30 protein-coding genes and 1 pseudogene are annotated in these 45021 nt (G+C 47.1%); 15 read left to right on the plus strand and 16 right to left on the minus strand.

The genetic code is table 11. The features are described from left to right. Positions 1-92: 92 nt before the first annotated feature. The 3 genes and pseudogenes from QUA20_RS18255 to QUA20_RS18260 form a co-directional block, all read right to left on the minus strand. Positions 93-332, minus strand: coding sequence for a DUF5615 family PIN-like protein (locus QUA20_RS18255; RefSeq protein WP_333190489.1), 240 nt, complete (start codon positions 330-332; stop codon positions 93-95). 7 nt (positions 333-339) lie between these two features. Beyond that, positions 340-426, minus strand: coding sequence for a DUF5615 family PIN-like protein (locus tag QUA20_RS32050; RefSeq protein ID WP_445304686.1), 87 nt, complete (start codon positions 424-426; stop codon positions 340-342). Then, positions 423-654, minus strand: a pseudogene (locus QUA20_RS18260) (DUF433 domain-containing protein). Before QUA20_RS18260 ends, QUA20_RS32050 begins: the two are co-directional and overlap by 4 nt. Before the next feature lie 164 nt (positions 655-818). Here QUA20_RS18260 and QUA20_RS18265 point away from each other — a divergent pair. The 8 genes from QUA20_RS18265 (at position 819) to QUA20_RS18300 (ending at position 21763) form a co-directional block, all read left to right on the plus strand. Continuing rightward, positions 819-1079 carry a hypothetical protein gene (locus QUA20_RS18265; protein WP_333190490.1) on the plus strand — a complete coding sequence of 87 codons (261 nt, stop codon included), beginning with the start codon at positions 819-821 and terminating at the stop codon, positions 1077-1079. 247 nt (positions 1080-1326) lie between these two features. Beyond that, the gene (locus QUA20_RS18270) at positions 1327-4224 is read left to right on the plus strand and encodes an S-layer family protein (RefSeq protein ID WP_333190491.1); all 2898 of its coding nucleotides are present in this window, start codon (positions 1327-1329) and stop codon (positions 4222-4224) included. A gap of 65 nt (positions 4225-4289) precedes the next feature. After that, positions 4290-7187 carry a two-partner secretion domain-containing protein gene (locus tag QUA20_RS18275; protein WP_333190492.1) on the plus strand — a complete coding sequence of 966 codons (2898 nt, stop codon included), beginning with the start codon at positions 4290-4292 and terminating at the stop codon, positions 7185-7187. Positions 7188-7248: 61 nt separating this feature from the next. After that, entirely contained in the window at positions 7249-10140 is a 2892-nt protein-coding gene (locus tag QUA20_RS18280) for a two-partner secretion domain-containing protein (protein ID WP_333190493.1), read from the plus strand. Between the two features lie 61 nt (positions 10141-10201). Beyond that, positions 10202-13087 carry an S-layer family protein gene (locus tag QUA20_RS18285; RefSeq protein ID WP_333190494.1) on the plus strand — a complete coding sequence of 962 codons (2886 nt, stop codon included), beginning with the start codon at positions 10202-10204 and terminating at the stop codon, positions 13085-13087. Positions 13088-13152: 65 nt separating this feature from the next. Further along, positions 13153-16044, plus strand: coding sequence for a two-partner secretion domain-containing protein (locus QUA20_RS18290; protein ID WP_333190495.1), 2892 nt, complete (start codon positions 13153-13155; stop codon positions 16042-16044). 66 nt (positions 16045-16110) lie between these two features. Then, positions 16111-19029, plus strand: a complete 2919-nt coding sequence (locus tag QUA20_RS18295) for a two-partner secretion domain-containing protein (RefSeq protein ID WP_333190496.1) — start codon at positions 16111-16113, stop codon at positions 19027-19029. Positions 19030-19147: 118 nt separating this feature from the next. Then, the gene (locus QUA20_RS18300; RefSeq protein WP_333190497.1) at positions 19148-21763 is read left to right on the plus strand and encodes a CHAT domain-containing protein; all 2616 of its coding nucleotides are present in this window, start codon (positions 19148-19150) and stop codon (positions 21761-21763) included. Positions 21764-22250: 487 nt separating this feature from the next. On the opposite strand, the gene QUA20_RS18305 is transcribed toward QUA20_RS18300, so the two are convergent. Beyond that, positions 22251-26129: a PAS domain-containing protein gene (locus QUA20_RS18305; RefSeq protein ID WP_445304687.1), complete on the minus strand. Its 3879-nt coding sequence runs from the start codon at positions 26127-26129 to the stop codon at positions 22251-22253. 62 nt (positions 26130-26191) lie between these two features. Next, complete coding sequence (locus QUA20_RS18310; RefSeq protein ID WP_333190499.1) at positions 26192-26485, minus strand: helix-turn-helix transcriptional regulator; 294 nt, start codon at positions 26483-26485, stop codon at positions 26192-26194. 614 nt (positions 26486-27099) lie between these two features. Between QUA20_RS18310 and cruF the strand changes: the two genes are divergently transcribed. Both cruF and cruG read left to right on the plus strand, forming a co-directional pair. Next, positions 27100-28041 (plus strand): gamma-carotene 1'-hydroxylase CruF, encoded by a 942-nt coding sequence (gene cruF / locus QUA20_RS18315; protein ID WP_333190500.1) that lies wholly within the window; start codon positions 27100-27102, stop codon positions 28039-28041. A 252-nt stretch (positions 28042-28293) separates the two neighbouring features. Further along, the gene (gene cruG, locus QUA20_RS18320; RefSeq protein ID WP_333190501.1) at positions 28294-29505 is read left to right on the plus strand and encodes a 2'-O-glycosyltransferase CruG; all 1212 of its coding nucleotides are present in this window, start codon (positions 28294-28296) and stop codon (positions 29503-29505) included. A gap of 243 nt (positions 29506-29748) precedes the next feature. Here the strand turns inward: cruG and QUA20_RS18325 are convergent, their stop codons facing one another. Beyond that, positions 29749-30186: a calcium-binding protein gene (locus QUA20_RS18325; RefSeq protein ID WP_333190502.1), complete on the minus strand. Its 438-nt coding sequence runs from the start codon at positions 30184-30186 to the stop codon at positions 29749-29751. A gap of 3 nt (positions 30187-30189) precedes the next feature. Next, on the minus strand, positions 30190-30351 hold the full coding sequence (locus QUA20_RS18330) for a hypothetical protein (protein ID WP_333190503.1): 162 nt from the start codon (positions 30349-30351) through the stop codon (positions 30190-30192). A gap of 146 nt (positions 30352-30497) precedes the next feature. On the opposite strand from QUA20_RS18330, the gene QUA20_RS18335 reads away from it, so the two are divergent. Beyond that, positions 30498-31562: a TIGR03032 family protein gene (locus QUA20_RS18335; RefSeq protein WP_333190504.1), complete on the plus strand. Its 1065-nt coding sequence runs from the start codon at positions 30498-30500 to the stop codon at positions 31560-31562. An 87-nt stretch (positions 31563-31649) separates the two neighbouring features. Here QUA20_RS18335 and QUA20_RS18340 read toward each other — a convergent pair whose 3' ends face one another. Continuing rightward, positions 31650-32288 (minus strand): pentapeptide repeat-containing protein, encoded by a 639-nt coding sequence (locus tag QUA20_RS18340; protein ID WP_333190505.1) that lies wholly within the window; start codon positions 32286-32288, stop codon positions 31650-31652. Positions 32289-32345: 57 nt separating this feature from the next. Here QUA20_RS18340 and QUA20_RS18345 point away from each other — a divergent pair, with 57 nt between their 5' ends. Further along, positions 32346-32891 carry a phosphatase domain-containing putative toxin gene (locus QUA20_RS18345; protein WP_333190506.1) on the plus strand — a complete coding sequence of 182 codons (546 nt, stop codon included), beginning with the start codon at positions 32346-32348 and terminating at the stop codon, positions 32889-32891. Positions 32892-33156: 265 nt separating this feature from the next. Here the strand turns inward: QUA20_RS18345 and blaOXA are convergent, their stop codons facing one another. The 6 genes from blaOXA to QUA20_RS18375 all read right to left on the minus strand — a co-directional run bounded on the left by blaOXA (position 33157) and on the right by QUA20_RS18375 (position 37214). Then, positions 33157-34029: a class D beta-lactamase gene (gene blaOXA, locus QUA20_RS18350; RefSeq protein WP_333190507.1), complete on the minus strand. Its 873-nt coding sequence runs from the start codon at positions 34027-34029 to the stop codon at positions 33157-33159. Between the two features lie 151 nt (positions 34030-34180). Beyond that, a complete protein-coding gene (locus tag QUA20_RS18355) occupies positions 34181-34594 on the minus strand; it encodes an MAPEG family protein (protein WP_333190508.1) in 414 nt (137 codons plus the stop codon). A 327-nt stretch (positions 34595-34921) separates the two neighbouring features. Further along, entirely contained in the window at positions 34922-35386 is a 465-nt protein-coding gene (locus QUA20_RS18360) for a DUF3037 domain-containing protein (protein ID WP_333190509.1), read from the minus strand. Then, positions 35364-36152 (minus strand): HipA family kinase, encoded by a 789-nt coding sequence (locus tag QUA20_RS18365; RefSeq protein WP_333190510.1) that lies wholly within the window; start codon positions 36150-36152, stop codon positions 35364-35366. The genes QUA20_RS18360 and QUA20_RS18365 overlap by 23 nt, the downstream gene beginning before the upstream one ends. Positions 36153-36274: 122 nt before the next feature. Then, entirely contained in the window at positions 36275-36409 is a 135-nt protein-coding gene (locus tag QUA20_RS18370; RefSeq protein ID WP_333190511.1) for a hypothetical protein, read from the minus strand. A gap of 232 nt (positions 36410-36641) precedes the next feature. After that, positions 36642-37214 carry a hypothetical protein gene (locus tag QUA20_RS18375; protein WP_333190513.1) on the minus strand — a complete coding sequence of 191 codons (573 nt, stop codon included), beginning with the start codon at positions 37212-37214 and terminating at the stop codon, positions 36642-36644. Positions 37215-37681: 467 nt separating this feature from the next. Here QUA20_RS18375 and QUA20_RS18380 point away from each other — a divergent pair, with 467 nt between their 5' ends. Beyond that, positions 37682-37843 carry a hypothetical protein gene (locus QUA20_RS18380; RefSeq protein ID WP_333190514.1) on the plus strand — a complete coding sequence of 54 codons (162 nt, stop codon included), beginning with the start codon at positions 37682-37684 and terminating at the stop codon, positions 37841-37843. A 74-nt stretch (positions 37844-37917) separates the two neighbouring features. After that, positions 37918-38280, plus strand: coding sequence for a DOPA 4,5-dioxygenase family protein (locus tag QUA20_RS18385; RefSeq protein WP_333190515.1), 363 nt, complete (start codon positions 37918-37920; stop codon positions 38278-38280). Positions 38281-38494: 214 nt separating this feature from the next. Here QUA20_RS18385 and QUA20_RS18390 read toward each other — a convergent pair whose 3' ends face one another. Next, positions 38495-39232 carry a DUF72 domain-containing protein gene (locus QUA20_RS18390; protein ID WP_333190516.1) on the minus strand — a complete coding sequence of 246 codons (738 nt, stop codon included), beginning with the start codon at positions 39230-39232 and terminating at the stop codon, positions 38495-38497. A 1475-nt stretch (positions 39233-40707) separates the two neighbouring features. Then, on the minus strand, positions 40708-41625 hold the full coding sequence (rnhA, locus tag QUA20_RS18395) for a ribonuclease HI (protein ID WP_333190517.1): 918 nt from the start codon (positions 41623-41625) through the stop codon (positions 40708-40710). Between the two features lie 81 nt (positions 41626-41706). Between rnhA and QUA20_RS18400 the strand changes: the two genes are divergently transcribed. Beyond that, a partial coding sequence (locus tag QUA20_RS18400) for a two-partner secretion domain-containing protein (RefSeq protein ID WP_333190518.1) occupies positions 41707-45021 on the plus strand: 3315 nt, incomplete at its 3' end.

Here is a 45021-nt window from a genome sequence, read left to right on the forward strand (position 1 = left end):
TATGAATTACGCACTTGATTTAGCTAAATACTTAATCTTATCATGTTTTAGGTTGAAATTAAGATGCGTTTACCCTGCGGCAAAATACTGGATTATGATAAAGCAAGCAGCGATAAATTCTCGTCTTCATAAAATAATTTGATCGCGTTAAAATCCCGACGCAGCAAATTTTCAACTTGCAATGTCGAACAGTTTCCAAGGCGAAGCCAAATAACTTTCGGTGGATTCCCAAATACTAAGCTCAGGTCGTGCATATCGGCGTCTTTCGAGACAATCATCAAATCATTGTCTTTTGCATAATCCCAAACTACTGGGTCGATCGTTGCTTTCATCCCCACATCAAAGGACGTGAAGCGAATTTGGGAAAATATCGCTCAAACTGTTCGGTAACTTGGGCGACAAGTTTTCATCAAAAAGTAATTTCATGCGGATAAGGGATCGGTCATAAACCGACGCTCGCGATCAGCAGCATAAGCAATGCAGGCTTTTAAATCTTCTCGCGTCAGATCGGGAAAATCGCCCTTGAATTTCTGCTTCGGTCATCTCGGAAGCCAGGTACTCAAGCACTTCATAAACCGTAATTCGCAAGCCGCGTACACAAGGCTTACCACCGCGTTTATTTGCTTCGATCGTGATGTGGTTTCGGTAGTTCATAGTTGAAAGTATCGTCATTGTGTTCTCAACATTTGCAAAATCTTAGCCTATGGCTGCGGATCTAGCAAGGTTGTCAATCTTGTTTTTAATACGATTAGCATCGGCATTAATATTACCCACAGCTTTCGAGACGGCAGTGCCGTATCCCTACAACTAATAGCGGTATGGAAACAGCACGGCGCCGTGTCCTCTATATTATTCCGGTGCAACCGGAATTAATATCAGTTATCTTTAGCGCTGACGGCCAATTTTTATTAAGTGGCGGTCTCGATCGCACGATTAAGCTGTGGGATGTCGCAACCGGACGTTATATTAAGACGTTGATGGGCGATCGGCTGTATGAAGGCATGAATATTCAAGACGCAACGGGATTGACGAACGCTCAAAAAGCGACATTGTTGAGAGCGTTAGGCGCGTTGGTGTAGCCTGCGGGTGGTTTTCGCGATCGCCTTAACTCAGCGCTTAACTGACGGATCTTGAGTGGTGCAATTTGGACAGTCCTATGAGTGGATTCAAGCTGCGATCTCAAATCCCGTAGCATCGGAATTATGTAGTGCGAGCATCCCCGCTCGCTACTTGGATCGCGAGCGGGGACACTCGCACTGATACGATCCAAATATATAATTCTGATTGAAGCGGAAACGATATTATTTATATAACAGGATTTAAGCTATGTCTCGCCTGTCTTCCGCTCTACTTTTTGTTTTCTTATTGCTATTTCCCTCGAAAACCTTCGCCCAAATCATCCCCGATAATACCCTGGGCCCGGAAAGTTCGCGGACAGTTCCCGATACTATCAACAATTTACCCTCCGATAGAATCACTGGCGGTGCAACTCGCGGCGTTAACCTCTTTCACAGCTTGGGAGAATTTAACATCCGTCAAGGGCGGGGAGCTTATTTTGAAAATCCCAGCGGAATTGCCAACATCTTCACCCGCGTTACAGGCGGCAACCCTTCTAATATTTTAGGAACTCTGGGAGTTTTAGGCAACGGCAACTTATTTTTAATTAACCCAAAAGGGATTGTCTTCGGCCCGAATTCTCGGTTAGATTTGCGCGGTTCGTTTATTGGTTCAACCGCTGACAGTATTGTGTTTAATAACGGCTTTGAATTCAGCAGCACCAACCCGCAAACATCCCCGCTGTTAACAGTTAATATTCCCGTTGGTTTAAGATTTAGAGACAATCCCGGTGCAATTGTCAACCAATCGACGGCTTTAGGAAAGGTAAACCTCCCAGCCTCTGCTGTGCCAATCCCAATTAGCGATCGAGTTGGTTTAGCAGTAGAACCAGGTCAAACTTTAGCACTCATTGGCGGCGACATCCAACTCCAAGGCGGCAATTTAACCGCCAGCAGCGGACAAATTTTACTCGGTAGCGCAGCCAGCCCCGGTTTAGTTAATTTCGCACTGACAGCGGGGGAAAAAGGAAATTTAACTTTAAATTATGACAATATTCAGAACTTCGGCAATATTCAAATAGCCGATGGAACACTCATCAACACCAGCGGAATCGGTGGCGGTAGAGTAGAGTTAAAAGGTGGAAATGTCGCCCTCAGCGGTGCGCGAATTTATGCGCTGACACTGGGAAATATTGACGGTAGAGGTATCGATATCAGCGCTCAAAAGTTGCGAGTGGAAAACGGATCGCAATTTTCTACTTTGACTCTAGGAGATGGTGCAGGAGGTAATATCAATTTCCGGGCTGCTGATTCAGTAGAAATGAGCGGGCTGGGAGTTGAGGGCTATCAACAGGTTGCAATTAAATATTTGGTATCGGGAACTACAGACCCGTTTGACCCGCTATTTGTGCTGTTTAATGCTAGTGCTGGCGCTGGTTCGGGAGGGAATATTACGATCGACACCGGCCGCCTGCTCTTCAACAATGGGGTAGTAGGTAGCGGCATCACTTTTGGCGGTGGAAGGGGCGGAAATTTAATCATTCGCGCCAATACTTTTGAGATGGTGGGTTCTGGAATTAACAACGGCACAGCTAAAGAAAGTACCGGTGCGGGAGGAAGCATTAGTGTTGATGTCGCGAGATTAATTATGCGCAATGGTTCTATTCTCGGTACGACGAGCTACAGCAGCGGCGCCTCGGGGAATATCAACATTAATGCTGCTGAATCAGTAGAATTGTCTAACAGCGGGCCGACCACAGTTGTATCCACCGGAATTAGCACGCTGAGTATCGGATCTAACGGCAGGGCGGGGAATATTAACGTCGATACCAAGCGGTTGAGTCTCTCAGGGGGTTCTGCGTTTACAGTAGGATCGGGTGTGTTAATTGGCAGGTTTTTGTTTTCTAGGGATGGGGGGCCTGCTGGAAATTTAACAGTTAGGGCTACTGAATCAGTAGAAATTTCAGGTATTTCTCCACTTTTGAGCAGCGGAATTCAGAGTGCTAGCGCGCTGAGTTCTGGAACTTTGAGCTCTAGTCGGGGCGGGGATATTCGCATTGATACGCCAAGCCTAACCGTGCGGGATGGGGGAGTAGTTTCTACGAGTTCTTTGGGTGTAGGGGATGTGGGGAATATTACTGTTAATGCCGATCGCATTGAGGTCAGCGGCAGCGGAAATAATGGTCTGTTTCTCAGTACAATTGATGCTTCGGTGGGCAAGATATTTGGTACTAATCCCAATGCTACGGCAAATGCGGGTTCGTTGAATCTGAATGCCGATCGATTAATTGTCAGAGATGGAGCTACAGTGACAGTGCAGGCTACGGGAACCGGACGCGCTGGTAATATTAATGTTGTCGCAAATTCGATCGACCTTGACAATAAAAGCAGTATTGACGGCACGACTATATCCGGTACAGGAGCAAATATTAACCTGCAAGCGCGATCGATCCAATTGCGCCGCAACAGCCGAATTACCACCGATGCAGGCAGTTCTGACGGCGGCAATATTAACATCAACAGCAACATTCTTGTCGCCCTCCCGCAAGAAAACAGCGACATTACAGCCAACGCCCGCACAGCAGGCGGCGGCCGCGTGAATATTAATGTCCCCAATGTCTTCGGCTTTACAGCAGCCAGTCGCGAACAAGTCAGAAGCAGGTTGGAGCTCAGTGACGCCGAATTTGCAGCGTTGCAAGTAAGTCCTACATCCCTACTTCCCAGCAGCGACATCGCGGCGATTTCCCAAAGTGGCGGCCCGGCTTTGCAAGGGGCGGTAACATTTAGTTCTTTTGGAGTGAATCCCGCTCAAGGTTTAGTGGAACTGCCGCAAAATTTAGTGAATCCGGCTGCGTTAATTGCTGCAAATCCCTGCATCCAAGGGGCCGAGAACGAGTTTACTGTGACTGGGCGGGGGGGATTGCCACCGAGTCCTCACGATGCCCTCAGCAGCAATTCTAGCCCGTTTACTTGGGTGGAACCACCGGTAGGTGGAAGTCAGCAAATAGAAGACCACAGAGCATCCATAGAAGTTCAGCCAACAGAAATTATGCCCGCTCAAGGTTGGGTAATGGACGATCGAGGACAAGTAAGGCTGGTAGCCTATAATTCAGGTGGTGGTGCATCTCTTCGCAGTCCGAAACCGACGGGTGTTTGCGTACCTCGATAGGTAATCTTCAGGTTGTAGCTAACCGATCGCTATTTGCCTAATACTAAATTAACAGGAATTAAAAGATGCCCCGCCAATCTTCCGCCCTATTTTTTGCATTCTTACTGCTGTTTCCTTTCCCTGCGATCGCCCAAATCATCCCAGACAGCAGCTTGGGTGCAGAAAGTTCGCGGACAGTGACTGACACTATTAATAACTTACCATCCGACAGAATAGAAGGCGGTGCAACTCGCGGTGTTAACCTCTTTCACAGCTTGCGCGAATTTAACATCCGTCAAGGGAGGGGAGCATATTTTGCCAATCCCAGCGGAATTGCCAACATCTTTACCCGCGTTACGGGCGGCAACCCTTCTAATATTTTAGGAACTCTGGGAGTTTTGGGAAACAGTAACTTATTTTTAATTAACCCAAAAGGGATTATATTCGGCCCCAATGCTCGGTTAGATTTGCGCGGATCGTTTATCGGTTCAACTGGTAGTGGCGTTCTCTTTGATAATGGCTTTGAATTTAGTGCGACAGATGCTAATACAGTGCCATTGTTAGCAATTAATATTCCTGTAGGTTTAAGGTTTAGAGAAAATTCTGGCACAATTATCAACACTTCCCAAGCAATTGGCCCCACACCAACCTTACCACCATTACCCGTAGAAATTCCTGTTTCTAATAAACTCGGTTTAGCAGTAGATCCCGGTCAAACCTTAGCATTAATTGGCGGTGACATTCAAGTACCAAGAGGAAACTTAACAGCTTATACCGGACAAATATTGCTGGGAAGTGTGAAAAGTCCAGGTTTAGTGCAATTTGAACCAACAGCTTTAGGTTTGAATTTAAACTATAGCAGTATTCAGAGCTTCGGCAATATTGAAATGAACGGCGCATTTATAAATACCAGCGGATTAGGAGGTGGGAAAGTCGATATTCGAGGGGGAAATATTAATCTTAATGGTTCAGGAATTTATGGACTGACACTCGGAAATATAAATGGTAGAGGCATTGACATCAATTCCCAAAACTTACGAGTACAGGGGGGGTCGCAAATTTTCGCCTCCACACTAGGAGAAGGGAGAGGAAGCGATATCAACATCCGCGCTACTGACTCAGTAGAAATGAGTGGGATTGGCTTTGAGAGCTATCAACAATTTTTAGTTAATTATCGGAGATTGAGAACAGTCGATCCTTTTGATCCGCAAATTGTTCTAAGCACTGGCACTTCTGGCACAGGAGCCTCAGGAGACATCACGATTGATACCGAACGCCTGCTGATAGGCAATGGGGCTGTGGCAGGTAGTAGCAGCACGTTAGGTGCGGGAAATGGGGGAAATATTAACATCCATGCCAACTTTATCGATCAGGCTGGTTCTACGGTCAGCAGTGGGTCATTACAGGGTAGTAGGGGTACGGGGGGAAACATCACCGTTGCCAGCCAGAAATTAATCGTGCGTGATGGTGCTATTCTCACCAGTACCACCAGCAGTGAGGGAGCCTCAGGAAATATCACTATTAAAGCTGCTGAATCAGTAGAAGTGTTAAGGACTCCCCCTGGGAGTGTGGTGCAAACATTGATCAGCGCCGCCTCTATAGATCCCAATGGGAAAGGTAAAGCCGGGGATATTACGATCGACACTAAGCGGTTAATTGCTGCCCAAGGAGCCGGAATTGCTGTATCGAGCGGTGGGACTATTGGCAATAGTCTCTTCTCTAATGGGGGACCCGGAGGCAATTTGACAATTAGGGCCTCTGAGTCGGTAGAGTTAGTAGGTATCTCTGGAGTTTTGGCAAATGGAGAATACAGTCTTAGTTTCTTAGCAAGTGAAACCAGTGGTTCTAGTCAGGGAGGCAATATTTACATTGCCACGCCTGTGCTGACTTTGCGGGATGGGGGAGTAATTTTACAGTCTTCTTTGGGTACGGGAAATGCAGGCAGCCTCACGATTGATGCCGATCGCGTAGAAGTCTTGGGCAGCGCTCTTAACGGTCGATTTATTAGTCAAATTGACGGTTCGGGGGGCAATTTCTTGGGCATTCCCATTCCCAACGCTACGGGAAATGCGGGTTCAATTAATCTCAAGGTCGATCGATTGACGGTTCGGGATGGGGCCGCGATCAGCGTCCGGGCTCTGGGAACGGCGCAAGCTGGTACTCTCACCGTTGTAGCCGACTCAATTGCCCTTGATAACAAAGGCAGCATTAATGGCACAACTGATGCAGGCGGCGGGGCAAATATTAACCTCCAAGCGCGAGACATTCAGTTGCGGCGCGGTAGCAGAATTACCACCGATACAGGTAATTCAGATGGTGGAAATATCAGAATTAATAGCGAACTTTTGGTAGCCTTACCGCGAGAGAATAGTGATATTACAGCTAATGCTCGCACAGCTATGGGCGGACAAGTTACAGTCAATGTACCAAATATCTTTGGGTTTACCAGCATTAACCGCGAACAAGCCAGGAATAGTTTAGGACTGAGTGATGCTGAATTTGCAGCGTTGCAAGTAAGTCCGACTTCTCTAATTCCTACCAGCGATATTGCGGCTATTTCCCAAAGTAGCGGCCCGGCTTTGCAAGGAGCAGTAACGTTTAGCACTACTGGGGTAAATCCCGCTCAAGGGTTAGTAGAATTAGAGCAAAATGTAGTCGATCCCAGCACGTTAATTGCTGCTAATCCCTGCATCCAAGGGCAAGAAAACGAGTTTACTGTGACTGGGAAAGGAGGAGTGCCACCAAGTCCTAATGATGCCCTCAGCAGCGCAGCAGCGCCGTTTCCTTGGGTGGAACCAGCCTTAGGTGGAAGTCAGCAAGTAGAAGGCGAAAAAGCATCCATAGAAATTCGACCAACAGAAATTATTCCCGCTCAAGGTTGGGTAATGGACGATCGAGGAGAAGTAAGGCTGGTAGCGTATAATTCACGTGGTGGTGCATCTCTTCGCAGTCCGAAATCGACGGGTGTTTGCGTACCTCGATAGGTACTCTTTAGGTTTGATCTGCGCGCTCGTTTTTTCATACCAAAATAACAGGATTCCAAGTATGCACCGCCAATCTTCCGCCCTATTTTTTGCATTCTTATTGCTGTTTCCTTTCCCTGCGATCGCTCAAATCATCCCAGACAGCAGCTTGGGTGCAGAAAGTTCGCGGACAGTGACCGATACTATCAACAACTTACCCTCAGATAGAATCACTGGCGGTGCAACTCGCGGCGTTAACCTCTTTCACAGCTTGCGCGAATTTAACATCCGTCAAGGGCGGGGAGCTTATTTTGAAAATCCCAGCGGAATTGCCAACATCTTCACCCGCGTTACGGGCGGCAACCCTTCTAATATTTTAGGAACTCTGGGAGTTTTAGGAAACAGTAACTTGTTTTTAATTAACCCAAAAGGGATTGTCTTTGGCCCCAATGCGCGGTTAGATTTGCGCGGTTCATTTATTGGTTCAACTGGTAGTGGCGTTCTCTTTGATAATGGCTTTGAATTTAGTGCGACCGATGCTAATACAGTGCCATTGTTAGCGATTAATATTCCTGTGGGTTTAAGATTTAGAGAAAATTCTGGCACAATTATCAACTCTTCCCAAGCAATCGGCCCCACACCCACCTTACCGCCATTGCCCGTAGAAATTCCTACTTCAAACAAACTTGGTTTAGCAGTAGAGCCGGGTCAAACTTTAGCATTAATTGGCGGTGACATTCAACTACAAAGAGGAAACTTAACAGCTTATACCGGACAAATATTGCTGGGAAGTGTGAAAAGTCCAGGTTTAGTGCAATTTGAACCAACAGCTTTAGGTCTGAATTTAAACTACAGTAATATTCAGAACTTTGGCAATATTGAAATGAACGGTGCGTCCATCAATACCAGCGGATTAGGAGGTGGAAAAATTGACATCCGAGGTGGAAACGTCACCGTCAGTAGTTCGGGAATTTATAGCCTAACATTGGGAAATATTGATGGTAGAGGGATTGACATCAACGCTCACAATTTACGAGTAGATAAAGGAGCGCAAATCCTTACTTCAACCTTGGGAGATGGAAACGGGAGTAATATGAATATCCGCGCTACTGACTCAGTAGAAATGATTGGGTTGGGAATAGGAGGCTATCAGCGATTTTATAGCCAATATATATTATCTGGAACCCTCAACCCCTTTGACCCCCAAATTGTAATTAATAGTGGTACTTTGGGCAGTGGAACTTCTGGAGAGGTTAACATCCATACCGGACGGCTGCTGTTGCGTGATGGGGTAGTAGGCGGTACCGCCACCCTGGGTGCTGGAAATGGGGGAAATCTGACTGTCCGCGCTAACACCTTCGAGATCGTTAGTTCAGCAATCAATAATGGAACAACTAAGAAAAGTACCGGCTCTGGCGGCAATATCAATATTGAGGCCCAACGGTTAATTATACGCGATGCAGGTGGTTTAGTTAGCATCAGCCGCAGCGATGGAGCATCAGGAAATATCACGATTAAAACAACTGAATCTGTAGAATTGTCGGGGGGTATTTCTGGAAGTGCAGCGCAAACTCGTATCGGTACAAACTCTTTTGATGGCAATGGTAAATCCGGGGATATTAACATCGACACTAAGCGGCTAAGTGTTTCTGATGGAGCCTCAATTAGTTTATCAACGGGTGCGGTTGTTGGGCAAGTCGTGTTTTCTAGAAATGGAGGTCTAGGAGGAAATTTAACTGTGAGAGCTTCCGAGTCTATCGAAGTGAGCGGGGTATCTGGAGTTTTGAGAAATGTAGGATTCGGAGCGAGTGCTCTGGCTACTCAAACTTCAAGTTCTGGTCGGGGTGGAGATATTTACCTCTCTACACCGATGCTCGCTCTGCGGAATGGGGGAATTATTTCTGCGGCTTCTTTGGGTGCAGTAGATGCCGGAAATATTACTATTGATGCCGATCGCATAGAACTTAAAGGTGCGGGGAGTAACGGTCGTTTCGCAAGTAGAATTGAGGCTTCGGCTGGCAGCTTTTCTCTTATTGTCAATCCCAACGCTACGGGGAACGCGGGTTCATTAAATTTGAATGTAAATCGATTGAGTATCCGGGATGGAGCAACGGTTAGTGTTCAGTCTTTAGGAAGGGGAAGGGCTGGAAATATTAATGTTGTAGCTAACTCAATTACTTTGGATAACAAAGCGAGTATTGATGGTACAACTGAATTTGGCGGTGGGGGAAATATTAATATTAGGTCGCAAGATATCCAGTTACGGCGCGGCAGCAGAATTACAACGGATGCAGGGATTTCTGACGGGGGAAATATCAGAATTAATAGCGATATTTTGGCTACTTTACCCAATGAAAATAACGATATTACAGCTAATGCTCGTACTGCTATGGGCGGTCAAGTTACAGTAAATGTCCCGAATGTTTTTGGTTTTACAACAGTGACACGGGAACAAGCCAGAAGTAGTTTAGGACTGACTGATTCTGGATTTGCAGCTTTACAAGTGAATCCAACTTCTTTACTTCCCACTAGCGATATCGCCGCTATTTCTCAACAGTCTGGCCCCGCATTACAAGGAGCAGTAACGTTTAGCACTACTGGGGTAAATCCCGCTCAAGGGTTAGTAGAGTTAGAGCAAAATGTAGTCGATTCCAGCACGTTAATTGCTGCTAATCCCTGCATAGAAGGGGCAGAAAACGAGTTTACTGTGACTGGGAAAGGAGGAGTGCCACCGAGTCCTAATGATGCTCTCAGCAGCGCAGCAGCGCCGTTTCCTTGGGTGGAACCAGCCTTAGGTGGAAGTCAGCAAGTAGAAGGCGAAAAAGCATCCATAGCAGTTGGGCCAACAGAAATTATGCCCGCTCAAGGTTGGGTAATGGACGATCGAGGAGAAGTAACGCTGTTAGCGTATAATTCGGGTGGTGGTGCATCTCTTCGCAGTCCGAAATCGACGGGTGTTTGCGTACCTCGATAGGTACTCTTCAGGTTTGATCTGCGCGCTCGTTTTTTCATACCAAATTAACAGGATTCCAAGTATGCCCCGCCAATCTTCAGCCCTATTTTTTGCTTTCTTACTGCTGTTTCCTTTCCCTGCGATCGCCCAAATCATCCCTGACAGCAGCTTGGGTGCAGAAAGTTCGCGCACAGTACCCGCAACTATTAACAATTTACCCTCAGATAGAATAGAAGGCGGTGCAACTCGCGGTGTCAATTTATTTCACAGTTTACGAGAATTTAACGTCGGTGAAGGCCGAGGAGCATATTTTGCCAATCCTAACGGGATTGCGAATATTTTCACCCGCGTTACGGGTGGCAATCCTTCCAATATTTTAGGCGTGTTGGGAGTTCAAGGCAGTGCTAACTTATTTTTACTTAATCCCAAAGGAATTGTATTTGGTCCCAATGCGAGGTTAGATTTACGCGGCTCATTTATCGGTTCTACAGCTAGCGGCGTTCTCTTTGATAAGGGCTTTGAATTTAGCGCTGCCAATTCTAATGCAGTGCCATTATTAGCGATTAATATTCCTGTGGGTTTGAGATTCCGAGAAAATTCTGGTACAATTATTAACCAATCAATTGCTGCTAACCCATCACCGCCTGACCTTCCCCTACCATTACCAATTTTTAATAAAATTGGTTTAGCAGTAGACCCCGGTCAAACCTTAGCGCTAGTAGGTGGAGATATCCAATTCAACGGGGGAATCGCTACCGCCAGTACCGGACAAATCCTTCTGGGTAGTATCAAAAGTCCAGGTTTAGTGCAATTTGAACCAACCGCATTAGGTCTGAATTTAAACTATGGTAATATTCAGAACTTCGGCAATATTGAAATGAACGGTGCGTCGCTCAATACCAGCGGATTAGGAGGAGGGAAAGTTGACATCAGGGGTTCAAATGTCACTCTTAACGGTTCAGGAATTTATGGACTGACACTAGGAAATATGGAGGGCAGAGGCATTGACATCAATGCCCAAAACTTACGATTAGAGGGGGGGGCGCAAATTTTCACCACGACCCTGGGAGAGGGGAAAGGGAGCGATATCAACATCCGCGCTACTGACTCAGTAGAAATGATCGGGTTGGGAATTGAGGGCTATCAGCAGCTTACAGAAAATTTTCAGACATCTGGAACAGGCAACCCCTTTATTTCGCAAATCGTTCTGTTCACTAGCGCTATTGGCAGTGGAGCAGCCGGAGATATTAACATTGAAGCCGGACGGCTGTTGATGAGCAATGGGGTAGTGGCCGGTGCCCCCACCTTTGGTGCTGGGAATGGCGGAAATTTGACTGTCCGCGCCAACACCATCGATCTCGTCAGTTCAACACTCTATAACGGAACAACGAACCAAAGCACTGGTCAAGGCGGAAACATCACTGTTGAAGCCCAACGGTTAATACTGCGCGATGGCGGTGCGTTTGCCAGCTTCAGCCTTAGTGATGGAGCATCGGGGAATATCGCGATTAAAGCGAGTGAATCTGTGGAATTATCGGGTAGTCTTCCTGGAGGTCTAGGGCAAACTCGGCTCGGCACGAATACTTTTGATGCGAATGGAAAAGGTGGGGATATTAGCATCGACACTAAGCGGCTGAGTGTTTCTAATGGAGCCACAATTAGTTTAACGACGGGTGCGATTTTTGGCCAACTCGTGTTTTCTACAAGTGGGGGGACGGGAGGAAATTTAACTGTGAGAGCCTCCGAGTCTATAGAAGTGAGCGGCGAGTCAAGATTTTTGGGGAATGCGGGCTATGTAGCAAGTTCTTTTGTTACTCAAACTGCGAGTTCTGGTAGAGGTGGAGATATCCGCCTCTCAACACCTAAACTAACTGTGCAGAATGGCGGCGTTATTTCTGCGGCTTCTTTGGGTATAGCAGATGCAGGAGATATTACAATTAATGCCGATCGCTTACAAGTGCAAGGTATTGGGAGTAACAGTCGGTTGAGGAGTGGAATTGAGGCCTCGGCTGGTAGGGCGTTCAATGCTGTCAATTCCACTGCTAGCGGAAATGCAGGCTCGTTGAATTTGAATGCTAATCAATTGATTCTTCGGGATAGTGCAGTGGTTAATGTTCAATCTTCAGGAACAGGTAGGGCTGGCAATATTAACGTTGTAGCTCACTCAATTGCCCTGGATAATAAAAGCGTAATTGATGGCACGACTGTCTCTGGTACAGGGGCAAATATTAACCTTCAAGCGCAAGACATTCAGTTGCGGCGCGGCAGTAGAATCACCACGGATGCAGGTATTTCTGAGGGCGGTAATATCAAAATTAATAGCGAACTTTTGGTAGCTTTACCGCGAGAGAACAGTGATATTACAGCTAATGCTCGCACAGCTAGGGGCGGACAAGTTACGGTCAATGTACCAAATATCTTTGGCTTGACAAGCCTTAACCGCGAACAAGCCAGGAATAGTTTACGACTGAGTGATACTGAATTTGCAGCGTTGCAAGTAAGTCCGACTTCTCTAATTCCTACCAGCGATATTGCGGCTATTTCCCAAAGTAGCGGCCCGGCTTTGCAAGGAGCAGTAACGTTTAGCACTACTGGGGTAAATCCCGCTCAAGGGTTAGTAGAATTAGAGCAAAATGTAGTCGATCCCAGCACATTAATTGCTGCTAATCCCTGCATAGAAGGGGGAGGAAACGAGTTTACTGTGACTGGGAAAGGAGGAGTGCCACCGAGTCCTAATGATGCCCTCAGCAGCGCAGCAGCGCCGTTTCCTTGGGTGGAATCAGCTTTAGGTGAAAGCCAGCAAGTAGAAAGCGAAAGAGCATCCATAGAAATTCCGCCAACAGAAATTATTCCCGCTCAAGGTTGGGTTATGGACGATCGAGGACAAGTAAGGCTGGTAGCGTATAATTCAGGTGGTGCTGCTTCTACTCGCAGTCCGAAATCGACGGGTGTTTGCGTACCTCGATAGGCACTCTTTAGGTTTTAGCTAACCCTTCGCTATTTTCCTAATATTAAATTAACCAGACTTCAAAGATGCTCCGCCAATATTCCGCCCTATTTTGTGCATTATTAGTGCTGTGTCCTTTCCCCGCCGTCGCCCAAATCATCCCAGATAGCAGCTTGGGTGCAGAAAGTTCGCGGACAGTTCCCGACAGGATTAATAATTTACCATCGGACAGAATAGAAGGCGGTGCAACTCGCGGTGTCAATTTATTTCACAGTTTACGAGAATTTAACGTAGGTGAAGGTCGAGGAGCATATTTTGCGAATCCTAACGGGATTGCGAATATTTTCACCCGCGTTACGGGTGGCAATCCTTCTAATATTTTAGGTGTGCTGGGAGTACAAGGTAATGCTAACTTGTTCTTACTTAATCCCAAAGGAATTGTCTTCGGTTCCAATGCGAGGTTAGATTTGCGCGGTTCATTTTTAGCAAGTTCTGCTGATAGCGTAGTTTTCGAGAATGGCTATCAATTTAGCAGCAGTAATCCCCAATCAATCCCGCTGTTAAATGTCAATATACCTATCGGTTTGAACTTTCGAGAAAATCCGGGAAATATTATTAATAATTCAGCAGCACCAGCCTTGACTTTACCGAAATTACCCCCAGCAATCCCGCAGATTTTCAATAACGTGGGCTTAGGAGTTGGGCCCGGACAAACTCTCGCCCTAGTGGGCGGAGATCTTGAATTAAATCAGGGAACAGTCACTGCATCTACCGGACAAATTTTGCTCGGTAGCGTCGCTAGTCCGGGGATAGTTGGATTGGGGGCAACGCCATTTGGATTAAGTTTAAACTATGACAAGATTTCTAACTTTGGTAATATTGAAATAACCAACGGCTCACTAATCAATACCAGTGGAATCGGTGGCGGTCAAGTCGATATTCGAGGTGGAAATGTTAACCTCAACGGTGGGCGAATTTATGCACTAACTTTGGGAAATATCGACGGTAGGGGTATCGATATTAACGCTCAACAGTTTCGGGCCCAAGGTGGAGCGCAAATCTCTACACTGACAGCAGGAAGTGGTGCCGGAGGCGCGATCGACATCCGCGCTACCGACTCAGTAGAACTGATCGGGATTGGATTTGAGAGCTTTCAAAACTTTGTCAAAAATTATACAGCCTCTGGAGGAATCAACCCCTTTGACCCACAAATTCTGCTGGAAACTAGCACTGCTGGCATAGGTGATGCGGGAAACATCTCAATCGATACAGGACAACTGCTGATCGACAATGGAACCGTATCGGGTAGCGCTACGTTAGGTGCTGGCAATGCCGGAAATATGACCATCCGTGCCAGGGTTTTCGATCTAGTCGGTTCAGGGATCAACAGCGGCACACTCGCGGGGAGTACGGGTAGGGGAGGAAATATCACCTTTGAGGGAGAACGTTTTATCGTACGCGATGGCAGTGCGCTCATCAGCACCACTCGCAGTGAAGCACCATCGGGGAATATCAACATTAAAGCGAATGAATCAGTAGAAGTGCTGCGGACTCCGGCTCGAAGTCCCGTAGCAACTTTGATTGGTGCAACCGCAATCAGCATTAATGGGAAAGCCGGAGACATTAATATCGACACCAAGCGGTTGAGGATCTCTGAAGGGGGCGGAATTAGTTTATCTAGCGGATCGGTTGTGGGCAACCAACCCTTGAATACAACTGGGGGGCCAGGAGGTAATTTAACAATTAAAGCTACTGAGTCAGTCACACTAGAGGGTATTTCTGGAGTTTTGGCGAATGGGAGCCGGAATCCTAGTTTCATCTCCGCTGATACCAACTCTGCTGCTCGGGGAGGGAGTATGAACATTTCTACACCTTTAGTAATTCTGCGGGATGGAGGACTTATTTCTACTGCATCTTTAGGCAAAGGAGAAGCAGGAAGCCTCACGATCAATGCGGGGCGCGTAGAGGTGATTGGTAATGGCGGTCAAGGTGAATTTAACAGTCAAATTCAGACTTCCGTTGGCATTGTCTCTCGCGTTAGAAATCCCAATGCTACGGCTAATGGAGGTTCCTTGAATCTGAATGTCGGGCAATTGATTCTTCGCAATGGGGGAACTCTAAATCTGCAAGCATTGGGTTCGGCACGGGCTGGTAACATTAACGTGAAAGCAGATGCAATTTCCCTTGACAACCAAAGCAGCATTGACGGTAGAACGGCATCCGGTGCCGGAGCAAATATTAACCTCGAAGCACGGGATGTTCAGTTGCGCCGAGGGAGCAGAATTACAACTGATGCCAGTATTTCTGATGGTGGCAATATCAACATTAAAAGCGATATTCTGGTCGCCCTCCCGCAAGAAAACAGCGATATTACGGCTAATGCGCGATCGGCTCAAGGTGGTCGCGTTAATATTAATGTCCCCAATGTTTTCGGGTTTACATCAGTGACTCGCGAACAGGTGCGAGCGAGTTTGGGATTAACAGATGCTGAATTTGCAGCGTTGCAAGTAAGTCCGACTTCTTTAGTTCCTACCAGCGATATTGCGGCGATTTCCCAAAGTAGCGGCCCGGCTTTGCAAGGTAGTGTTACATTTAGTTCTTCAGGAGTGAATCCTGCTCAAGGTTTAGTGGAACTGCCGCAAAATGTTGTCGATCCAGAGGCGCTAATTGCGGCAAATCCCTGCACGCAAGAGGCAGGGAGCGCATTTACCGTCACTGGGAAAGGAGGAGTGCCACCGAGTCCTAATGATGCCCTCAGCAGCCCTCTATCGCCGTTGCCTTGGGTGGAAACAGCGGTAGGTGGAAGTCAGCAAATAGAAGGCCTCATACCATCCCTCGAAATTCGACCAACAGAAATTATTCCCGCTCAGGGTTGGGTAATGGACGATCGAGGAGAAGTAACGCTGTTAGCGTATAATTCACGTGGTGGTGCATCTCTTCGCAGTCCGAAACCGACGGGTGTTTGCGTACCTCAATAGGTACTCTTCAGGTTTTAGCTAACCCGTCGCTATTTTCCTCATACTAAATTAACAGGAATTATAAAGATGCAGCGCCAATCTTGCGCCCTATTTTTTGCATTCTTAGTGCTGTGTCCTTTCCCCGCGATCGCCCAAATCATCCCCGATAATTCCCTGGGCGCGGAAAGTTCGCGAACTGTTCCCGATACTATCAACAACTTACCCTCTGATAGAATCACAGGCGGTGCAACTCGCGGCGTTAACCTCTTTCACAGCTTGCGCGAATTTAACATCCGTGAAGGGCGGGGAGCTTATTTTGACAATCCCAGCGGCATCACCAACATATTCACCCGCGTTACGGGCCCAAACTACTCAAATATTTTAGGAACTTTGGGAGTTTTGGGAAACGGCAATTTATTCTTAATTAACCCGAAAGGAATTGTCTTCGGTCCCAAGGCGCGGCTAGATGTGCGCGGTTCATTTTTAGCAAGTTCTGCTGATAGCATAGTTTTCGAGAATGGCGCTCAATTTAGCAGCAGTAATCCCCAATCAATCCCGCTTTTAAATGTCAATATACCTATCGGTTTAAACTTTCGAGAAAATCCGGGGAAAATCATTAACTATTCAGCAGCACCAGCCTTGACTTTACCACAATTACCCCCAGCAATCCCGCAGATTTTCAATAACACTGGCTTAGGAGTTGGGCCCGGACAAACTCTCGCCCTAGTGGGGGGAGATCTTGAATTAAATCAGGGAACACTCACTGCACCTACCGGACAAATTTTGCTCGGTAGCGTCGCTAGTCCGGGGATGGTCGGATTGGGGGCAACGCCATTTGGATTAAGTTTAAACTATGACAAGATTTCCAACTTTGGTAATATTCAAGTAACCAACGGGTCACTGCTCAACACCAGTGGAATCGGTGGTGGCAAAATCGATATTCGAGGTGGAAATGTCAACCTCAACAATGGGCGAATTTATGCACTGACTTTGGGAAATATCGACGGTAGGGGTATAGATATTAACGCTCAAAATTTTCTAGCCCAAGGTGGAACGCAAATCTCCACACTGACAGCAGGAAGTGGTGCCGGAGGCGCGATCGACATCCGCGCTACCGACTCAGTAGAAATGCTCGGAATTGGATTAGATAACTATAGAGTGTTTGGTGGTAACTATACGCTATCTGGCTCTTTCGACCCTTTTGACCCACAACTTCTGCTGATAACTGGCACTAATAGCATGGGAGCCGCCGGAAACATCACGATTGATACGGGAAAACTGTTGATTGACAATGGAAGCGCATTGACTACCACCACGTTAGGTGCTGGCAACGCCGGAAATATTACCATCCGTACCGGGGTTTTAGATATGGTCGCTTCTGCAATCCACAGTGGCCCACTTGTGGGGAGTACGGGTAGGGGAGGAAATATCACCTTTGAGGGAAAACGTTTAACTGTAAGCGATGGTGCTGCTCTGATCAGCCTCGCCCGCGGTGAAGGAGGAGCGGGGAATATCAACATTAAAGCGAATGAATCAGTAGAAGTGTTGCGGACTCCCACTGGAAGTCCCGTAGCAAGTTTAATTGGGTCAACTGCGAGCGGTGTGAATGGGCAAGCCGGGGACATTAATATCGACACGAAGCGGTTGATTATCTCTGAAGGAGGCGGAATTAGTTTATCTAGCGGGGCAGTTGTGGGCAACCAACCGTTGAATACAACTGGGGGGCCAGGAGGTAATTTGACAGTTAGGGCCACTGAGTCAGTAACAGTTGAGGGTTTTTCTGGAGTTTTGGCAAACGGGAGTCGGAATCCCAGTTTCATCTGCGCTGATGCCAATACTGCTAATCGGGGAGGGAGTATCAACATTTCTACACCTGTACTGACTCTCCGGGATGGAGGAGTTATTAGCACTGCATCTTTAGGCCAAGGGGATGCAGGAAGTATCACAATTGATGCGGGTCGTGTAGAAGTTATTGGGAATGGGGGTCAAGGTGAATTTAACAGTCAAATTCAGACTTCGGTTGGGATTGCGTCTGACATTATAGATCCTAATGCTACGGCTAACGGAGGTTCGTTGAATCTAAATGTCGGGGAACTGATTCTTCGCAATGAAGGAACACTCAATCTGCAAGCTTTGGGATCTGGACGGGCTGGTAACATTAACGTCAAAGCAGATGCAATTTCTCTTGACAACCAAAGCAGCATTGACGGTAGAACGGCATCCGGTGCCGGAGCAAATATTAACCTTGAAGCACGAGATATCCAGTTGCGCCGAGGGAGCAGAATTACAACTGATGCCAGTATTTCTGATGGTGGCAATATCAACATTAAAAGCGATATTCTGGTCGCCCTCCCGCAAGAAAACAGCGATATTACGGCTAATGCGCGATCGGCTCAAGGTGGTCGCGTTAATATTAATGTCCCCAATGTTTTCGGGTTTACATCAGTGACTCGCGAACAGGTGCGAGCGAGTTTGGGATTAACAGATGCTGAATTTGCAGCGTTGCAAGTAAGTCCGACTTCTTTAGTTCCTACCAGCGATATTGCGGCTATTTCCCAAAGTAGCGGCCCGGCTTTGCAAGGTAGTGTTACATTTAGTTCTTCTGGGGTGAATCCTGCTCAAGGTTTAGTGGAACTGCCACAAAATGTGGTGAATCCGGCTGCGTTAATTGCTGCAAATCCCTGCATCCAAGGGGCCGAGAGCGAGTTTACAGCTACTGGGAAAGGAGGAGTGCCACCAAGTCCTAATGAAGCCCTCAGCAGCGCTGCATCGCCGTTTCCTTGGGTGGAAGAGGCAGGAAGTTCGGCAACGAGCAATGTACGGGATTTAACAAATGTAACGGATAGACAGAAGTTGGAAGAAGGGGAAATTCGGGATCGGGAAGTTGTTCCGGCGCAAGGTTGGGTAGTGAATGCGAAAGGAGAAGTTACGCTTGTTGGATACAATGCGGGTAATGCTGCTGACGATCGCAATCCTCGACCGATTTCTGTTTGTGTACCCCGTTAAAATTAGTTTTTTTAACCGCAGATGTAGGCGGATTAACGGGGATTAACGCAGATCAAGGATAAGATGTATTTGAGTTAATTAGTATGTGTGTCTGCGATTGTAATTTTATTTTCTAAATATGAAGTTTACCCGATCGCTCCGGCAAGTAATTCTGTTATTTGTGATTTCCTGTCTGCTAGCAGTTGCAATTCCTCCCGGAATTGCTCAGGTTAATCCACCACAAGCGGTGCAGCTTGTCCGACAAGCTCGAACTCTGTACCGAGAGGAACGTTTTTCGGAAGCTGTACCGCTGTTGCAGCAAGCGGCGACCCAGTTTGAGGCAAAAGGCGAAAATCTCGATCGCGCCACAGCTTTGAGCAATTTAGCTGCAACCTACGGGCAGTTGGCGCTTTGGGAAGAAGCAGAAAAAGCTGTAAATTCGAGTTTGTCGGCTGTGCGAACACAACCCAAAACTTCGGAACAGCAGCGGATTTTGGCTGAAACTCTCAACATTCAAGGACAGTTGCAACTCGAACGGGGGCAGACTCAAGGTGCGATCGATATTTGGACACAAGCTGCTAAAATTTTCGAGCAGATTGATAGTAAAAATCAACTTTTTCAAGTTCAAATTAATCAAAGTCGGGCTTGGGAAATTCTCGGACTTTACCCCAGAGCTTGCAAAATGCTGTTAGCTTCTTTCAAGCTGGAAAACCAAACTTGCGAAGTTTCGACAGCGGGTTTGGAAACTTTGAAAAATCAGCCTGTTTCTCTCGAACAAGTCCGGGCGATTCATGCTTTAGGGCGAGTGCTGCGGGTTTTGGGACAACTGGAACGTTCCGAGGATTTGCTGTCAGCGGGACTAGAAGCAGCCCAAAAATTAGGTGCCCGGCCAGAAGAGGCTGCAATTTATCTCAATTTGGGAAATACGGTACGGGCTAAAAGCAATAAACCGGGTTTGACACCCAAACAGCGGGCTGATTTTGAACGCTTGGCCCTTGAATATTATGCTCGATCGACCGAGGCGATGCCGGAGCGATCTCTTTTACAAATTCAGGCGAAGTTAAACCAATTGAGTTTGTTGGTCGATCGCAAAAATTGGTCGGAGGCAGAGGTTTTGTGGCGTTCTATCGAACCTCAAACAGATCAATTTGGGTCGAACCGCGCCGGACTTTACGCTCAAATTAATCTAGCGCAAAGCTTGATGAAATTAGCTCAGTCGCCTGCGGAAACTTTGAGTTTAAGCGATATTGACAAAATGCTCGATCGCTCTGTCGAACCAGCAAAGAGTTTGGGCGACCAACGCATACTAGCTTATATTCTCGCAGCTAAAGGCAAACTATCGGAAATCCAAAATCAGTATCAGAAAGCGGAAAATCTTACAATTCAGGCTTTGAGTTTAGCACCGGGGTTTCAATCTCCCGATATTGCTTACCAATTGTTTTGGCAACTGGGACGGATTCGGAAAGGTCAGGGGAATACAGAAGGGGCGATCGATCAATATACTCAAGCTGTCAATATATTGTCTTCTCTGCGGGGCGATTTGGTGACAGTCAATCCCGAAGTGCAATTTTCGTTTCGGGAAAGTGCCGAACCGGTTTATCGGGAATTAGTCGGGCTGCTTTTGCAAGAGGAATCTCCCAGTCAAGCTAAATTGAAACTGGCGCGCCAAACGGTGGAATCTTTGCAGTTGGCGGAATTGGACAACTTTTTTCGGGATGCTTGCGCTGATGCTAAACCAAAGTCGATCGAGGAAATCGATCCGACAGCGGCGGTGATTTATCCGATTATTTTGAGCGATCGTTTGGAGGTAATTTTGTCAATTCCCGGCAAACCCCTGCGCCGCTACACTACTGTGAAGTCTCAAGCCGAGTTGGAAACTGCCTTCAGACGAGCCAAAAATGTCATCAGGCCTGCTGCTTTCCCCCGCGACAGGAGGCAACCCGTCGAACAGGTTTATGACTGGTTGATCCGCCCAGCAGAGGCGGATTTGACCGCCGCCGGGATTAAAACCCTGGTATTTGTACTCGACGGTTACTTGCGCAATCTGCCGATGGCGGTGCTGCACGACGGTGAAAAGTTTTTGGTAGAAAAATACAGTATTGCTTTGGCGCCGGGATTGCAATTGCTGGCACCGAAACCGCTGAACAAAGTCAAGTTAAGAGTGCTCACCGCTGCCCTTTCGGAAGCCCGTCAAGGCTTCTCGGCTTTGCCGGGGGTGAAGGAGGAAGTTGAACAAATTGCAGCCGAGATGCCGGCGAGTTCGCTGCTGAATGAAGATTTTGTCAGCGGGCGGTTGCACGATCGAATTAAAGCTGTGTCTTACCCGATCGTCCATTTGGCAACTCACGGTCAGTTTAGCTCGAATGCGGCGGATACTTTTATTGTGACTTGGGATCAGAAAGTGAATGTTAAGGAGTTCGATCGACTGCTGCGAGCCCGCACTGGGGAGAAACAACAGCCGATCGAACTTTTGGTTTTGAGTGCTTGCGAAACTGCTTCGGGCGATAACCGCGCCGCTTTGGGTTTGGCCGGGGCCGCAATTCGATCGGGTGCCCGCAGCACCGCCGCCACCCTTTGGCAAGTCAACGACGAATCTACAGCTATCTTTATGACTGAGTTTTACCGGCAGCTTGCTTCTTCTAAAACCAGCAAAGCTGAAGCCCTCCGCAACGCTCAATTAACGCTGCTGAAAAACAAACAGTATCAGAATCCGTATTTCTGGGCGCCTTTCGTGCTAGTAGGCAATTGGCAGTAATTTATTTAAAGGCACAGGAAAGAAGGCAGAAGGATTTAGGGCGTTGCTGATTCACGGTATGAATTCAACATTTCCCAATTGCTATAAGCCCGCTTGAGGGTGAGTTTTGTAAGTTCAAGAGAAAAGTTGATTCATACCGCGAATCAGCAACGCCTAATTCATTACCTCAAGTTTGGTGATGTCCCTGTACCCGCGCGCTTCATCCCTTAATTCAGCAACGCCTAAAAGATGTCATATCAATTCCGTTAGCACCGGAATTGATATCAAATTGGTTCTATGAATGGGTACAGATTTTCAACTTAACAGTTGCATCGTTTGTTGAGTAAGAGTTTTAGGACTGTTAGTACATTTGTATGGGGGAAGTCGAGTTTATTAACAGGGGATACGGGCTGCAACTCTGATTAGATATAGTTTCTCGGCCTCTTTGTCGCCTTCCGAGCTTAATTAGGCAAGATTTGAGAGCCAAGTGGCGTTTAGTTTGCCTGATTTAGCCTGATGATAATAATTTTGCGATCATCGCGACCACTTCTTCGGGGTCAACAGGTTTGGCAAGGTGACGTTGAAAGCCTGCTGCGATCGCCTGCTGTCGATCCATCTCTCCAGCATAGGCAGTCAGGGCGATCGCTGGAATTTGTCCGCCTTGCTCGAGCGGCAGGCTGCGAATGTGACGCATCAGCATATAGCCATCCATTTCTGGCATCCCAATATCACTGACAACGATCTCTGGAACCGCTTGGGAAAATGCTTGCAGTGCTTTGGTTGCAGAGGCAACGCTGGTGACGGTCGCCCCCGCTTGTTCTAAAACAAACGCTACAAACTCGCGTGAGTCTGCCTCATCATCCACAACTAAGACATGAATCCCACTTAAATCTCCGGTTGAGTCGGATGGTTGCTCGATCGCTGGCAATTCACGAGAGCGAGGCGCAAGCGGAATGCGAACTGTAAAGATAGCTCCTTGTCCTTCACCCTGGCTCTCAACCGCGACTGTTCCCCCATGCAGCTCTACAATTTGCCGCACGATCGCCAGTCCTAATCCCAAGCCGCCAAATTTGCGGGTGGTGGCTCCATCTTCTTGCCGAAAATGCTCGAAGACATAGGGCACAAAATCAGAGCGAATCCCTTTGCCAGTATCGGTAACTTGAATTTGAGCGTGCGTTTCATCCAAAGTGAGGGTGATAGCGACTTGTCCCTGGTGAGGTGTAAATTTGACTGCGTTAGACAACAGATTCCAGACCACCTGCTGCAACCGCCCAGCATCGCCGATTACGATGCCAACACTCGGTAAAATCTTTGTATAAATTTGAATGGCTTTCGCTTCTGCGGCCAAGCAAACCGTTTCTAGGGCTTCAGAAATGACGGCACTGAGATCGACAGGCATCACGGTTAAACTGAGTTTGCCGCGCAAAATCCGGGAGATGTCGAGCAGATCGTCAATCAGTTGCACTTGGAGTCGGGCGTTACGCTCGATCGCCGTCAATGCCGTTGCGGTTTTTGCCGCATCCAGTTTTCCTTGCTGCAAAAGTTTTGACCAGCCAAGAATGGGATTGAGGGGCGATCGCAATTCATGGGAGAGTACGGCTAAAAACTCATCTTTGATCCGGTTGGCGCGATCGGCAGCTTCTCGTGCAACTTGCTCTTGCGCCAGCAGTCGTTCCCGTTGAGTTTCAGCTTGCTTTTGCCTCGTGATATCACGTGAAATTGCCATCAGTTGAGTCACCTCCCCAGCGGTATTCCGCACGGGCGTGATGATGCTATCCCACCACTTCGGTGTACCTTGGTGAGTGGGAAGATAGCCTTGAAACTGACCTGTATTGCCTGCTTTGGCAGCCGCGATCGCACTCTTGGCATTTTCATAATTTTCGCCTTTCCAAAAGTCAAGCCAGCAGGCGTTCAGAACCAGCGTCGGATCGTCGATTTCCAACAGGCGCAACCCGCCTGGATTGATATAGACGATTTCGCTGTTGAGCGTCAAAACTTTAATGCAATCCTTGCTACTCTCTAAAATGCGTTGCTTGAGCTCCTCACTGTCGCGCAAGGCTGCTTCAGCGCGGGCGCGTTCGACTGCCGCCCAAGTGCGATCGGCAACTTCTTCCACCAGAGACACCTCGTCCAGCGTCCAAGCTCGCGGCTCGGATGTGTGGACTGCCAGCCCCGCTACAAACTCGCCTTCCTTGACCAGGGGTATACCGATGTATGCCCCAATCTGGCTCGCGGCGTAGGCCGATCGCTGCTCTGGAGATAGGTTGGGATCGGCTTCCACATCGGATGCGACCACAGGGCAACCCGTGCGGTACGCTGCAAGCAGCTTTGGCCCGAACGAATCAATCGCGTAGTTGCCAGCCATGGTTTCGGCTCCGTTGACGTAATCACGCTCGACGACGTAATCAGCGCCGCGAACCTCGAAGTACGCCACCCGGTTCGCGCCGAGATATTCACCCAGCACGCGGCTGGCTGTAGCCTGAATCTCCACGGGATCGGCAAGCGGACGCAGCGCGTCGGCGAGAGAGACGCGGAAAGCATCCAATTCCGCGGATCGCCGCAAAAATTCTTCTGCCCGTTTGCGATCGCTAATATCTTTGAAGACGATCGCCACTTTTCGCGCTTGAGCTTCACCCGTGCGACAGGCATACACCTCGAACCAACGGTTCAGTGCTTTAGCATAATTCTCAAACTGAAGCGGTTCGCCCGTTATCGCGATTCTGCCATAAATTTCAAACCAATGCTTCTCATGATCTGGGGCGAGTTCAAGCATCCGCTTGCCCACTGCCTGCACCAATCCTGATTGTTGTTCAAACGACGGATTGACTTCTAAAAAGCGGTAGTCAATCGCGCGATCGTCTTTATCAAACAGCATCTCGATGACGCAAAAGCCATCGCCAATCGACTCAAACAGTGTTCGATAACGTTCTTCCGATTGACGCAGGGTTGCGGCAGATTCAAACTGCTCGGTAACATCCCTGAAATAAACGGTGATGCCGTTAGGGGCGGGGTAGGTGCGAACTTCGTACCAGCGATCGTGGTCGGGGTAAAACGCGGTCATTGACGCAGCCACACGATCGCGCATGGTACTCAAGTAGACCTGCGCCAACTCATTGCCAATCAGTCCTGGATACTCTTCCCACAAATTCTTGCCAATCAAATCGCCTGGAGCGCAATCGAGCAGTGCTCCGGCAGATCGATTGACATAGGTGAACCGCCAGTTTTCATCCAGGGCAAAAAAGGCTTCAGCGATGCTCTCCAGAATATTCCGAGTCTGCTCCTCACTTTCGCGCAAGGCTTGCTCTACCTGTTTGCGATCGGTGATGTCTCGCGTCACGCCTGCTACTGCATCTACTGCGCCATTTATCCCTAAAAGCGGTACAAAAATGTATTCATAGGCGCGTGTGCCGATTGCGCTAGTGTAGAGCGTTTCATCCTTAATCGGCTGGCGCGTGGCGATCACCTGTTGAATCTGTTGCTGATGTCGGGTCGCTAAATCGGTGGGATAATCCAGCTCAAAAAAGTTCTTTCCCAAAGCTTCATCCGAAGTTTTCTGCCAAAGATTGAGCAACGCCGGACTGACATACGTGAACCGTCCCGCCAAATCAAAAGTGTAAATAAAATCGGGAATTGCAGCTACGATCGCGTCGAAATTCCGCAGTTGCTTTTCGAGTTCGGTGCGGCTCTCGCGTAATGCGGCTTCAGCACGGGCGCGCTCGACGGCTGCCCACGTTTGCTCTGCTGTTTCTTCAACTCGTCTCACCTCGTCTTCCGTCCACTGGCGAGGGTTTGCCTGATGCACCGCCAGCAACGCGACGAATCGCTCGTTCTTGATCAGCGGCACATCAATGTGCGCGGCAATATCGATCGCTTGATAACTTGCCTTCTGGCTGGCTGTGTATTTAGGGTAGTTCGCCACATCGGGAACGATCGCTGTTCGCCCTGCTCGATGGTCGTCTGTCAGGTTGCGTCCGAAGTCTTCCAGATGGTACAGCCCACTCAATTCGGCAACGCCGTTCGTGTAGTTTTTATGAACGATGACCTCCTTGCCACCAGGTAACACTTCAATATAAATGACGCGGCTTGCTCCTAGAGAATCGCCTAGAATGCGGGCAGCGGTTGCCTGAATCTCATTGGCATCAGTCAGCGGGCGCAGCGCATTGGTGAGCCTGACTCGAAACGCATCGGCTCGGGCAGTTTCATGCAAGGCATTTGTGGAGGGGCGCTCCTGTGGCAGATTAGATTCTAGCTGCGTCTTGTCTGGCTGCTGGGTTCGATCGAGTTCGGTCAACAGGATCTGCACAGCCGTTTTCAGGCTGTCCGACCAAGTTTCGACAGCACCCAGCGGTGTTTGCGACCAATCGTGCGATCGCATCAACATCGCCATCTCGCTGTCGCCTGCGAATAAGTTTTTAGGATCTGCCTCCTCTACTGCATCACTCACACGCCCTACCTCTCTGAAAAATACTGAGCCAAAAGCTTTTTGCTGCCTTCTCGAACGACGATTGAAGAAGATTGACCCAGTTCCGCAACCAGCGTCCGAATTTGCCTTAAGGCTAAAGGGGAGGGTTGAATCCGTTTATTTTCCCAACGATTAATCGTTTCGTAAGCAACACCCAGCGATTCTCCGAGTTGCACTTGGGTGAGTTGGGTTAGTTGCCGAAGTTCACGAATAAGATGGCTAACCTCTGGTTGCACCAGTACAACACATTGTTTGGACACCGAACTTTTAGAAGATTTCATACAGTTTGAGTACATGACATCTGTCATATCCAATATCCGCTAAAAAGTAAGCAGGCCGATCTCCCTGAAGAAGGAGTTCTTAAACCCCATCGGCCGTCTTGTACTTACGGGATGTTTAGATTCACTGCTTGTATTGATTGAAGTGAAGTTCGCGGAACTCAAACAAATTTCCAGCCCAAACAGAGCATAGAACTAGCTTTATAGAACCCATTTTGGATCTTTTCTTAAAAAATTAGGCGGACAAACAAGCCGTCTCACATAACTCAATAGCCACAAGACGAGAAATCGTGGGGCGATAGCGGCCAAAGATTTGAAATCCCAATGCCGTAAGGCTTACGGTTATAACGACAGATCTCAAATGGGTTCTATAACGGATAGAAGTCCGAGGGAAGAAGGGCATTCGGCACTTATGCCACCAATCCCTCGCCAAAAAACCGGGTTTCTTAGAAAAATAAGGGGTTTAGCAACGAGGTAGTAAGTCAGGAACCGGGTTTCTCGACCCTGGGTGTAAGTTTTGGAAAAATGCCGATCGCCAGTTCGTGTTCGTTTTTTGTTAAAGATTTGTAAACTGTTAGGGAGTGCTTTCTGCATCTAATATTTTTTCGAGGAGTCCCATGAAGCAACTTTTGATTGCTGAGCGCTTTTGCCTGATTGCCCACGTCTTGTCAATGGCTTTTGGATTGGCAGGGTTGCTGCTGATTTTACCCCGTCCCGAATTGGTGATGAGTTTGCCACCAGCAGGGCAAACGCTATTCCAGTGGGGGATGGCTGGGGGTGGAGTAGTTTATATCATCTTTGGTGCAGCAGCAGTTGCTCTCTATGCCTTTCGGACGTTGGGTTGGGGTGCAACTCTGGCTTTTTTACTGCCTTCTGTGTTTTTGTCCTTGAGTAGCGAGTTGTTGGGAACGAGTACGGGTTTTCCTTTCGGTCACTACCATTATTTGAGCGGTTTGGGCTACAAAATTGCAGGGCTGGTTCCGTTTACGATTCCCCTCTCGTGGTTTTATCTGGGACTGGTTTCCTATGTAATTGCTCGCGCTGGAGTAGCGGTTGGTAAAGGTAAGCTCAACTGGGTGCGCCAAATAGGGGCGATCGCCCTTGGTGCTTTGCTGCTAACAGCTTGGGATTTTGTACTAGATCCGGCGATGAGCCAAACTTCTGTGCCTTTTTGGGAATTTGAGGAAATTGGCGCTTTCTTTGGGATGCCTTACCGGAATTTGGCTGGCTGGATGGGTACGGGGGCGCTATTTATGTCTGTAGCAGCTTTCTTGTGGAGAAAAATGCCAATTCAATTAGAGCGATCGGAATTGGGTTTGCCCTTAATTGTTTATTTGGTAAACTTTGCTTTCGGAGCAATTATCACTGTAACTTCGTTGGATTCTCGGTTCTGGTTCCCGACATCGCTAGCGGTGCTTCTGGGTGTAGTTCCGGCGATCGCGTTAAGCTGGATCGCTAAACCCGCAGCAGGTTACGTAACAGAAACAATGCCGTCTTTGGAGACATCTGTTCTCACGGCTGAAATTCCACCTCAGCCCGTCGGCGTTTTGCGTAAGTGAGTTGCTAGCGAGCAACAGCGGCTGATTTAGCAAAAACTTACACTAATTTTTGAGCTAGTTGAAAAACCCGGTTTCTTGTAGAAACCGGGTTTTTCAGCGGCGATATTTTCATGCCCAATTCCTGTAATATGTTTGAGGCAAAAATTTTATTAAATTTTTTAAATTGATATCAGTGACAAAAAAAATGAACTGTAAATAAGCTCCCCACCCCTATCCAGTAAGTCATTCCCAATTCTTCAATTCTTCAATAGCATGGTTTTGCCGATCGTCCCTCACCTGTTCTCCCAACCGCTGACAAGTATCATCGCTGTCGCACTCTTGCTGCTGCAATTGCCCGCCGCAGCCCTTCTTATGTCGCGTCTGATTAAAGGCCCATCGCGCATCCCGCCCCTGGAACCGGATTCGCCGACGCTGGATTTGTTGGGTGCTTGTACTGCGGTAGTACCGACTTTGAACGAGGCCGATCGAATTTCGCCTTGTTTGGAAGGATTAACCAGCCAAAGTTACGAACTCCGAGAAGCGATCGTGGTTGACAGCTATTCGGTAGACGGAACCGGAGATTTAGTCAAAGCCGCAGCACAAAAAGACCCTCGGTTTCGCTTGATTAACGACGATCCGCTGCCGGCGGGCTGGGTAGGGCGTCCCTGGGCGCTGAATGCGGGTTTTTTGGCAAGTTCCGAGAAGTGCGAGTGGATTTTGGGGATAGATGCGGATACTGTGCCGCATCCGGGTTTGATTGCGAGTTTGCTGAAGACGGCGGCGGCTGGAAATTACGATTTGATTTCGCTGTCGCCGCAGTTTATCCTCAAGTATCCGGGGGAGTTGTGGCTGCAACCTGCTTTGTTAATGACTTTGGTTTATCGGTTCGGGCCGACGGGCACTGGCGGGGATGTGCCGGAACGGGTGATGGCGAACGGTCAGTGTTTTCTCTGCAGGCGCGAGGTTTTGGTGGCATTGGGGGGCTATGAGGTCGCGAGGGGTTCGTTTTGCGATGATGTGACTCTGGCTCGCTATGCGGCTGCTAAGGGCTTTAAGGTGGGCTTTTTGGATGGGGCTAAGGTGTTGAAGGTGCGGATGTATGAGGGGGCGATCGAGACTTGGAATGAATGGGGTCGATCGCTCGATTTGAAAGATGCTGCTTCTGGCGGTCAAATTTGGGGCGATTTGTGGCTGTTGCTGGCGGTTCAAGGTTTGCCGGTGCCGATTGTGTTGTGCTATTTGCTGTTTGGTTCGCTGCCGCCGGTTGGTGTATTTCCGCACTTTTGGCTGTTGGGATTGAATGTATTTTTGGTTGCAGTGCGATCGGCTTTGTGTTTCGCGATCGCACCTTCTTACGATACAACTCAGGCATCGGGTAAATGGCTGTTTTGGCTGTCACCTTTGGCCGATCCGCTGGCGTTTTTGCGAATTCTAATTTCTGCTTTAAATCAGCCTACTCAGTGGCGCGGCCGGAAGTATGAATAATCGTTAAATTTTGGCTAGACCTTTTAAAATTCGTAGAAGTACGATCGCTCTTTTGGATCGAATGGGCGCTCGCACTTTTTTTGATTTTCTAAATCAACCGGAAATTAGCCGATGTAATCGCATTCGTACTCACTCCAATCATTACGCCTAACTCTTCTCCTGTCAAGAGATTCTTGATGAGAGTTACCTGAGTATTTTGAGTTATTTCTAACAGACAAAAACTCAAACCACCGCTTAATCAAATCAAATTTTGACGATTGTAAAATCAGCAATAATATCAAGTCCTTGACCAGCTTTTAAGACAATGATATCGTTGCCGTTACCGCCAATTAAGCTATCATTCCTCAAGTCTACGTAAAGAATATCATCACCTTTACAACCAGTGAGAATATCGTTATCTTCGCCTCCGTAAATAGTATCATTTTCTTCACTCCCTCCCAGGATATCTGTTCCTTCGTCACCACCGATCAAATCATTGCCTGCGCCGCCACAGATGGTATCTGAGTCCTGGTTGCCAAACAGGTAGTCATTACCTTGACTGCCAAGTATGATGTCCTTACCTTGGTCTCCAAACAAAGTGTTATCAGCCTTACCGCCATCAATGAAATCATCATTTTCATTGCCAAAAATGATGTCATCACCTTTGCTGCAATTGATGAAATCATTGCCTTTGCCTCCCAAAATTCAATCATTGCCCAATTCACCAAGAATGATGTCATTTCCTTCATCTCCAAATAGGATGTCATCGCCCCTACCACCGCTGATAAAATCATTGCCTGTGTTGCCGTTGAGGATGTCGCGGCTGTCGCCACCATATAAGTTGTCATTACCAGATTTGGATGGCACTGTCAGTGCTTTAGTTCCCTCATTTACAAATTTTTATATATTTCTAGATATTATTACAGGAATTATCAAAAGTCGAAGCGATTTACCGTGGCGCGGCGACGGGTTTATGAGATTATTGATTTTAGGCAATTACGCTCAGTGATTCTATGAATAACGATGCCGCAGTTTCCAATACAGTCCACGAACACGAGATTTTTGGCGATCGCGATTTTCCATCTTGGTTAACCCAACAACAAATCAGCCTCGCTTGCACTACCTATCAAACCAGCAGATTAATGTTAATCGGTGCTGTGCCAGAAACGAACAGAATCTCGGCTTTTTGGCGAATATTCGATCGCGCAATGGGGCTTTTCTGCACGCCGGAACGCCTTTATTTAAGTTCAAAATATCAACTCTGGCAATTAGATAATGTCTTAGAATCCGGGAAGTTATACCAAGGATACGATAAATTATATATACCAAGAATCGGTTATACTACAGGAGATATCGACATTCACGATATCGCTGTCGATAAAAATAATCAAATTCTTTTTATTAGCACTTTGTTTAATTGTATGGCTACTTTGAGCGATCGCCACAGTTGCAAACCTCTCTGGAAACCAGGTTTTATCTCACAATATATCAACGAAGACCGCTGTCACCTCAACGGTTTGGCAATGGTAGAAGGAGAAGCGAAATATGTCACAGCGTCGAGTCAGTCGGATGTGGTGGATGGCTGGCGCGATCGCAGAAAAAATGGCGGTATAGTTATTGATATTGAATCTAATGATATTATCGTTACGGGATTGTCAATGCCGCACTCACCCCGCTGGTATCAAGATAAATTGTGGCTGCTGAATTCGGGGAGAGGGGAATTAGGATATGTGGATTTAGATACAGGGAAATTTGAGGCAATTGCGTTTTGTCCGGGATATGTCCGAGGACTAGCATTTTGGCAAAATTGGGCAATTGTTGGACTCTCGAAACCGAGGGGAGGTGACAACACTTTTAGCGGTTTAGAATTGGATGAGTTGTTAGCAGCCAAGGATGCTGAGCCTCGCTGTGGTATGATGGCGATCGATTTGACTACTGGGGCGATCGTTCACTGGTTGCGGTTTGAAGGAATTGTTACAGAACTCTATGATGTGCAAGTGATTCCGACAGTGCAAAAGCCTATGGCTGTAGGTTTTCAGACTGAAGAAATTGCTCAGTTAATTACTCTGGAACTTTAACAGCAGATGGTGGCGGATGTACGCAGATAAATGTTTACAAAATTTACCCACGGGGTGTGAGAGGGAGTATTTAACCTGGATTTGGTATTACTCAAAAATTGCCCCATCTAAGCAAGTTTTTCTTAAGTCGGTTCTCGCTAAATCTGCACCTCTTAAGTCAGCACCAGTTAAGCAAACATTGCTTAAATCTGCATAACTCAGATCGGCACCTCTGAGATTAGCATCTGATAAATTTGCTCCTGATAAATTCGCCCTCACAAGTTGCGATTTACTCAAATTGCTGCCACTCAAATTTGCTGCTGGCATCTGTGCTGCCATTAAGTTGGCTTTGCTTAAATTAGTGCCACTGAAGTTAGCTAAATTCAATTTAGCATAACTCAAATCAATGTTTTCCAAGCAAAGTTCGCTCAATTGCGCGCATCGCAAGTTAGCATTAATAAAAAACCTGTCTCCAATCGCATAACGGCGCAGCAATTCGTCAACTGCAAGCCGAATTAAAACCGGTTCGCAAGTATTTTGGTAGCACCACGATGTCTCCAGCAAACTAGCGGCTGCTTCAATTGCTACCTTGTCGGATTTAGGGAGCACCAAACTATTGCACCCATCCCACTCACCGTTGAGCATGAATGCCATGTCAGAAGCTGCTGCAATTGAGTCGCATAGCAAAACGGTTTCTGGTTTGGGTTGCAGCCAGTTCATTAAACCGATCGAGCTCTTGTTTTTCATTGTTGATTCAGGATTTGTGCGTCTTTCTTAATTATAGGTAAAAATATTGAAAACAGTATGCACAAATTCGCTGCGGCTTCAGAGAAGGAATTGATTGTGTTTGGTGCAGCCAGACCGGGATACCGCGATACAGAAATTGCTCGCTGGATTGAATTTATGCAAGGGAATAATATCAAGCAAGTTTGCTGCTTGCTGGCTCAGACGCAACTCATTCGCTACTGTGACTTACTGGAAACATATCGGAAAATATTTGGGTGCGATCGAGTTTGCTGGGCGCCGATTGCAGACTTTGAATTGGTCGATCGCGATATTTTAATCGATCGCATATTGCCGTTCTTGGAATCTGCAAATAGCAAAGGCGAACGGGTGGTAGTTCACTGTTCTGGAGGGATCGGACGTACAGGACAGGTTTTGGCTGCTTGGTTGGTCAGCGGGCGGGGATTGTCTAACAAACAGGCGATCGCAGCAGTAAAAAAAACTGGCAGAAATCCCTATGAAGCAGCAATCGTAGCTTGTTTGAAAGGTCGAAACCCCTGGCTAGTCGTTGAAGAACTTAATGCTCTCTTAGATGATTGTCGCCTTGCTGCGAGAAATGATATATAGCACGATAGCAACTATATATATAGCAATCCTAAATCATTTGTGAATTTCTTACTCCCTCCCCTTAGTAAGGGGAGGGTTGGGGTGGGGTAAAAAGTTTACGACACCTGCAAGGATTGCTATATGGGCTAATGGCGTAAGTCCTAAAAGATTTAAAAGACTCGGCTACCTAAGATCGAACTCAGGCATCGAATAAATGGGTATTTTGGCTCTCACCGTTAGCTGCCCCGCTGGCGTTTTTGCGAATACTAGAGAACCAATAACGCACTTACAGCAGCGCCATATCCTTGAAGCAACGGCGCGTTAACTCGATTCTTGCAGCTCCGTCATTATTGTTGCGGATGTCAATGTTTGTAGCAAAAAAGTAAACATTTTTATCCTTTTCTAAATAACCTACATACCAGCCAAGTTGAGGCTTTGTTTGTTCTCCAAAGCTTGCCCAGCCTGTTTTTGCCCTAATTGTGTAATCGGGAGTTTGTTCAACAATTATGATGTCTTTCACCAGAGACAGCGATCGCTCAGAAAAAGGTAAGTCATTTTTGTAGAGACGGCGGAGAAACTGAATTTGCTCGTTGGGTGTGATTCGCAGTTCTCCCTCTAACCAGAATTTGTCTATATCGTCTTTGTTACCGATTTTTTGGTTGCCATAACCGACTTTAGCTACCCATTTTTGCATTTGCTCGTGCCCGACTCGGCGGGCGAGAACTTGGTAAAACCAAACGGCGGAAAGTTTTATGGCTTCTCTCATATTCAAGTCTCGATTCCATGCGGGAATTTGCCTTTGAATTCCATCCCAAGTTAGAACGGCAAGCTCATCTGAAATCACCCCTGTTTCTAAGGAAATCAGAGAGTTGAGAATCTTAAATGTAGATGCAGGTAAAAAAGCTGTGGCGTTACGCTGCGGGTTGTGTTGATAAAGCCGATCGCTGTTCAAATCGTAAATCGCGATCGAGCCTTCAACTCCTAGTTCTTGAAAGTGCCGTCCAAAATTCACTGTCTGAGCAACATCTCCTCCGCGAGGCGAAGATTCTTGTACTGGAGGTGACACGGTTAAGGCTGATTGCGGTGGCTGAAGTAAAACAAAAGTAATGCAGCCTAATACAATTAAAATAACAGCGATCGCACGAGATATTCTGTTCATAAACTTCGATAATTTAGCCAAATCACAGGCAGTAATGTCACAGGGGCGATCGACTTGTAAGGTGCGTCTGACTTACGCTGTGTAAGAAACAATTAAGGTTTGCCCCTGACGCACCCTACTATATAGAGGTTGCAATTGCGTGTTTTCTCAACTAGAAAACTGCCATAATAGTTAAGGCGACCAAGCAGCTTAACTGAATTAGTAAGCTGAAGAACCGAAACTTTGGATCGAGACCAGCAATGTGAATCGCTGAATGTACAAGCCGAAATAGGATGTACACAACAATCAGCAAATCTACTGCTGTTCCTGAAACACCCCTAACTGTTAGAAGAAAAACAACTCCCAAATACAAAGGCAGGTTTTCTACCAAGTTGGATTGTACTCGAAATAGTCGCCAAAGCAAGCTGTCGTCGTTTTGTGTGCCGAAATCTTTTACAGATCCGCCCGCAGATAGATGCCGAATCCTGACTGTTAGCAGCATGATAACAACCGCGATCGTCCACAGGATGAAAATTGTTAAACCCCACAGAGGGAAAGTCATATTTGTCGGTTCAATTTGCATCATCTTTCTACCTTGCGAAACTGCGGCTAAGACTTTATAAAAGTTATATCAAATCCTGTAGCATGGTCGGGCGTCAAATCCAGCCAACAGTCAACAATCACCGATGGTGCAACCGAACTCGATCTAATTCATCTGCGTTAATCTGTGTTAATCTGCCCTCATCTGCGGTTAAAAAAAAGAGAATGTATTAACCGCAGATGACAAGGGATTGACGCTGATTCACGCAGAGGTCGAGAATAGAGATATGAATAATTCGGACATTCTGAGTGTTTTCCGAAATCGATAGATCGCTCACCAAGCTCAAAGCAGCATCTAACTGACAAGCTGACGCTAACTAGAGTGCGATCGCATCTCGTGAGTGTCAATTCCAGCCGCTAGCAACCGAGCGTTTACAGAGGGTTTTCGGCTTGACGATCGCACCATTGTATCGAGCAAGTGTTCGATCGCACCCGGTAGACTGTGGCAAAAACCAGTGTGTACCCGCGATGTCTGAACGATCGTGCTGCGGGGTGCTACGAGCCAGTGAAAGCGCTCTCTGTGGGGAAGTTGACCGATCGCGCCAGATTCCTTGCCGCCCGCACAAATGATGGGAATGACTGCTAAGTGATTGCGAATCATTTCCAGATCCAACGTTGAGTCGATCGCCATCAAGCGCTGTTCATCAATTTCGATACGGGCTTCGAGGAATTTTTTCGTACCGCAAGAAACGATCGCCCCCACGTTGATAAACTCCTCGCGCTCAACTTTGGGAACGACGCGGATAATGGCATAATCATAAAGAAATCGATCGGGCACTAATCGCTTCCTCCAAAAAAATATGTGGTGATTCTAGCCGATTTAGCAGGTACTCGATATAAGCATTTCGATGTTCGTTGCTATCGCTGAAAGGAGATTCTCCCACCAGCCAAGCATCAGGAATTAGTTTAACAATGTTGCGAATGATGTCCGGCGTTAGCCTTTGAGTCATCTTTGAATTGGCCGCTTCCAGCGTGCTCGCAAAACGCAGCAGAACGTGGTCTTTGATTGGGGGAAAACGATCGCGGCTGCGCGAGAGATAATCTTTCCAGGTGTGGTGGAAGTAGAGGGCTGCACCGTGATCGATCAGCCAAAGCCGGCGGTGCCATACCAGCATATTTGCATTGCGCGGCGTGCGATCGATGTTGGTCACAAAAGCATCGAACCAGACGATTTCTGAGGCCAAATCCGCCTCGGACTTCCCCGCTATCGGGTCAAATGTGATGGAACCGGGGAGATAGTCGAGGGCGAGGTTGAGGCCAGCACTTGCTCGGATCAAATCTTGAATTTCCGGGTCAGGCTCAGTCCGAGCCAGTTCGGGATCGAGTTCAACAAAGACGAGTTCGGGGATTGGGAGCCCGGAGGCGCGAGCAATCTCTCCCGCCACTAGCTCGGCGATCAGAGATTTGGCTCCCTGGCCCGCACCGCGAAATTTGAGCACGTACATACCATCATCATCTGCTTCAACGATCGCCGGCAGCGAGCCGCCCTCGCGCAAGGGAGTGACATACCTGGTAGCAGTAACTGTTCGCAAGCTGGGACTCATGGTATTTTCGATTTTCTATTTGAGCTTTTTGATGGGAAATCACTGCTTTTATGAGGGTTTGGAGCACGGGCTTACAGTTGGATTCTTTTTTTAAACTGGGACTGATGTTAAGTAGTCTCTAATTATTTTTGCATCTGTTGGCTGTTGCGGGCGATCGAAATCGAGATTTCCAGGATTGGGCGATCGACTACAAAGCGTTTAATTACCGCAGCGCCACGCTGACCGAAAGCATCCAGGATACAAGCCTCCGGATTCATCCGTCTAGAAATAAAAAACTTGTATCTGATAAAGGAACCCCCGAATTTATCCGTGGGGTCAATGCTTCAATTCTTTAATCTAAAATCTAAAATCTAAAATCTAAAATCGTTTGACCGAGTATTTCGTGTTTCCCGAGGCCAAGCTTGTTCTGAATGATTTGTACGAGATGGAACCCAAATTGCTGTCGGCTGTTGAGGTGGATATCACAGGATTAAGAGTTTTTTGAGCCTATTACGAACAGCCTTCTATATACTCAACTTCAGGAATTTTACCCGAACGGAACCTATCTACACGATTTTTGCTAGTCTCAAAAATTAGGCGGTAGTTTTTATCAGCCGCATCTTTAGGTACGAAAGTTAGATATTTTCCATTGTCAGGTGGGCGGCTTACATAAGGATGAGGTGTTGCTTTAATTTGCCCTGGATATAAAGATAAAATTCGGTTTTCATTATCCCCGATTCTAGCTCCTTTGATGGTGGTAATGCGCTTGCTGCTAATATCCACTCTGGCAATGCGGCCCTTTGTTACCATAAAGCTAATTCCCTTTGGCTCTCCTTGTGGTTGAACGTAGGAGCACTGATACTCGTCAATACCACCACTTCCAATTCTAATTAATCTAATCCCAGCAGATTGTGACGCTTCATCAACTGTCATACCTACCCGAATTGACCCTATTCCATTAATTGCTAGTTTCGATCGCTCTGTGAGTTTCGCTTGAGCGCTAACTGATGTTACCAAAATCAAAAAAATGACTGCTGTGCCAATTAGTAAGGCGATCAATTTTGAACTGTTTAACTTTCGCATTGAGTGCTATTCCTCCTTGATATCTGCAAACATTTATCTAATTATGCTGTTATCTGAATATCGTTCGCCAGTCTGCTAATTTATTTTGTACTTGTACGCAGGAAATAGTCGGCTGACTTTTGTTCGCTCGATTCTCCCGTTCTGCCTTATAAATCTGTTTTTAGGTTGCGAGATGCCGCCCATAGCTTATATCAAATCGGCGCTTCATAGTCTGGCGTAAAATCGAGTCAACAGTCAACACTCAACCATCATTCAGTTTTTCGACTGACAGTTAACAGCCAACAGTCAACAGTCAACAGTCACAGGAAACAGAGGTTGGCTCAACTCTCCCGGCTAGTGCAGGGACTACAACAATGCCCAGTGCTAGAATGGGTAAGAAAGCAGAGAATTTGTTCTAGTTTTTATTCACAGTTAACATAAGTTCGGGAAGGAAGCGAGTGTCAAGCTTGGCGGATTCTCTTGTCACCATGACTAATCTATTACCAAACTTGTTGCCGATCGCCACCAACACCCAGATTTTGGGAGAAACCCAACCCGCCGGCCATGCCCCCAATCCCGAAGATTGCGTAGGCGTAAGCCGGGGCGGAGCGCTCGCTGCTTCTTGTATGCCCGCAACTCAAACCTCCTAAGTGGCGTTCACCAAGTTAGCCTGAAATTAACAGCCTTTTTGTGCAGATGTCCGCTCAATACCCCACTGAAAATAATGAAAGAAGACACCATCGAAATTGTTGGTTTTCACGCACATATTTACTTCAACGCTGATAATCGCGATGTCGCAGCGCGTGTACGCGAAGGATTGACTCAGTTTGAGGTGAAGCTCGGGCGCTGGCACGACAAACCCATTGGCCCCCACCCCCAAGCGATGTATCAAGTTGCATTTTTACCCTCGCAATTCGGCAAAGTCGTTCCTTGGTTAATGCTGCATCGCGAGGAATTAGATATTCTCGTCCATCCCGAAACAGGCGACGATCTGGCAGACCACACTCTACATTCTTTGTGGTTGGGACAGAAATTAGAGTTGAATGTCGAATTCCTGCGACCTAGAACAACCAACGCCAGCTTGTGATCGATCGCAAGGCGAAAATGTTGCCCCTGACAGTTACTATGGGGATTTGATGTTGGGTAGAAGTGACTACCAAAACGCTTGCGAGCTGGCAAATGCTAAGTGCAGAAAATTGAACCAACCAAAAACGCAGTCGGCGAACTAATTTAGCTTCAGGGAACTGCGAAGCATTTTTGAATGCGCCCAAAAGAATGGGAACGCTCTCAATCTTCGCTTGTTAGGAAGTACCGTTTTCCACAAAAGTTTTTAGCTTTGAAGCGTTCCGAACTGCATTTCCCTCTCCGTCGTTGTTGAAGTAGACAAACACACTTCGGCCCTGACTTTCCCACTCGTGGATGCGATCGGCCCACCAACGCAAATCATCATCCGAGTAGGAGCCGCCGTAGAGATTGTTGGCGTCCGGGCCGTGGAGGCGCACATAGACGAATGAGCCCGTTGCGCGGAGGATACACGGGAGGTGGGCCCCGCTCATCACGCAGTAAGCCGCTCCTTCGCGTTCCAGCAGCGAAAATACCTCTTCCGTGTGCCAGCTTGGGTGTCGGAATTCGACAGCTACTTTGATCCAGCGCGGCACCTGTTCTAGAAAGTAGGCTAGGCGGGCCGAGTCGCAGCCGAACTGGGGAGGAAGCTGGACGAGTAGAATACCCAGTCGATCGCCCAAGCATTGAAGTCCTTCACTCATCCGTTCCAACCACTGTTCTGGCGAGTAAAGACGCTTGGAGTGCGTTAGACCGCGGGGCGCTTTTACGGTCATGAGAAATCCTTGGGGGAGGCGCGATCGCCAGTTAGCGAAGGTAGTGTTTGGTGGCCAGTGGTAGTAGGTGCTATTAACTTCGACGGTTTGATAGTGCTGGATATAGCAATCGAGCCTAGAGCGCGGCGGTAGCTGGTGGGGATAAAGCACACCTTCCCAATGGTCGTAACTCCAACCAGAAGTGCCAATATGAACACTCATCGCCTTTTGACTCCAATGCAGATTGTGTTTGTGTTTGAATTTAAGTTTAGTCGGCTGGTATCGCTACCGCACTCTATCAATCAGGTGACAATAGAGAGAGCAAGTTGAACTCTTAAGGACTTCTTTAAACGCTGAGCCTGACTTTACTGCTTTGGGCGATCGTCTCAGGATTTTTTATATTAGACATCTCCAAAAACTCCTAAATTATTTCCCAGCTTGGTTTGTGGCTGCCTGCAGTTTGGGAGTAGGCAGCCATAAACCAACGCTTAAATAAGGGTAAAAAGATTTTTCAATAAAAACTGCCAGAATTATACTGCCTAAATTTTATTATTTTTAGCTATTTTTATGGACATTGAACTATGGCACTAATCCGCCATCTTATTAATCCACCTACACCGATAATTACTGGCTCTTCATACTCATATTTTCAGCAAAATTCCTCTGCTAATAATCAAAAAAAAATTATCTACCTAATTAGAGGTTCTACTACTATTTTTCTCAAAATTTTTGTTTTTTCTTGCGCTTTAGGCGAAGCAATATCTTAACTTATAGTTCTTTTTAATTAGGAATAATGGCATCATACATAAGCTTTACGCCATAAAAATTTTTGCTCGTAATTTCATTCTTCGCCTCACTCATGGCATTTTTTCATGTCTGTCGTTGCTTCAGTTTCTCCAACTACTATATCAACGCTTCCTTTTCCTGAATATCTCACAAATTTTATTTTAAAATGGCGTTTTTTCTGCTGTTATAAATAGTATTTTTTCTGACCTTTATAGCCTGTAACTTTATATACTGGCTCTTCATAGCTATCTACTATTAACTAAAACTAACTTGACATTTCCATAACTAATTGCCATTAATAATCATTTTTTACCTTATAATAAAAAAGCACCCAACAGTTATCTAAAACTTTTTGCGGAGAAAATAATTAGGTATTGACTCGCTGACTCCAAATAGGACTCTTAACATTTGAAATGTGGGAAGAGGCTGTAAGTATAGGCTTGGTAAGGAGAATCCGATCGGCCCTCTCTAGTTGAGGTGGGCGACCGCATCCGCTTTTGATGATGCTAAGAAAGAGAATTATCTTGAACTTTGTTCTTCTGGTTATGCCGATTCTCAGCCTGAGTAATTAGTTTTAGGAGTTGGTCATAGTATAGACCCAATAGCCTCGTGGTTTCTGAGGGATGTTTTTCTATGTCTTCCCGAAGTTGACTGATGACAGTTAAGGTAAAATTATCTGATAATATTGAAGCGATCGCACTCCTAGTTTATTTGTTGGAGATGTCTAATAGGCAAAGCGCAGGTGCATTTCAACATAGGAGAGCGAATGCCTGCAATTCAAATCTAATGACTGATGACTAATGACTAAAAGGACACAACAATGTTGTGTCCCTACGGAATTTTGACAAATCTTGCTTTGAGACCGTCATTAGTCATCAGTTATGAATCAACTAATAACTAATGACTAACCACTAATCAGTTGTACTAACGTGGTCGATTCTCTCTAATTGCCAGAGGATTTGGTTGCCCTCGCGCCGCACGCGAGAAACTACCCAATTTCGCCAAACCCAGTTGTCTCCGCGACTGGTGACAGCGCTGGCATTTACATCCATCAAATCAGCCAGTTCAGAACTGGTAATCAAGTAGCCTTTCGTCGCAACCTCGTCGGCGATGTGCAACGTTTCGATGAGATTGCGGAGTTCCTGCACCCTCACCTCGCGGGGCAAGTTCTCCAGGGTATCGGCAGTTGAATCCATCATGGTAGAGTTGGAGCTCGGAAGGTCAGAAGTTATGACATAGGATTCTATCGTTTTGTTACCAGTTGCATCCGTTTCTTCCGAAACAATTGTGTTTTCCGAACCTAGGGGCGGTGTCGCCGCGCCGGCAAAAGTGCCCGCCTGAGTCTCGCCTGCTGTTGGTTTCTGCTGTTGCAGTTCGGGAGCGAGATTGTGCGAGAAACTGCGGGCGATTTCATCGCATCTGTCGTTGTAGAAGTCGCCGGAGTGGCCGCGGACGTGTTCCCACTTGATTTGTCGGGAATTTAGCTTGTCTAGCAGGTGCCAGAGGTCTTGGTTGACAACATCTTTGCCCGTTGAGGTTTTCCAGCCTTTATTTTTCCAGCCTTGAATCCATTTGGTGATGCCGTTTTTAACGTATTCGCTGTCGGTGTAAACGGTGACTGGTTCGGTTTGACCGGAATTGGCAAAAAATTCGAGGGCAGCGACTGCAGCCTGCATTTCCATGCGGTTGTTGGTGGTTTGGGGGTCTGCACCTCCGAGTTCGTGACAGTTACCGTCGGCGAAGCAAACTACTGCACCCCAGCCGCCCGGGCCCGGGTTGCCGGAACAAGCGCCGTCTGTGTACAAGCTTTTGATTTTGGGAATTGTCATGAGCGAATTAATGTGTCATGTAGAGGTAAGTTCTTTGCAAGTGCGATAATTAAGGCAATTGAGATAGTTTTACTTGCTGCTATGAAAAATGCCAACTTAAAGATTAAAAAGGTCGGGCTATTTATTTGTCCTTTTTCTTTGTTAATTTTTAATACTTTCGCGCAAGCACAGCCTATAGTCCCTGCTGCTGACGGTACGGGTACTGCTGTCACCCGCAGCGGCAACCGCTACGATATCAACGGCGGCAGTTTGTCGGGAGACGGGGCGAATCTTTTTCACAGTTTTGGGCAGTTCGGCTTGAATGAAGGTCAAATTGCTAATTTTCTGACTAATTCGGCTATTCAAAATATATTAGCTCGAATTGCTGGCGGGGACGCTTCGCTAATTAACGGTTTAATTACTGTCACGGGCGGCAATTCTAATCTTTTTCTAATTAATCCTGCGGGGATTGTGTTTGGCCCGAACGCAAGTTTGAATGTGCCGGCGGCTTTTACTGCAACTACTGCTACTGGTGTCGGTTTTGGTTCTAATTGGTTTAATGCTGCGGGTCCAAATAGTTTTAGCGCTTTGGTTGGTACGCCAAATGGTTTTTATTTTGGTGCGGGGGTACCGGGAAGTATTGTTAATGCTGGCAATTTAGCTGTGACTCCGGGGCAAAATTTGGCTTTGCTGGGCGGTACGGTTGTTAGTACGGGGCAGTTGTCGGCCCCGGGCGGGCAAATTACTGTTGCTGCGGTTCCGGGATCTCAGGTTTTGCGCATTAGCCAACCGGGGCATTTGTTGAGTTTGGAAATAGCAACAGGCGGGAATTTTGGGAATTCTCAACAGATTTTAAATCCTGTTTCTTTGCCGCAGTTGCTGACAGGTACGGGGCAAAATCAGGTGGCGGGTGTTGCGGTTGCGGATGACGGTTCTGTGCGGCTTGTGGGTTCTGGTTTGCCGATGAATTCTGGGGATGTGGCGATTTCTACTAATATTTCTGGGCTTGCGCAGTTGAATGCGGGAAGTGCGAATTTATGGGCTGCGGGAAATCTCACGTTAGCGGGCGCTAGGCTGCAAACTACGGGGGATTTGAGTTTGCTGGGTCGGGATGCGGTGCGGGTTAGAGACAGCGCCCAGAATCCTTTTTTGGCGCGGGCTGGGGGTAATTTAGACATTCGGGGCGATCGCACTATTGATATTCTCACTCAAAATGCGATCGGCGGCTTGTCTCTTCCCGCGCAATTCCAAAGCGGCGGGAATTTGAGTTTAGTTAGCAATGGCGTTATTTCGGGGGATTCTCACTTTGTTTCGGGGGGCAATTTTTCGGTGCGGAATCTGTCGGGAATGCCGGGAAACTTTGTCAGTTTATTTGACCCGATTATCAGTTCGGAAGGAGATGTTTTCTTTGGAGATTATACCGGAGTTTCGCTGAAAGTCGAGGCGAAGGGGAGCATTGTTGCCGAGGATATTACAATTACCGGCCCCGATATTGCCTTGGGTAGGGAAAATGTAAGTGGTGATCCAGATATTGCTATTTTAACCAGCAGTCCGGCCTTAATTCTGCGGGCTGGAGTGCAAAATCTGGCAAATTCTCCTAATGTTCCTAATTCTTCTAGGGATACTCCGGGTGATAATGAACCACCTAATCCTTTAGATGACGATGCAATATTTATAGATTCATTATTATCGAGCAATTTGATTTCGGTTGACAATATTTCTGCAGGCGGGCCGGTGATTTTGTCAGCGCTGGGAAATATCGTAACTAGAGATATTAACGGCGGTAGAATTAATCTGGAAAGCAGCGAAGGGGCAGTGATAGTCGGGGGCAGATTGATATCGAGTTCGACTATTAATATTCAAGCTCTCAACAATATTATATTGACAAATGACATTTCTCGTGCTGATATCAACGGCAGTATTAGTCTGAATACTTTTGGGGGCAATATAGAAACGAGGTCGATCGATACTGGGACTTCCGGGGCGATCGAACTCAGAGCTTTTGGCAATGTCAATTTTGGGACTTTGCAGGGATCTCAAGTTGATATTACCAGTAACTCTGGGGGTCTGGGAGTTTTGACTGATGCCAATACAATTTCCCCCAATACTACACCAGTCAATATTACAGCAACCGAGAATATCAATTTGACAGCTTTTAGAGACTTAACGGTAGGCAATCTCACCGCTGCGGCTGTCAGTGCTAGCAGCAGCAACGGGAGTGTTAATACGGGTGCGATCGCTACTACCGGAGATGTCAGAATTGTAGCAGGACAGCAAATCAGCATAGGGGCAATAACTGTTAATCCTGTCGCCACAAATCCCGCTAATCCCTTCATTCCTACAGTAAATCTGAATGCACAAACTAATATTAGCGTTGATTCCATTAATGCTCCGGCGGCTACGATTGCTTTGAGAGCAGCCAGCAACTTAAATGCAGGGAGTTTGCTGGGAGGAGCAGTGGAACTCAAGAGCGATGAGGCAAATATTGCGATCGGCAATACTACATCTCTAGGGAATATTAATGTTATAGCTTCTGACAATGTAATTTCAGGGAATTTGCTAGGAACAAAAGTTAATGTAAATAGCGATTTGGGAACTATTGATATTGGAAATGCCACAGCAACGGAAAATACTGTTAATATGACAGCTTCGGGCAATATAAATTCAGGAAATTTGCTGGGAGTTGGAGTTAATGTAACTAGCAATTCGGGAACTATTAATATTGGCAATACTGACGCCACAACAGGAAATGCCAATTTGACAGCTTCGGGCAATGTAAATTCAGGAGATTTGCAGGGAGTTGGAGTTAATGTAACTAGCAATTTGGGAAGTATTGATATTGGCAATACTGACGCCACAACAGGAAATGCCAATTTGACAGCTTCGGGCAATGTAAATTCAGGAGATTTGCAGGGAGTTGCAGTTGATGCCACTAGCAGCAGGGGAACTGTCAGCACTGGCAATATAAGTGCTTCTGAAAGAGTCGGAATTTTAGCGGGAAACCAAATCGCAATTGGGGGAATAAATGTTAATCCTGTTGTTAGGGTCGATCGCACTTCTACAGTAAATCTTAACGCTCGAAATAATATCAGTGTTGCATCGATCAATGCTCCGGGCGGTAATGTTGAGATCGCAACTCCGGGTTTAGTTCGAGTGACGGGTACTTTTGACCAAAACGGCACCCCTGTTAGCATCTCGACTCTTGGCGACACTCAACCCGGTACAGTTACGATCCGCCACGGCGGGGGCGATGTGAATCCGCCGACGGCTTTTTCGGTGGGAGATGCGACGACTAACGGTACTGCTGGGGCGATCGCCAGCAATGCTTTGGGTACGATTACTCAGGGGCAATCTTTCATAAATTCTTACACTCAAGGCAATAGTGCGATTGTTACTACCAATCAACCAACAAATCCA

Origin of the sequence: Microcoleus sp. Pol7_A1 (assembly GCF_036701085.1) — a bacterium.
GTDB lineage: Bacteria > Cyanobacteriota > Cyanobacteriia > Cyanobacteriales > Microcoleaceae > Microcoleus > Microcoleus asticus.

Bases quoted from the DNA above. Each gene is read 5' to 3' on its own strand.
- QUA20_RS18255 (WP_333190489.1), bottom strand. From the start codon at position 332: ATGAAAGCAACGATCGACCCAGTAGTTTGGGATTATGCAAAAGACAAT.
- QUA20_RS32050 (WP_445304686.1), bottom strand. From the start codon at position 426: ATGAAATTACTTTTTGATGAAAACTTGTCGCCCAAGTTACCGAACAGT.
- QUA20_RS18265 (WP_333190490.1), top strand. From the start codon at position 819: ATGGAAACAGCACGGCGCCGTGTCCTCTATATTATTCCGGTGCAACCG.
- QUA20_RS18270 (WP_333190491.1), top strand. From the start codon at position 1,327: ATGTCTCGCCTGTCTTCCGCTCTACTTTTTGTTTTCTTATTGCTATTT.
- QUA20_RS18275 (WP_333190492.1), top strand. From the start codon at position 4,290: ATGCCCCGCCAATCTTCCGCCCTATTTTTTGCATTCTTACTGCTGTTT.
- QUA20_RS18280 (WP_333190493.1), top strand. From the start codon at position 7,249: ATGCACCGCCAATCTTCCGCCCTATTTTTTGCATTCTTATTGCTGTTT.
- QUA20_RS18285 (WP_333190494.1), top strand. From the start codon at position 10,202: ATGCCCCGCCAATCTTCAGCCCTATTTTTTGCTTTCTTACTGCTGTTT.
- QUA20_RS18290 (WP_333190495.1), top strand. From the start codon at position 13,153: ATGCTCCGCCAATATTCCGCCCTATTTTGTGCATTATTAGTGCTGTGT.
- QUA20_RS18295 (WP_333190496.1), top strand. From the start codon at position 16,111: ATGCAGCGCCAATCTTGCGCCCTATTTTTTGCATTCTTAGTGCTGTGT.
- QUA20_RS18300 (WP_333190497.1), top strand. From the start codon at position 19,148: ATGAAGTTTACCCGATCGCTCCGGCAAGTAATTCTGTTATTTGTGATT.
- QUA20_RS18305 (WP_445304687.1), bottom strand. From the start codon at position 26,129: ATGGCGATGTTGATGCGATCGCACGATTGGTCGCAAACACCGCTGGGT.
- QUA20_RS18310 (WP_333190499.1), bottom strand. From the start codon at position 26,485: ATGAAATCTTCTAAAAGTTCGGTGTCCAAACAATGTGTTGTACTGGTG.
- cruF (WP_333190500.1), top strand. From the start codon at position 27,100: ATGAAGCAACTTTTGATTGCTGAGCGCTTTTGCCTGATTGCCCACGTC.
- cruG (WP_333190501.1), top strand. From the start codon at position 28,294: ATGGTTTTGCCGATCGTCCCTCACCTGTTCTCCCAACCGCTGACAAGT.
- QUA20_RS18335 (WP_333190504.1), top strand. From the start codon at position 30,498: ATGAATAACGATGCCGCAGTTTCCAATACAGTCCACGAACACGAGATT.
- QUA20_RS18340 (WP_333190505.1), bottom strand. From the start codon at position 32,288: ATGAAAAACAAGAGCTCGATCGGTTTAATGAACTGGCTGCAACCCAAA.
- QUA20_RS18345 (WP_333190506.1), top strand. From the start codon at position 32,346: ATGCACAAATTCGCTGCGGCTTCAGAGAAGGAATTGATTGTGTTTGGT.
- blaOXA (WP_333190507.1), bottom strand. From the start codon at position 34,029: ATGAACAGAATATCTCGTGCGATCGCTGTTATTTTAATTGTATTAGGC.
- QUA20_RS18355 (WP_333190508.1), bottom strand. From the start codon at position 34,594: ATGATGCAAATTGAACCGACAAATATGACTTTCCCTCTGTGGGGTTTA.
- QUA20_RS18365 (WP_333190510.1), bottom strand. From the start codon at position 36,152: ATGAGTCCCAGCTTGCGAACAGTTACTGCTACCAGGTATGTCACTCCC.
- QUA20_RS18370 (WP_333190511.1), bottom strand. From the start codon at position 36,409: ATGAATCCGGAGGCTTGTATCCTGGATGCTTTCGGTCAGCGTGGCGCT.
- QUA20_RS18375 (WP_333190513.1), bottom strand. From the start codon at position 37,214: ATGCGAAAGTTAAACAGTTCAAAATTGATCGCCTTACTAATTGGCACA.
- QUA20_RS18380 (WP_333190514.1), top strand. From the start codon at position 37,682: ATGACTAATCTATTACCAAACTTGTTGCCGATCGCCACCAACACCCAG.
- QUA20_RS18385 (WP_333190515.1), top strand. From the start codon at position 37,918: ATGAAAGAAGACACCATCGAAATTGTTGGTTTTCACGCACATATTTAC.
- QUA20_RS18390 (WP_333190516.1), bottom strand. From the start codon at position 39,232: ATGAGTGTTCATATTGGCACTTCTGGTTGGAGTTACGACCATTGGGAA.
- rnhA (WP_333190517.1), bottom strand. From the start codon at position 41,625: ATGACAATTCCCAAAATCAAAAGCTTGTACACAGACGGCGCTTGTTCC.